Here is a 57671-nt window from a genome sequence, read left to right as displayed (position 1 = left end):
CAAGAACTGTTGTCATTCCTGACGACCTGGAAGCCGTTAAAAAATTATGGTTTGACTATTTAGTTTGGGGTAACGATAAAATGCAGGAACTCTACGGCGTCCATCCTCATAATCCAACAGAAGCAGTTGACCAGGATATCCAACAAATTGACAAGTTTCAACCCCCTTACGGACAGCTAATCCTGGCTATTTACGAAGGTGAAGTATGTGGGCTTGGAAGCTTAAAACGTATCAACTCCGATATCGGTGAAATAAAACGGATGTTTGTTGATCCAGCCAGTAGACGAATTGGGGCTGGACGAGCTATCCTCGACCGACTTTTACTTGAAGCGAGAAAAGTCGGTTATAAAAAAATTCGGCTTGACAGTCCAAAGTTTATGGAAGCAGCTCACGCCTTATATAGACGTTTCGGATTCCGTGACATTGACGCGTATCCGGAAATGGAAATCCCCGCAGAATTTAAAGACTATCTGTTATTCATGGAATTGGATTTAACGGACGACACTACATAAATCTGAACTGATAAGTACAAATAAGCCCAGCCTATACTGCCGGGAATCGATCTTAAAACAGTCAAACTAACCAATCAAACCCATGAAACAACTCCTGATTTCCCTGGCTGCTCTTTGGCTGCTGGTTAGCCTCGGCATGTCGACATCTGCACAAGCTCAGCAAACGGCAACGACTCAACTCAAAAGTATCCACCTTTTCGATATGCCAGCGGGTGTAACGGAGGCCCAGCTGTCGACGTTGATTGGTGAGCTGAACACGATCATTAAACGCCTGGGCTACAGTAACGCCGGATACACACTCTACAAAGTAGACGGGAAAGGAACCGACAAATATCGCTACTTCTTTGAGGGCAACTGGCCCAATGCCGGAGCGTATAAGAAAATCCACGACGACAAATCGTTTCAGGAAGCCGATAAAAAACTGGGTACGGTATACGAGAAAATTAAAGCCGTTGAACTCTACCGTCGCTTAGTGAGAGTGCTTTAATCGTCTAACCATCAAACATCCATTGAAAACCAATCCATTCACCCTAGTCTTGGCCGTTGTTGCCATCACGTCTGTCTGCGTTACGGGTTGCAACGCCCCCGCCCAAAAAGCAGAAGCTACCACTGAGCAGGTAGCGGCTAAGCCTGATATGGCCGCCATCAAAACGGAGATACAAGCCATCGAAACCGAATGGGCCAGCGCCACAACCGCTAAGGATATCGACAAAGTAATGGTCCTCTACACCGACGATGCCATAGAAATGGCCGACGACGAACCCATGTCCGTGGGAAAGGCCGCGATCCGGCAGGTGTTGCTCAAAAGTATGAAAGCGCGCAAGCCCGGGACTACGGTTTCCTACGAGACGATGGACGTATATGGCGATGGCAACGTAGTGACCGAAGTCGGGAAGACAACGGTTAAAGACGCGGCTGGCAAGGTAGTGAGCACCGGCAAATACATGGGCATTTTTGAAAAACGCGACGGAAAATTTATCTGCATCCGCGATATTAACAACGAGGATCAGAAAGACAAGTGAAGTAGCTTGGGCTAACAAACAGGTCAACATGAATGGACACGTTGTTTTTAGGTGGCTCCTCCTGCTATTGTGCCTGTCCGCATCTGCCGGGCAGGCACAATCCACGGTGCTTTACTTCGACGAACCACCCAAAGAGACGCTGGGCCGCAACCGAAATCAACTAACCATCAATCGATTCTTTACCGACCGCGACGAATTTCTCTGGCTCGTCGGCGGCAGTGGCCTGAACAGGTACGACGGCCATGAGATCGTAACGGTACGCTCTGATCCGGCGAATTTGAACTCCCTCTCCTCGGCGCGGGTGGCGGATATGATTCAGGACGAGCGAGGCACGTTCTGGATAACCACCCGCGACGGGGGCCTTAATGCATACAAACAGCAAACGGGCAACGTGGCCCATTTTCGACACCTGTCAACCAACAAAACCAGTTTATCGTCGGATAAGCTCCGGTTTCTTCAACGTGATGAATCTGGTTATCTCTGGATCGGCAGCGATTATGGCATGAATCGGTTCGACCCCAAAACAGGTAGCACTGTCCGTTTTTTGCCTAAACCGGGCGAAGCAGGGCAGTTGCAGGGCAACCCGCTATCGCCCATTCTGGTGGCCCCCCATTACATTTACGTTTGCACAACGGCTGGTTTCGAACAGTTTGACCGAACCAGTAACCGTTGGCGGTGCTTTCCGACTGTAAATAAATCAGGGGTGCCCGTCATCAACGCTACCGATGGCCTCAATGTGATTAACGGCCTCTGCAAAGATCGTCGGGGCCTGATCTGGATGGGTGTTCCGGACCAAACCGGGCTGCGGGTTTTTGACCCCAGAACAGGGCAAATTAATTGGTTCGATAAGCGAACGGCCGATGGGAAACCCATTCCGTTTCCAAACGTGATTCTGGAAGATCGGGCGGGGCGGCTTTGGCTTTGCTGCGATAACGACATCTTCCGCATTTCAGCCGACCGTACCGTCGTGGAGCATTGCACACCCGTAGCCATCAGCAATGGAGAACAACTCAGGGAACTGGTAACGCTCTACGAAGATGGACAGGGGTTAATCTGGCTGGAGAGGGCGAGCGACAAAAATCCGCTTTTTTTCGACCCCCGTCAGGAACGTCACCCCAACATTCCACTGCCCAAATTTAATACCACAGCCGGTGCGGCTCCGACCCGGCCCGTAACGGAATCCCTCATGCCCGACTCGGAAGGCTTCCTTTGGATCAGTACCGATCTGGGCCTGATTCGCTATAATCCGGGCCAATCCAGGCCGGGTCAATCCAGACAGGACCAATCCAGGCCGGCCCAGAATGAGATGAAGGTTGTCTTGAAACAACCCTTCACCTATTTCACCAGCCCGTTGCCAGGTTCGACCGGGACCAGCTACGATCCGTACCTGCTGGTAGGAGCGGAGGCTGGCCTGTTCGTATATAATAAAGAAACGAGCCGTCTCACACCCGTCCGTTTAGATAAGGCCGGGAGTATGACGATCCCAAACGCCATCGCTTCGGTTATTGACCGGGATGGCGACCTCTGGATTTCGACCTGGGGGCAGGGGCTTTTCCGCATTCCGAAGGGCGGCTTATCGGTCGAGACGGGGTTGGTGAGTACGTATGAACAGTGGAAAAACGATCCCACCAACGCCAGCAGTTTACTCTCAAACACGCTCCAGAAAATTGCGGTCGATGCCCAGAACACGGTGTGGGTGTGCGGAGCCGCTCATGGCCTTAGTCGGGTAAACAAACGAACCCGGCAAGTGAAGCGGTTTGTACTCCGGCAAGGCGACCCCTACGGACTGGCCAGCAACTACACCTTTGAGCCCGTGATTGATAAACAGGGGGATGTATGGATAACGAGTGGGTATTCGGCTCCCTTACAGAAGCTATCGGTCAAAACAGGACGATTCAAAAAATATGGTGCCGCAAACGGGTTCACGGACGATTATTTTGCCCACGCTACCCTCGACAGAACCGGTAAAGTCTGGTTCAACCAGAATCAGGTGGTATCCTGTATCGACCCCCTTACGGAGCGCGTAACCACGTTTCCGCAGTTTGTTGGCAACTCGGCTTACTCAACGCCTATTACCGCACTGGCCACTACCGGCGAGATTTACTTCGGTTGCCAGAACAACTTACGGCGGTTTGGGCCAACCGATACCATCCACAACATTCCTAAAGCCTCATCACCACTGCGGTTGGTGGGCGTTTCCTGCTTCGACACCGACGGTGCGCAAACCATGCGACCCATGCCCCCGGATCGCTGGCGAACCAATGAACTGGCACTGTCGCACCGGGAAAATACCTTAGAACTAAAATTTGCGCTGCTGGATTACCGCAACACCAGCAGTCGTACCTATGCCTATTCCCTGACCGGGCCGAATGACGAGCCACAATGGGTAAGCATCGGCCTGAAAAACACCGTTGATTTTGCCCAGATGAAGCCGGGAACGTATCTGTTTCATCTGAAAGCCCGTAATAGCGACGGAATCTGGACAAATCTGGCGCCCCTCCGCATACACATCAGCCCCCCCTGGTGGCAAAGCCTTTGGGCCTATTCGGCTTATGCGCTGCTGCTGCTACTCGGCTTTTGGTACCTATTGAAGGTCCGTCTGCGTGAACAAGCCCGCGAACTGGCTCTGCAGGAAGCCGTCGTCATTAAACAACAGCGCGACGAAATTGCCCAGAAAAACGCCCAGAACGAGCTCCTTCTGAAAGAGATTCACCACCGGGTCAAGAATAATCTGGAAGTGGTGTCAAGTTTGCTGGCCCTGCAATCGGCTAAAGTTACGGACCCCAATGTCCAGGAAGCCATACAGGCCAGTCAAAACCGGGTACAGAGTATGGGCATTATCCACCAGAAACTCTACCAGGGCAAGCAGTTAGGAGCGATTGAGATGCGCGATTATTTTCTTAACCTCAGCGAAAGCATCATTAATTCGTTCGATGCCGCCAGTCGCATCACCATCGTCTGTTCGATGCCCGAGCTGGTACTGGATATTGACACGGCGGTTTCCATAGGGCTAATCACGAATGAGTTAATAACCAACTCGCTTAAATATGCCTTTATTGGTAAGGATAACGGCACAATTCGCATCAGTCTGACGCGGATGGACGACGATTCGTTGCTGTTGATGGTGGCTGACAATGGTATCGGTAAACAGCCTGTGGAAGTTGTCAAAGAAACGGGCTTTGGTACCCAGTTGGTGGAACTGCTTACCCGCCAGCTCGGCGGTATGCTGACCTACGAAAACCAGAATGGGATGTTGGTCAAACTCCGCTTCAACCGGCCAGCCATTGCCTGAGTCCAGTCAAAATCAGAACCCTACATTCGACCGTATACTTATCTGGCAACCAATTTCCGTTGCGACCGTCCGCGGCTGCGGTACGAAACGGCAAAACTACCCAACGTGGCTAAACTGGGACCGAGCGATTGATACACCTGTACCGGGCTGAATTGCCATCTTTAAGGAGAAGGCGGGGGCAGGAGTCAAAGCCGGTCACCAATATTAAAGTACCGGGCGGTAATCAGAGCAACTCAGTTTGTGAACTGAATTACAAAGCAGATCGGCTCCTGGGCTACCGGATTTCGGTGTAAGCTTGGCAAACAAATAAAAAGGCTACTGTACATAGTCAGGGCCACAAAATTTTATAATTGTGGTCCTGACTATACCTGTAATTTATAAACAGAGCAGGACTTTACACCATGCTCCACCTTAACCTATTGCGACTACCAATAGAATTAGAAATCCTGAGCTACATCTTTTCTTAGCTTTTTGAGCTGGCCACGGGAATTGAAGTAATAAACATACTGAGCATCACAGCCCACACCAATGGTAGGTTGCATTTGTAACGGAAGGCTTTTCCTGGGTGAAGCCAACGCCCCTTGCACTGAATAAATCAGGCAAGTTAAACTCAGGAAGATAATAGCCATGGATACGGCTATCGTTAATAGACGCTTGCTTTGAGCATCTAAACTTGCTACAAGTTGACTCATGTTGTGTAGTTTTTGACATTAGTTATCCGTCAGATAAACAGGTATAAGGAATTTTTCAGATACCTGCCGTAATACCCTTGATTAATCAATTTACAGGCTTTGAGGCTGTTATCAAACGCCCCAAAAACGAAGATCGATCTGGCGGCTCCTGAGCATGGGTGCTTGCCAGGTGTCGTTATCTTTGATTCCATTGAATGGTTTTGCCGTATCATTGATAAATGACCGGTACCTATAGTGATCGTAAGCGCCAAGAATATTCACCGCATAGGCTTCGGCCAATTCCTTGTCACCTTTGACAATGATAAAGTTCTCATCGTTCTTGCTACTGGCATTGCCGGAGAAGTTATGGCTTCCCGTAATAACCACCGGATCTTCCGAAAAGGGGTCAATCACAACAACCTTACTGTGAATGATGGCAAAGCCGATATCATGCAGGAACTGCTTCCGGCTCACTTCTTCGGCAAAAAACGCAATGGAATTGGGGATGCCCTCTGGTTCGATAATGTCGAGGTGCAACGGAATATGGGTTTGCTTATCGATCAGATTCACATCGGCCGCGCTTTCATCACCCCGACCATTGGGTAGTTCGCTGACTACGCCCCGGACGTAGAGATCAGGCCTTGCCGATTGAGCCGTAACGGTGCTGAACAAACCGGTTGCGCCTGGCATGAACATCAGGAACAGGATACCCTGTTTCGCTTTGAGTACTTCATCCCGCAAGGCAGTCAGGTCGACTTGCTTTTGCGTTCGGGAAAACCAGACTGTAGCACGTACCTGCCCTGGTATAGCTGCCCCAATTTGTTTAGGTTTATTATTCTGCTGAACAAACTCTAGTGGAAAGCCACTGGCTGCTTTCTTGATCTGATGCCACTGATCAAGGTAGACTTTGGCTACGTCCGTATCTTCGATTAGTAAGCCGTTGTTCACTTGGGTACAAAGCCCTGTTGTCGTCCAGTTTGTACTACCCGTCCAGGCCGTAACGGGCTCATTCTGATCGTCTGTACGAACCATAAACTTGTTGTGCCCCAATGCACCCGGCGACAGAAATCGATTGATCTTTTCTACTTCTACATCCACGCCAGTAGCCATCAATCGCTTTCTAGCCTCCTCGTTCTCGTCCCTTATCCGGGCCTGCGCCATTGTTTCCGTCTTGCCCTTGGTGATAGACCCGTTGGAGAGAACAATATGAGCCCGCTTACCAAGTGCCATGATTGCCTTTATCAACTCATCGTCGTTGAGTTCAAATAGAGCCGCGTAAATATGCCCGTTTTTTACCTGGGCTGTTTTTAATTCGTTCAATAGGGCAACCCGTAAATCTCCGGACAGGAACCGACGAATTGTTTTATCGTCTTCATCTCTTATTCTGGTTTTGAACTGATCGAGCGTTAGTTTCTGCTCTTTTAGGTAGTGCGTCATAAACTGTGACATCACAAAGCCCCGATTGAAAAAGGGTTTGTATTTACCAGTCAGCTTAGCGCCCAGCGTTCGTTCAGGACTCCAGCTGCTGGCTTCTGCGTCAATCCGTTCCAGTGTTCCGGCATTGGTCCGTATGATTGGGATGATGCGATACGACACCGTGTCACCAATGTTAGCGTCATGATCCGTCCAGGAGAAGCGTTGAAACGGCCACTCGGTAGAGGGTCTCAAGGGAACGGGCTGGCTGCTAACCGCTTGGCCAGCGACGGGCTGGTTTTCGAATCCCATCCGATTGGGTAGGAAATCCGTCGTTTTTTTGTTTTGGGGATCGACGGTTGTGCGCTCAATGGCAAAACCACGGCATTGAGCAATTGGCTGAGGGATACTCCAAAAGAGCAATGTGTCGTCTTCGTTGGCGTAGACTTTTAAGTTGACCGGCATGGAAAGGGCTGGATCATTTCCTGATTCGTTTCAGGAAACGATCTAAAGGTACATATTGTCGGTTGTCGTTCACGGCAATGTTGAGTGGATTTAGCTTACGGTAAGTAATTCGTAATCAATCAATTTACACGTGATAGTTGTGCTGTTATTTAGGAAGCGTCTGGTGTTTGGATGGCAGCAAATACGTAAACGGACGAACTTTTGTCTTGGCAAAAAAGAACTTAATAAACTAGCAATTAGGGCTGAGCTTCTTAACAATATCGCCGATCACACCACCTATTGGTTTGGCTCCTGACTTCGGGTCGTTGTTGATCGGCTGCCCGGTTCCTTGCCTTCCGATTCTTTTGGCGCCACTTTCCCGAAGCCCAAGGACTGGGCGACGTAGGCCGTTGGATTCTTCACTTTCCGCTTCCTATGGTGAATCTCCGTATGAAGCCAGATGAATGTTTCCATCAAAGCGGTGTCTTCCAGAATCTGATTCTGCTGCTTCTTGGTGAATTTATAGCGGAAGATGAGGTTTCGGGCCAGCGCAGCCATCTCGTGAGGCTGCATCGTCTGCACCGTCAGCCGGTCGGCTTCGATGTCATCTTCAATCAGATCTTTGGCCGATTTAACCTCAAAGCGCAACTCAACGACTGCTTTTCCTTCTTTACGGGAAGGGGTAAACTCGAAATACATGCCAATCTTTTGTTGTATTTTCTGCTGCGCAACCAACATGGCTTTCCGTTTGAAATCATAGTAGTCATGATCAGGAGGATAATTTAACGCAGTTCGTAATTTACTGACCTCATACGTGAATATCTTCTGGCCCCGGCCGTAAAACATCATAATGATCTCGTACATGCGCTGCGCGTACATAGAAGACAGCGAAAGCATCAACCTTAAATCATAGCTGGTGTAGCGTTTTCCCAGTTCGATGAACGACGGCACGACGGCCGAAAGCATCGTTAGTTCCAAATACCGCTTGCCATTGATTTTCAAGCTCCTGACGCTCGAAAACGGAACTATGTAATCATATTCAGGGTATTCAGGATTGGAGAAATCCTGATGGAAGATTCGTTTAGTGTTTAACGAGCTGGCCGCTACGGATATCTTGTCATGGTGATTGTCCGTTAACTCAGCGTAGGGAATCAGCAGATTGATGCTTTTCCCTTCCTCCCAGGACTTAGCAATATGACGCAGCTGGTTAATGGCCAGAACGACAATCTTCTTTTCCATTTCCGTAAATTCCTGCCTGCTTTCGGTAATGACATTTGGCTGATAATTATTCGGACGAAGCTCGAACGCTATTTGTAGCTGATCACTCTGACTCTCCATGTTAAGGGTAGGGTGGCTGAATGATGAAATTTACCAAATGAAACCAACTCCAAAAAGATAGGTCGGTTTTCTTAGAAGGAAATCTCATCCTGAGAATAGATACAGTCATAGTACGGATCAGACTTGCCAGCCAGCCTCCAATGGCCAACCATCTACGCTGCGCCCCCGAATAAATAGCCTCCTAGTTTACAGTTCGCCAAACGAATACGGGCAGCTGCACTCGTATCAATCAGGGCTCTAGGGTGGGATAGGCTGATGGCGTCAACTTTTTTTGAAATAAGTCAGTTCCAGTTTCAATTGCCCAATCGGCTCATAGAGTACAGCCACTTGAGGTTCTGAGTTGGCTGATACGGGTTTTGTATCTGTCTCAAAAACGGATGCGGCTCCTGGTAGGAATTGCCTTTTTCACTCACTGATCTGATTAGGGTGAATCTGGTGCCGTTTGTTAATGAGGGCCAATGAATCCTTTTGCTTAAGGACTTCAAGTACTACCTTGAGGTTGAAGTCGGCGGTAAATTTGCGTTTAGTTTTGCCGTTCGTACGGGACTGAATTTAGGCAGATATCCAATTTAACTGGTGGTCCTAAAAGCGGGGCGCACTATAATTGTCGACAATGCAAACGCCTTGACAGGGTAAAACCTTTTTTATAAATGAATATTGAACACGCCTTAAACGACTTTTACAATCAGCACGGTTACGGAGAGGGAGGAGGCATCAACAAAAAATGGGACATAATTAAGTTTGGCCCCATTGCCTTGCCTCTGCCCAATTTAGAATCCCGACGAAAAAACATTTATCTGCACGACGTCAACCACCTGGTGACAGGGTACGGTACGACTTGGAAAGGTGAAAGTTCGGTCACTAGTTGGGAGATTGCCACTGGTGGATGGGGCAACATCTATTTTGCCTGGTGGCTTACCCTTTGGGGCATGGCCGTAGGGGTGATGTTCTATCCTAAGCACAGTTACAACGCCTTTCAAGCTGGTTTGAGCATGAAGCGTGCTTTCACAAGTGGTTTGACTAAGCAAGAAATGTACTCCTTATCGATAGACCAATTAAGAAGCCGACTTTATCGGACTGAAACGGAGATTGCAAGCCTAAGCTATTATTCGTGGGCCGGCCTTAGTCTGTTGGTTTGGTTTGCTCTCTTCCTGCTTGTCATTGCTCTTTATAACTTGCTGTGATTCTGCTCCGCATGGGGTAGCTCTCCGTCGACAGGAAGCCTGTCCCGAAAGAAAGTTTTCAGCCTAACGAGCAGGGGGTGTAAAGATTCAAGTACGTATATTCAGTCAAGTAGCTCACACACCATCAACCCTCCTGGTCGCTGAGCGAAGCAGTTTAGGAAATGTCGGACCTGTCAGGAAATTTCGATTGGTTGTAGAGTGAATCAGGCGCGGACTAGTTGAATGGAAGGTATAGTGTCGATAAATCACTATTGTCTCGGCGCGGAAAGCACGACGTCGGGAATGGTAACTTTATCAAGCTGTGCCTGGCGGCATTGGGTATTGAATCGGCTGATGTCATCCTGGATCAGCTTGATCATGTCCGTTTTCAGTGGTTGCCAGGTGGCATTTAATTCGGATAGGCGCTCCTGCTGACCGACTGTAACGGTGGGCGTGTTTACATCCAGTTCGCCTTTCAGGAAGATGTAGTCGGCGCTCAGCTTGTTCTCGAAATTAATGACATCGTCATTCGATTTTGACTTCGGCTGAATAACTTTCTCTTCCCATACCTTGATCTTTTTGGCCAAAACCCGACCGGAGTCCGCGACCGCTTTAAGGTTCGGTTTATCGTCAATAAGCTCGACCAGATCGTTGATTTGTTTCTGGGCTTTGCGCATCCGGTTAACACCCAGGTGAATCTCCTTCACCCCATCTTCAATACCCATGAGCGTTTTCTGCTGCTGCTCATACTCAGCCGCTGGCGCGTTAATCCGGGGGTCGGGTAGAATAGTAAACGTTACCTGCTTTTCCTGTTTTCCTAGTTTTACCCTGGCCTGATAGCGGCCGGGTGCAAGCTTGCGCCCACTGTAATTACCCTCGATGAATACGTTTTCGATGGCGGGTAATGTCTCGGCGCGCATATCCCACACAAACCGATTCAGTCCGGGCCGCATCGTCAGCGTTGGCTCGGGGGATGGCCCGCCCGGAAATTGAACAAACTTCTTGTTTTTCTTACTACTGAATGTGCGCAGGGTAGCGCCCTGATCCGACTTGATTTCCATCGTCATCGTGGCGCTGGTATCGACTTTGGCCGGTAACTGATAATACAGGACGACACCGGTGGAGGGATTTGTACCCGAAAATCCACTACGGCCGGGACTGCTGCCCGCGTCTTCATCATCGTCTTCCTCAACCATTTTATCCAGCGCACTGCCACCCGATACGCGATAGGCATCTTCGGGTTTGTACACAAACAGGCTGTCTTTGCTCAGTTTCTCATTGTATTGTCGAATCGGCCCCAGATCGTCCAGAATCCAGAATGACCGACCCGCTGTTGCCGCAATCAAATCGCCCTGGTGAACTTTCAGGTCGGTTATAGGACTGACCGGTAGATTGAGTTGCCAGGGCCGCCAGCTTGCTCCGTCATTGTAAGAAATATACAAACCCGTTTCCGTGCCGGCATAGAGCAAGCCTTTGCGCTCGGGGTCTTCCCGAACCGTTCGGGTAAAAGCGCCATAAGGAATTCCCTTGACTATTTTTGTCCAGGTTTTGCCGTAGTCGGTCGTTTTATACATGGCCGGGGAAAAGTCGTTGACCTTATACCGGGTGGTGGCAATGTAGGCCGTTGCTTTATCATGGGGCGACACCTCGATGCAGTTGATGAGCGTCTCCTCCAAACCGGCGGGGGTTACGTTGGTCCAGGTCTTGCCACCGTCGCGGGTAAGCTGAACCAGGCCATCATCGCTGCCGGTCCAAATCGTGCCTTTTTCGGTTGGTGACTCCAGCACATAGGTAATGGTCGCGTAGTTTTCGCCACCGGCTCCTTCATTGGTGTAGGGCGCGCCACCCCAGCCGAGTTTGGTTGAGTCATGACGCGTCAGATCGGGCGAAACGGTTGTCCAGCTTTTTCCCAGATCGGTCGTTTTAAAGAGCTTGTTTCCTGCATGGTAAAAGGCATTGGGCTCGTGCTTCGACCAGATGATGGGCGCGTTCCAGTTGAAGCGGTATTTCATCGTTTTAGCCTGCAACGCCTGATACTGAATCGGCGAAACCATAATGGGTTTGCCTTCGTGGGTTTGCTGGTCGAGCACTTCAATGGTCCCCTGGTAACTGCCGCCCATCACATGCCGCGGATCATCGGGGTTGAAGGCCAGAAACGCGCTTTCGCCACCGGCCGATGGGAACCAGTCTTTGTCGGTTATGCCATTGCCCGCCGTTGTTCGGCTGGCGATCATAACCGAGGTGTTGTCCTGCTGACCGCCATAGACGTTGTACGGAAAGCGATTATCGGCGTTGATCCGGTAGAATTGCGCCGTGGGCTGGTTGTTCTCCGATGACCACGACTTGCCCCCATTGAACGAAATGGCGCCCCCGCCGTCGTTACTGAGAAATAGGTTTTTGTTGTTCCTCGGACTGATCCACAAATGGTGATGATCGCCATGAGAACCCGTTACCGGACTGAAGGTCTTGCCTCCGTCAATGGATTTCAGCACTGATGTATTGAGCACGTAAACCGTATTTTCGTCGACCGGATCGGCGAAGATTTCGATGTAATACCAGGCCCGTTGTACCGTACGGTGGTCTTTGCTCACCCGATTCCAGCTTTTACCCGCATCTTCGGACAGGAAAACGCCCCCTTTTTCGGTTTTCGTGTCGGATTCGATCACAGCATACACCCGGTTCGGGTTAGCCTTGGAAACAGAAATGCCCATTTTGCCCAGTTCTTTGGGTAACCCCTTGTCCAGCTTCGTCCAGGTCTCACCGGCATCGGTCGATTTATAGAGACCACTTCCTTTGCCGCCACTCTGCACCTGCCAGGGCAACCGCCGGTAATCCCACATCGACGCGTACAGAATGCGTGGGTTGGTCATGTCCATACTCAGGTCATTGCAGCCCGTATTTTCATCGACGAACAACACCTTTTTCCAGGTTTTACCCCCGTCGATGGTTTTATAGATGCCGCGCTCTGCCGACGAACCATGCAATGCACCCTGTGCGGCTACAAACACTACATCGGGGTTTTGTGGATGCACCCGTATGGCGGCAATATGGCGGGTGAGATCCAGACCGAGGTGTTGCCAGGTTTTGCCGGCATCGGTCGATTTGTACACGCCATCGCCATAGGAGGTCATGACGCCCCGGGGAGCGTGTTCGCCCATGCCCACATAAACCACCGCCGGGTCAGACTCACAAACGCCGATGGCTCCTACTGATGAGGTCTTCAACTGGCCATCGGTAATGTTTTTCCAGGTCGTACCTGCATCGTCCGTTTTCCAGACGCCCCCGCCCACCGTACCCATATAGTAAAGCTGTGGGTCGCTGGTTACACCAGACCCGGCCACCGAACGGCCTCCCCGGAAAGGGCCGATATTCCGCCACTTGACGGGCTTGAAATACGGATCATTTGTAAGCGCTGAATCCACGACGGCGCTAGCCGTCGTTTTTTTCGCTGCTTTTGGCTTCTGTGCCAGCAACGGGCTGACAAATATGATAGAAAAGAGGAAGAGTAGAATCTTTTGCATGCTAGCTGAACGGCAGAATTATCGCCCATCAAGATAGCGTAAAATCAGCAGATCATCACGCGCCTGCCCGTTTCAGGATGCGTCATAAAATAGGGCTTTAGTTTAAAGACGGCTTCTATGGCTGCCTCCGTAAGTACCTCATCGGCAGTGCCAGCCCCGTAGATTCGCGCCTGATCGATCAGGATGACTTTGCTGGCGTACTGAAAAGCCAGATTGATGTCGTGTACAATAACGAACACGACCATATTCTGCGCAGCCAGCTCGCGCACCAGACTCAGAATCTGATGCTGGTAGTGGATATCCAGCGCCGAGATGGGCTCATCCAGAAAGAGATATTTGACAGATGTATCGTCCGGTTGGCGATGGAGTTGAGCCAGTACCCGCGCCAGGTGCACTTTCTGTTTTTCGCCACCTGAGAGTGAGGCAAACGCACGGGTTTTGAACGAAATCATCCCAACCGCTTCCAGACAATCGTCGGCAATCTGTTTATCCAGGCTGGTCGGGTTCAGGTCGAAATAGGGGTATCGCCCCATCATAACGACCTCCATTACGCTCAGATCGAATGGTAATGACAATAATTGGGAGAGCACTGCTTTCTGTCGGGCCTGAGTCGCCAGTGGAATGGAGGTAAGGCGTTGATTGCCATACCAGACCTGGCCCTGCTGGGGTGTTTCTGTGCCGGTTAGCAGTTTCAATAAGGTACTTTTTCCGGCGCCATTCGGACCTAATACCATGGTGAACTCGCCCGGCAGCAGGGTTAGCGATACATCATCAATCAGGCGATTGCTGCCGATTTGAAACGACAGGTTTTCCGCTCTAAGCATAAAAACCTCCTTTCTGAAACGACCGGGCATTGCGAACCAGCAGCCAGATAAACACGGGGGCGCCCACAAAAGCCGTAATCACACCAATTGGAAACTCGGCCGGAGCCACCAGCCGTCGGGCAATGGTATCGGCCATCATGAGTAGGGAACCACCCAGCAGGGCAGACGCGATAACCAGGAACCGATTATCCGACGTTTTCAATAACCGCAGCAGGTGCGGCACCACCAGCCCAACGAACGAAATGACACCAACCATTGCCGTGCCGATGGCGACCAGCAACGTATTCAATAGGAGCACCTGAATCTTGAGCCGGTCGATGTTGTAGCCCAGATGCCGCACTTCATCTTCGCCTAAAATCAAAATATTCAACGCTTTGGTAAAACGCAGGGCCAGCAGAATGCCGATCATCGTAATGGGAAATACCAGGGCGAACTGCGTCCAGTCGGCGCCGGAAAAGGTGCCCAGATTCCAGAAGGTGATGGAGCGGGCTTGTGGGTCTCTGGCGATGTAAGACAGAAACCCCGTGCCTCCAGCCGCCAGCGCGTTGATGGCAATACCCGCCAGAATCATCGTGGCCACGTTCACTTTACCGCTTATCGACGCAATTCGGTACACGAGCAACGTGGCAGCAAAGGCAAAGGTGAAGGCTACGCAGGGGAGCAGAAATAGCCCGAGGGCGTCGGTAAAGGCCCAGTTGATATTTTTGCCGAGCACAAAGACCAGAGCGGCTCCTAATGCCGCGCCGGAACTGGTTCCCACCAGTCCCGGCTCAACGATTGGATTCCGAAACAACGCCTGCATTAACACGCCTGACACCGATAAGCCAGCCCCAACCGTAGCGCAAAGCAACACGCGCGGAAGTCGTATATGAAGGAAAAGCCCCTCCGAAACCGGATCGACGCTGGTTGATGACAGACCTATGCCGTGCAACAAAATGTGGTCGATGTCGTCAAACGTCAAGTCGACGGCACCAATCCGCAGGGCGGCTATGATGGTAACCAGTAGGAGGGCGGCTAAAAGACTGTACCAGGCGCCGGGCGATAAGGAGGCTAGTTTCATTACTGGTGAATCAACTTCATGAGCATCAATACGTTTTCGCCCGTTCGGGGGCCGAGGTAGATCAGATCATGTTCTTCAATGCGGTAAATCTTCTTGTTTTTACCGGCAGGCGTCAAGGCGATACCGGGGAGCGTAGCTAGTTTTTCGGCGTTGCCCAGCCGGTCGTAACCAAAGTCTGTAACCAGAATAATGTCGGGTTGAGCTTTGCTGATGATTTCGGGGCTGAGGGGTTTCATACCTTTCAGGGTGTCCATTACGTTTTTGCCGCCCGCCATTTCCAGCATGGATGAGGCCGTTCCGGCTTTTCCGATTACCAGGTAATTGTTAATGACCCGCCCAAAATGGATGATGGCTACTTTAGGCGTGGTTTTGTACTGCTTCACGCTTTCGGCCGCTTTAGCCAGATCGGCATCCAGCTTGGTTTTCAGCCTGTCAGCCTGTTTCTGAGCGCCAAACTGGGCAGCCAGCGTATCAAACAGTGCCTTGACTTCGGGAATGGTATGGGCATCTTTGAAGACTTTCATCGGTACGCCAACTTTTTCCAGTTGCTGCATGACGGCTTCCGGGGCCACGTTCCCATCGTGGTAAACAACCGTTGGTTTGAGGGCAATAATCCCTTCGGCATTGAGCATACGGTGGTAGCCCACTTTAGTCAATTTCTGAGCGGCCGGTGGATAGGTACTCGACAAGTCGACGCCCACCAGCTGGTCACCGGCACCGAGGGCATAAATCAATTCGGTCAGTTGTTTAGCCACACAAACGATTCGTTGCTTACCGGTTGATGCTGTCTGCTCTTTTTGGGTAGACGTACAGGCCGTCAAGGCAAGTGTAGCGAGCGTTATTGATAAGGATATTTTGTAGATTTTCATTGATTCGCAGTTTAATGGTAGAGACGCATACTTGCGTCTCGATTCGCCGGATGGTATTCCCGCCGGATGGCGTCGTTGCTGACGCAAATGGAGACGCAAATATGCGTCTCTACACTAAAAAATATATTTCAGCATCGCCCCCGAATAGACCGTGATCTTCGGGGATGGGTTGTACGCTAAGGGGCGATTGTTCGCCGGGTTGGCAAGGTTAAGGAAAACCAGCGAAGAATATGTACTGCTCAGCATGTTGTCTGAACCGACATACACGTCCAGGTTAAAATGAGTACCCAGCGCGCTCCGGTATCCTAACTTCCCATTGACGAGCGTGTACGCTTGTGCAAAATGGTTGTTTGGCAGGTTGATGGGCATTTTATCGACATACATCATCGTTCCGTTAAGGTAAAAACCGGGCCGAACCTCAATATCTACACCCGCATTGAGGAGGTTTGGCGCAATGCCTGATTCTTTCTTGCCCGTGTAATCGACCGTTTTGGCGTCGCTGTTATTGTCACTTCTGTAGTCCTTGTAATAGAAGTCGCTATACGTGTAGGACACAAACGGACGGATCAACGACACGGCTCCAGCTTCCGGGCGATAGGCGTATTGAACGGCCAGCTCCAGACCGTTGTGCTGTACCTTGCCTGCGTTGGTCGTTATCGAATAGGCTGGAACCGTCGAGGTGGCCGCGAATCCCTGCGGAACCAGTTTGTCCGTTACCATCATGTTGAAGTAGGCGATTTCGTAGGTGAGCGTTTTGTTCAGGAAACTCCCTTTGCTGCCAATCTCGTAGCTCGTTCCTAACTCCGGCCGAAGATCGTAATTCACGACGCCCGTCTGCGTAACTACGACCTGGTTGGTACCCGGTGCGGAATACCCCTGGCTGACGCTGGCGTAGAGCGATACGTTATTCATGACCTGATAGGCCAGCGCTGCCCGGGGTGCCAGTATGGGTTTAAATCGCTTGTAGCCAGATACATTGACGTAGGCAGGTGTCGTTGTGGTGGCTCGCATGTCGGTAATTCCATACTCGACATAATTCAGTCCTGCACCCGCCGATAGGGTTAATTTCGGGGCTATCTGCAAGGCGGCCTGCGCAAACACGCTGTACTGCATCGCCTGTATTTCCAGGTCCGAGCGAAGGGCGCCAAGGATACCATTCGACAGGCCATACCCTTTGGCGTAGTTGAAGTTCTTTAAAAACTCGCCACCAAGGCTAATCGTTGGCCGGAGTGGGCTGGCGTCGTTGCTGTAGGTGAACACGGAACGGCCGCCAAATTTGAACTTGTTTGTTTTGTTTACGCCGGCCGCAAAGGGCTGATCAATGACCTGTCCACCCACGAAAATAGTTGTTTTGTTGGCGAACCGATCCGTAAACTGATAGTTGTGACTGATACCGGCCCGGGCACTTTCCGTTTTGATACTGGCATTGTTGCTCACATAAGCCGGGTCGGAGCTTTCGGGTTGTTCCCGGATAGCCACACTGTCTATTTCGCCCGCCAGCAGGTCATACGAATTAGTGTACCCAACAAAGACCGACATCGACCGTTTGGCACTCATATAGGTGTCGCTGGTGATGCTCAGGAAGTCTTTTGTTGAACCGCCATGCACCCGGAAGCCATCGTATTTCTGGTGGCCATAGTTGATGTTCAGGCTGGTGTTGTCTGAGCCGGTCTTGATGGATGTGTTCGTTCGGAACAAGCCATAGGATCCGGCTAAAACCTGCTGGCTGATACTCGTTTTACCAATAGGCGCCCGTTCGGTATACAAATTGACGACCCCGCCGATTGCGTTGCCGTAGGCACTGGATGCGGGCCCTTTCAATACCTCAACCCGGCTGAGGGTGGTGAAGTCAATGTCATCCAGAAAGGTAGTTCCGTCGGCGTCGGTCAGGGGAATGTCGTTCAGATAAGCTTTATAGCCAACGCCGTTGAAGTTCGTCTGGTTACCATAGCCACGAATAACGATCCGGTTTCCAGCGGCTATCGTTCGCATTTCGACCTTCACACCGGGAATCAGGTTTACGTAATTCTGGAGATGAAGCCCATTGGTCCGCTGAATATCGCGGCTGGTAATTAGGCCGACAGCGCCCGCTGTCCGCTGAATGGTTTGGGGCGTCGAGTAGCCCGATACGATCACTTCGTTTAGGTCGGTATTGGACGGATCCAGTTCAACCGTCATGCTGCGGGTTGTCGCTTTGACGCCAACGGTTAGCGTTTGATACCCAATAGCCGAGAATTGCAACTGATCTCCTTCGTTGGCCGACAGGCTGAATTCGCCTTTATCATTCGCTGTTGTACCTCGTTGGGTGCCACTGATTAGTACCGATGCGCCCGCAATGGGTTGCGCATTGGTAGGGTCGACGATACGGCCTGTCAGGGCAAGTTGAGCGAACAACGCCGGGCAGAACGTTGCGAGCAGAAGTAGTGTTAATGTAAATTTTGTATACAGAAAGTTCATGAGTCGTTTGATAAAATGAAACTAGAATCCCATTGGAAAGGGCATACCTATCCTGAAAGCTGATCCAGGAGGTCAGCCAACGGCAAACAGTAGGATTCTATACATTAGGGGGAGGAGACAGTACGTCTAAGTAGGGGCGTGCGGCCCGGCGCGAACAGTACTGAAAAATCGGACGCAGATCGCGTACGGCAGGTGCCGGACGCTGGCAAAAGGCCGTCAGGTCAGGCAGAACAAAAACAGGACGCCACTTGACGTGTTTCTGTCGGCTGCCTGATCGGGTACCAGGTGTCTGGCCGACATGTGCGGTTGCCTCATACAGCCAGGGCGCCTGACGCTTCAACTCGGTTTCTTCTTCATCCCGAAAGCCGTACACGTAGACCGTATCCGAACGGACCTCGCGGTAGAGCACGTCGACCATCTGGCCCATCCACTCAAATTCATTTTCGGTAACCAGAAAATCCGTCGTATGCGACAGTTCGGCCTTGGGTATAACGATACGAACCAGCTTGTCAGAAGCGAAATATGTTTGGTGGGTGAAGGCCCATTTGGCCAGCACTTCTCGGGCATGGTAATACTCATGAACGCAGAAAATGGCTAGTGCGGTCAGGAGTAACAGGGGCACTAGCTTTCGCCTTAGGTGCGTCATAAGGGTTTATAAGCAGGAGTAGCCTGTCGTACTCTCGATGGTTACCATCGAGAGTACGACAGGCAAATAAGTCCGTTCCTGCGGTTGTCGATTAGTCGGAGCGTTTAACAAGTTTATTTACCACAAAGCTGCCTAAGCTCCAGAAGCTTAAAAAGGCGACGCATTCCAGAGCAAAGCTATGGAAGTGACAATAATAATCAGTAACAAAAAGCGAAGCGATTAGAGAAGGGGCTTCGATAGCAACCGTGCGTGGGTTGAGGTGTTTGAGGAGCGTGAACATAGTTTAATTTAGCAAATTTGGATAAAATTGATAGAAAAAAACAAGTTAGTAGCGCATACCTGCTACCCAGGTTCCCCATTGTCCCGAAGGTCCCGCATACTCGCCAAGTGCCCAGACACGCAGGGTGTCCGGGTCCCGACAGATGCCGAAATAATCACCCCACCGTCCGCCATTATAAGCACTTTCCCCTGCCTTCACCAGGGTACTGCCCTGTAGTGATCCGGCTGCATCGGCAACCCGTCGTCCCGTAACGCGCATCTGGCCAAACTCGGCAGGGCCAGATCGGGTAAACATTAGAAAAGCATTCCGGTTCAGATCCGTTTGAATGACGGGGAAAAAGTAATACAACCCTGACGCGCCGTACGTATTTTGCTGAATTATAGTCCGCGAGTTCACATCAATCTCATACCAGTTAATAGCAGCCCGCGCTTCGGTGTCACCCTGCCAGGTAAAACCCGACGTATGAGTCGTCCAGACCCGCTGCACCCCACCTACATTCTGAAATATGGCATTCAGCATCCGGGTATCGTTGGTTGCCAGGGTAGTGGCCGAGCCTGACTGCTTGGCTCCCGGCGGCATCGAATAGGACCGGCTATTGATATTGAAGCGATTCAGGGCGGGCGATGTGCCGCTCCACCACCCAATAGGATTGTCCAACTGCCATAACACGATTTTATTAGACGCCGGATAAATGGCACTTGTCAAGTAGGCCGGTGGATTGCCTCCGGTGCCCCGATAATGCACACAGGGTTGTAACGTGAAGGCGCCACTGCCATCTGGATTTTTTAGGTTCCAGAAATCATACCAGTGAGCAGGTTTACCGGCATAAAGTTCAGCTTTGTTCAGAATGCGTAGTTTCGCATAACTAAAGCCACCCCCAAACGCAAATTGATTCGTGCTGATATAAATGGCTTGTGTGTCGAAGCCTAGCTGTGGGTAGTCCCCCCAGTTGTTAGTCGCATTACTCCCATCTACCGTGATGTCTAAGGCGTATACCCACCAGGCACCACCCGCATTACTTGTCTTCGAGACGGCTACCAATAACCAGGCCCCTTTGGGCGAATTACGAACGGCTGCCGCCACGCAGATAAACCGCTGGGCATAGTGATCATAGGCAAGTTTTGGATCGAATAGACCTGCACCAGCGGGTAAGACTCCTCCAAAGAGGGCGGCCGAGTTGACCCATCGAAAGTTTAGACCACCCGTTTTGCTGTAACCTGCCAGGTCGGTGTTAACCCCCACCATGACATCGTTATTACCAACGGCTAAAGCGGGGTCGGGTGGGGTGAAGCCTGTTTGCCCCAGGGCTCTGAATGAGGTGAGCAGTGACGGAGCAAGGGGTGCCGGACCCGTTGCAGGTGCCATCATGGTATCTTCGGGTGGATCAGCAACGGGAATGACTACCTCGGGGCTGATATCGATGGCCATGTCGGTTTCCCCATCAGCGATGGCTTCCGCCGTGGCAACGGGCCCCTGAGCTTCAAGCAAGGGCTGTTCCGCCTGCATTTTCAACTCATCGAACTCCTCCTGGCTGATTGGGTATTTACTGGGGCGCGGGGGCTTCTCTAAGTTGGTTGGTGCTAGCATCAATTCGCTTACCGTCAACTGGTCGAGTGAACGAGATAAGGGGGCCGATGATAACTGGCCGCTTCCGCCGTGGTCATCTGGGTGCGTTGTTTTAGCCATTTTACTAGTGATTTGAGGTTAAAAAGAGGAAAGGAATTGCAATGCTTGCTACTGGCCAATGCGTTGGGCTAGGGAACAACGAGTTGGCTCTTGTTAAGAATAAGATGGTAAGTCAGCCGTTAGTCCTCTTCAGGGGTGTCCTGCTGGCCTTCCGTTTCGTCATTTTTTTTGGGCGGCCGTGGGGTGGGCTTTTCGGCTTCCCGCTTTAATCGTTCCCATTCAGCAGGGGCCATCGGCGAGCCAATGGGAACTTCCCAGACTGTATCTGGTGATTCATGAGCTGGCTGAGGAGGATGCTGGGATGGATTCACCGGTTTTCCCGCGGATTTACCGCCACCATCCTGTTGCTGGGTCAAGTCAGCCTCAGACGGTTGGTTGGTCTGTTCGGATTGATTTTGTTGAGTTGCCATCTTCTTTTTTGGGGAAGTACATGCCGTTAAACTTAAACCGATAAGTAGTACAGCCAATGGTGCTTTACGGATCGCTGGCACCTGCTGTTGTAGATCGAGCCGTTTCATGAACAAGTGGAGCTGTTTCAGCCTGGTCAGGAGACCATCGTTTGTTAACACATCAATAGCCTACTTAACTAAAAAGCTGGCTTTATCCGTAAGCCAGTTGTTTTCACGAAAAGCGCACAACGGTTATTGGAGAGAATGTCAATTTCTTATTGACGTACCGAAAGTGGTTGGTTTTAGTTTACAATCAAACTTTGGTATAACCTTTTGATTTAACGGCAATTATGCCGTATAGTTAAGAAATTGGTATAGGTTACAATGGCGCTTTTGACTGTTGGGTCATCCGTCAGGTTCTGGGCTATAACTTGGCGGTTAACAGCTTACAGGCGTTGGTTTTGTTAAACAAGGCGTGTAGTTGCACTGAATAAAAGTAAAGAAGTAAACAGTATTATATAAGGGAAAAAAAACGGATTAAAGAGTGACACCGTTCAGGGGCGGAGTTAATAAACAGCCGCAAAAGCAGTAAGCTAAGCAAACTCAATTCTCCTGTGTCGTCTACCGGCTCACAGGCCATTTTTCCCCGTCAATGTGTCTGTAGGTGGCCTGGTAACGCCAGTTTGACCTTAACCGGTTGGCCCGATCTTACTTTTGACTGCCGGTTTGAGGTTTTCCAGTGCTTTTAACTGCTCGGCCAGACTTTTCGACAAGCTATTATACTGGTCATTCTGCTGCTTCGTCGGTTTCGAATCATCGGACTCGACAAAACCACTTAACGCCGTAAATTTAGTGTTCAGCCGCACAGGATGGTTGGTCAAATCCTGATTGGCTTTCGCCCGAAACTGGTACAGCGCGTCTTCAATGCGAAGCAGTTTATCTTTCAATTCCTTGATTGACTGATCGTCGGCGGAGCGTCCGGTGCTGTCCAACTGCTGGCGCATCTGCCGAATGGTCAGCACGCCTTTCCGTAATTCATTCAACCGCTCCCGAATCTTGATGAGCAGATCGAATTGCTGTTTGAACTCCTCCGGTGTCGTTTCAATTCGTGGATCTTTAATGATCTCGAAGGTCTGCGAATACGTTTTTCCATCAACCGTGAGCTGGGCTTTATACGTGCCGGGCATGGCCAGCGGGCCCCTGGCGCGGCCGTGGGTAACCGAATTTGGCAGCGTAATAGGGTCTGGGTAACGCATGTCTTCCCACACAAACGCATTGCCTCCCGCTTCGGCGGGCAGCATGATTTCTTTCCGGGCTGGCGGTTTGGGCTGACGCATTTCGGCTAAACCCGCTGAATCTTTTGGCGTCGTCGCCGAAACAGATTTGGGAGATGCAGGGGTAATTGCGCTGCTTTTATATGACTTGATCAATAAACCGCGAGCGTCGAAAAAATCCAGTGAGATCGGACTTTTGGGCTTCTCCGGCAGGTAGTAAACCACTTTGACGCCGTTCGGTGGGTTTTTGCCCAAGTCGCCCGCGCCATTTGGAACCGGTTTTATGGCCGGATCGAGTCCCGCTTTGAACCGGACGGTTGGCCGGGGTTTAAACAGGTGAACGGCCGATTGCTGTACGTCGTCGGTCAGTTGGTGCAAAACAGTCAGGTCGTCCAGAATCCAGAACGAGCGGCCATGTGTAGCCGCTACCAGATCGTTATCCTGGATGGCCAGGTCATGAATGGGCACCACGGGTAAATTCAACTGAAGCGGCTGCCAGAGAGCACCGTCGGTAAAGGAAACATACATGCCTCGTTCTGTACCGGCATACAGCAGGCCCTTCCGTTTGGGATCTTCCCGCACGACCCGGACAAAGTCATTGTCGGGAAACCCCTGCGTAATTTTCGTCCAGGTTTTGCCATAGTCGCTGGTTTTATAGACGTAAGGATGGAAGTCATCCTGCTTGTATTTTAAGGCCGCTACATAGGCCGTGGCCGGATTGTGCGGAGACGGGTCGATGATGCTGATTCGGGCAAAGGCGGGCATATCCTTGGGCGTAACATTTTTCCAGGTTTTGCCATTGTCGACCGACACCTGCACATAACCATCGTCCGATCCTGACCACAGGACGCCCGCTTTTACGGGCGATTCAGCCAGGGCGAAAATGGTTCCATACCATTCTACGCCGGTGTTGTCGCGTTTGATCGGCCCCCAGTCTTTCCCAATCGACTGGTCATCCAGGGTAGGCGTTTTTTCGAGGGTTGCCGGATCAGAGCGGGATAAATTAGGGCTGATCACCTGCCAGCTCATGCCCTGATCCATTGACCGGTGGACGTACTGCGACGTAGCATACAAAACCTTCGGGTTATGGGGCGATACCATCACGGGATAGGTCCACTGAAACCGGTACGCCAGATCGGCAGAGCCGTAGCCATACATATCATCGGGAATGACCGACACATCCTTGAGTTGATTCGTTTTCAGATTCAGGCGGGTGAGCCAGTGGTGATTGGCCGCAAAAATCAGAGACGGGTCATTCTTGTTGAAGGCGATGTATCCCGATTCGCCCCCGCCAACGTCGTAATTTTCATTGGGATAAATGGCCCCGTAGTCGGATCGGCTGGGCACGGAAATCGTTGAGTTATCCTGCTGGGCACCATAGGCCCGGTATGGAAATTTATTATCCGTAATCACATGGTACATCTGGGCCGTTGGCTGATTATAGATGCTCGACCACGTTTTGCCGCCATCAAACGTCACGGTGCCTCCGCCATCATTCGCCTGCACCATCCGATTGGTATCGTTGGGATCAATCCAAAGCTGGTGGTTATCGCCGTGGGGCGGGTCCACTTTTTTGTACGTTTTACCGCCATCGCCGGATTTCCACATGTCGATGTTGAGCACCCAAAGCGTTTCGCTGTCTTTTGGGTCCGCTTTCAGGTGATGATAATACCAGGGGCGTTGAAACAGATCGGCAAACTGGCTCACCACCTGCCAGGTAGCGCCCGCATCGTCGGTTCGATAGACACCCGTCTGTTCATTTTCGGCTTCGATAATGGCCCAGATTCGATTGGGTTTTGCCGGTGATAATGCCAGCCCGATTCGCCCCCGGTTGGTGCCCGTTGGCAAGCCCTTGTTACGGGTGATGTCGGTCCAGGTATCGCCCCCGTCTTCGGTTTTAAAAATTCCCGCGCCGGGTCCGGCACTCCGTACACCCCACGGAAACCGGCGGAACTCAAACGTAGAGGCATAAAGGGTTTTCGGATGAGCCGGATCGATTGTCAGGTCAATGGCCCCTACGTTCGGGTTTTTGTAGAGGACTTTCTTCCAGGATTTACCGCCGTCGGTCGTACGAAATACGCCCCGGTCTTCATTAGGGCCAAAGGCATGACCAAGGGCCGCCACATAAACAAGATCGGGATTGGCCGGATCGATAATAACCGAGCCAATATGCTGGGTATCCGTCAAACCGATGTGCGTCCAGGTCTTGCCCGCATCGATGGATTTATAGAAACCATCACCGGGCGACAGATTGCCCCGCAGGGTATGTTCACCCATTCCTACGTAGATGATATTGGGATTCGACTGCGCGATGGCAATGGCCCCAACGGAGCCCATTTTGAAAAAGCCATCCGAAATATTCTGCCAGGTGATGCCGCCGTTTTCCGTTTTCCAGACGCCCCCGCCGGTCGTTCCCATGTAAAAGACCAGCCGCTCTGTAGGATGACCCGCTACGCAAACCGAACGGCCTCCTCTGAAGGGACCGATCAGGCGCCATTGCATGGCGTTCATGACCGAGACGTTGACTGATTTTGGGGCCTGCGCTGCTTGAGCGGGTGTCGACTGAGCAGTTCCCTGATGGCTAGTTAGTAGAACGACTAACCCAATGCTAATGAGCGTCGTATAAATAGAGCTTGCCAGAAACGTCAGGCGCTTGCCTGATGGGTGTTCGACGTGGATTGGTTTGAACATACTGTACATTGATGAAGTGGGCTAGCCATGGGATTACATACCAATCCTGCTGGATTTTATCAGCTTGTCCAGGTCCGAAAGCTGCTTGGTCAGATCGCCCGATAATTCCTCATACACTTTGTATGACCCATCGGTCGGTCTTGAATCGCCACTTTCGATGCTACGCCAAAGGGCAGCCAGCCGATTATTGAGTTTAATGGGGAAATTCAAGGGGTCCTGACCACTCTGATTGCGAATCTGGTACAGATTTTCTTCGATGACGCCAAGTTGTTCTTTCAACTTCTGATTGGTCGGGTTTTCGGGTTGTTTCGACAGCTTTTCCTTCAACGTCCGAATCTGAATTACGGCATCGTTGGCTTTGCTGGTCTCATCCCGCAGTTTCATTGCCATCTTGAACTGCTCCTGCACGTCGGCAACCGTCACTCCTTTCAAGCGCGGATCGAGCCTGATTTCGAAGGGTTGCGTAAACGATTGGGTGCCTACCGTCAGCCGTACCTGATACTGACCGGGCAAGGCCAGCGGCCCCGACGTTGGGCGTGCTCCCCACAGGATCATGCCTTTGAAGTAGGTAGCGCCCGGATAGCGGAGATCCCATTCGTAGCGATTCAGCCCGGCCGCCGTTGTGGGCAGCTTCACTTTGGGTTTGCCGGGTTCATCATCGTCGTCGTCATCACCGCCCGTTTTTGGATTTGTTGGTTTCGTGCCCGTAAAGGATTGAATGACCGTTCCGGCCGCATCTAAGATGTCGACTTTGACGCTATCTGCCTGTTTGGCCAGATAATATTGAAAAACGGCGGGCTGCACGCGTCGAACGGCATAGTACGGCTTGAATAAATGGACCGGTTTCTTGGTCAGATCGGGTGTGAATTCCCGAATGGGCGAAATATCGTCCAGTACGTAGATCGACCGGCCATGTGTACCGATCACAACATCTTTCTCCGTAACCTGGATATCCGAAATCTGCGTATCGGGTAGTTTTAACTGGAGCGGTTGCCAGGTGTCTCCATCGTTGAACGACACCCAGATACCGTGTTCCATACCAGCGTAGAGCAGGCCGGGGCGCGTGATGTCCTCCCGGATCGAGTGCGCAAAATCAGTAGCGTGTAGGCCGGTAATGATCTTTTTCCAGGTTTTGCCATAATCATCCGTTTTCCAGAGATAGGGCGCGCGGTCATCCATCTGGTAGCGTTTGGCGGCTACATAGGCCGTCCCGGGTTTATGCCGCGAAGCCTCGATAAGGCTGACGCGGGTATTTTTGGGCATATCGGGTGGCGTGATTTTCTGCCAGCTTTTGCCATGATCGCGGGTAATGTGAATCAGGCCGTCGTCAGAACCGGCCCAGATCGTGTTGACGTCGTGGTAGGAGGGAGCCAGAGCAAAAACGGTTGCGTAGATTTCGGGGCCGTTCATGTCCATCGTGATCACACCTCCGCTTTTGCCGAGGGTCGTTGTGTCGGCATAGGTCAGATCCGGGCTAATTTTTTCCCAGCTTTGGCCTTCGTTCGTCGATACCCAAACGTGTTGCGAACAAGCATATAGCCGGTTGGGATCTTTAGGCGAGAACACGATGGGGTAGGTCCACTGCCAGCGTTCGGGGAGGGCGCTGGCGGGTTCGCCGGAGAAGAAACGGGGGTAAATCTGCACATCGCGGGTTTGCCCCGTCGACCGGTCGTAACGGGTCAGGAGCGCCCCCTGGCTACCAGCGTAAAAAATGTCGGGGTTTTTGGGGTCCTGGGCAATGTATCCACTTTCGCCCCCGCCGACCTCATAGCCCCATTCACCTTTTTTGATGCTGTTATTCTTCACCAACTGATTTGTCCAGCCTTCGCTGGCCACGGCCACGGTCGTGTTGTCCTGCTGAGCGCCTGCAATGTGGTAGGGAAAATCGTTGGTCGCGGTAATGTGATACAACTGCGCTGTCGGGAAGTTTTCGTCGGTCCAGGTTTTGCCGCCGTTGACCGATACGGCCCCACCGCCATCGTTGGACGTGATCATGCGGGTCGAATCAGCCGGGTCAATCCAGAGGTCGTGATTGTCGCCGTGCGGAACGGTAATCGTTTTATTGAATTTAACGCCACCATCCGATGATTTGTAAAACCCAACATTGAGGCAATAAACACCGTTTTTATCGAGCGGATCGGCATAGATGCGCGAGTAGTAGAAGGCCCGTTGCCGTAGTTTCCGTTCATCATTAACGTGCTTCCAGGTCATGCCCGCATCGTCGGAGCGATAAACGCCCCCATCTTCGGCTTCGACAATGGCCCATACCCGGTTGTTGTCCACGGGCGAAACCGTTACGCCAATCTTGCCAACGGTTCCTTTGGGCATACCCGGTTTGCGGGTCAGCTCCGTCCAGGTATCGCCCCCATCTGTCGATTTAAACAGGCCGGAAGCGCCCCCGCCACCCCACATTTTCCAGGGCGTCCGGTAGACCTGCCAAATGGAGGCATACAGTACGTTTGGGTTCTTCCGGTCAATGATAATATCGACTCCACCGGCCTTGTCGCCTTTGTAAAGGATCTTTTTCCAGGTTTTCCCGCCGTCGGTGGTGCGGAAGATACCCCGCTCCTCGTTCGGGCCATAGGGATGCCCCAGCGCGGCCACGTATACAATATCCGGGTTTGTCGGGTGAATACGAACGCGGGCAATCGCCTGGGTATTTTTCAGACCAATGTTCGTCCAGGTTTTACCGGCATTCGTGGTTTTATAGACGCCATCGCCCTGCATGATGTTACCCCGGAGCTGGGTTTCGCCCGTCCCGATGTAGACAATATCCGGATTCGTCTCCGCTACGGCAACCGCACCCACCGACGAGCTGGTCAACTGACCATCGGTAACGGGGTTCCAGCTCTGCCCACCGTCGGTCGTTTTCCATAGCCCCCCGCCTACGGCGCCAAAATAATATTCCTGTTTACGACCGGGTGAGCCTGATGACCCCAACGAACGGCCACCCCGTGTTGGCCCGATATTTCGCCAAGCCATTCCTTTGAAAACGGGATTGATCGCCGTATCGGACTGCGCCCAAAGTTGATTGTTGACAATGGTGCTGCAAGCGACAGCAACGCATAAAAAGATAAAACGCTTCATCAGGAGAGAATATTTATGGCAATACGGTGATTTGTTAGCACGCTAAAGAGAATTTATTCATGCGTATTGGATGGGCCTTAGGTGCCCGGGCGTAGAACAGACAAACTTAGGAAAGTCCTATTCTAATTCACAATAAGCGAAGGAGAATATATTTTGCTGTATGAAGAAAAGGCAGTCTTTAATTTAAATAGATTCTTAATTACTGCCAGTTTATTTTCCGTAAAAATTATTTAACAAAATAAACACTTGGCACTTTGGGTAGAAATCAACTGGTCAGCCTGCATAGAATGTTATGAAATATAATTGTCCAGACGATTTAATGCCTTTTTCTGCATTTCCATGCATTATTTTGCGTAATCTCAAACTAACCGAATACTTCATGGTAAATAGACGATTTACTAATTCTATAGTTGCTTTGTTGATCGTATGCCTGCTGCCTGAACTTGCGCTGGCTCAACGAAAGGCCAGGCCAACGACAAAGCTCAGTCCGGTGTCGGCGTCCGACAGTCTGTTCAATGCCTTGCGGTGGCGCAACATTGGGCCATTCCGGGCGGGGCGGGCCTTGGGCGTTTCCGGGCATCCCAGCCAACCGCTGACCTATTATTTCGGAGCTACCGGCGGAGGGGTCTGGAAAACGATCGATGGTGGGGGAAACTGGGCAATGGTCTCGGACACAACCTTTAAATCCAGTTCCGTTGGTGCGGTGGCAGTCGCTCCGTCGGACCCCAACGTGGTCTACGTTGGCATGGGAGAATCCGATATCCGGAGCAACATCGCGAACGGCGATGGCGTCTATAAATCGACGGATGCGGGTAAAACCTGGAAGCATATGGGCCTGAAAATGGCCGATGCCATTGGCAATGTTGAGGTTCATCCGCAAAATTCCGATATCGTTTATGTGGCGGCTTTGGGCAATCCATTTGCCCCCAACAAAGAGCGGGGCGTGTTCCGGACTACCGACGGTGGCAAAACCTGGAAAGCCATTCTGACGAAAAATGATAGCACGGGTGCTGCAACCGTAAAAATTGACCCTAATAACCCATCTGTTATTTATGCGTCAATGTGGCAGGCCTACCGCAATAGTTATAAGATGAGTAGTGGTGGTCCTGGCAGTGGCTTGTATAAATCGACGGACGGGGGCGATACCTGGACGAGCCTAAGCAACAAACCCGGTATGCCGAAAGGGCTGTTGGGGAAAATTGGCATTGTTGTATCGCCCGCTAACTCGAACCGGCTGTATGCCATGGTCGAAAATGTCAAAGGGGGCCTCTACCGCTCCGATGACGCCGGGGATTCGTGGCAACTCATCAACGAAGACAAAAACCTGTGGCAGCGGCCCTGGTATTATATGATGATGGGGGCTGACCCACAGGACGAAAATGGGTTGATCGTGTTGAATGTCAACGCCATGAAGTCATACGACGGGGGCAGAACCTTCCAGAATATCAATGTCCATCATGGGGATACCCATGACATTTGGTGGAACCCTAAAAATCCAATGAACTACATCATTGCCGATGATGGCGGGGCGGAGGTAACCTACAACGGCGGGGCTACCTTCTCCGATGTGGACATCCCCACCTCGCAGTTTTACCATGTGGCCGTGGATAACGATTTTCCGTATAACCTGTATGGCGCTCAGCAGGATAACACCTCCATTCGCATTGCCAGCCGCACAACAGAATACTCCATTGGCAAATCGGCCTGGTACCCGGTGTCGGGGGGCGAATCGGGTTATATCACGCCCGAACCAAACAATTCCGACGTAACGTATGGCGGCAGTTATGACGGACTGATCACCCGTTATGACAAGAAAACGGACCAGAACCAGGTTATCAATGTGTATCCCGAGTATTTTATGGGCTCGCCTTCATCGGCCCGGAAATACCGGTTTCAATGGACCTATCCGATCGTTTTTTCTCCGCACGATCCTAAAACGCTGTACATCACCTCACAATACCTGCATCGGAGTACCGATTACGGTCATTCGTGGCAGGACATTAGCCCGGATCTAACCCGCAATGATCCGAAAACCCAGGGCGATACCGGTGGCCCTATCACAAAAGATAATACCGGGGCTGAAACCTTCCCGACAATCTTCACCTTTGCCGAATCACCCGTTGAAAAGAATGTATTCTGGGCGGGTTCCGACGATGGTCTGATGCACATCAGCCGCGATGGCGCCAAAAGCTGGCAAAACATTACCCCGCCTGCGTCCATGTTACCCGAGTTGGCCATTATGAGCATCGTGCACCCATCCGACCACACGGTCGGGAAAGCCTATCTCGCGGCCAAGCGGTATATGTCGGGCGACCGGAAGCCGTATCTGTTCAAAACAACCGACTATGGCAAAACCTGGATCAGTATTTCTACCGGTATTCCGGTGGATGAGTACTGCCACGTTATTCGTGAAGATCCGAACAAACCAGGCTTGTTATATGCGGGTACAGAACGTGGCGTTTATGTTTCCTTCAACGACGGTGGTTCCTGGGAAAAGCTGAGTTTGACTCTTCCGGTTACACCCGTTCGTGATTTGCAGATTCATAAGCGCGAAAAGGACCTGGTGATTGCCACCCACGGGCTGTCCTTCTGGATCATGGACGACATTACGCCACTCCATGAACTGATGGATATGAAACAGGGAGGCAAGGCAATGCCGGCCATGCACCTCTACAAACCGCGTCATGCCTACCGCATGGAAGGCGGGGCCGGGAATCCACGCCGGGGCCGGGCAGTAGCAACCGACGAAGGTGAAAATGCCCCTAACGGCGTCATCACGCGCTATTACTTGAAAACCAAACCGAAAAAGGAGCTAAAGCTGGTGTACATGACAACAGCAGGGGATACGATCATCGCGTACTCGAATCTAAAAGATAAAAAAGGGCAGCCGTTCAAGGTGTTGCCCGAGTTTTATCAGGATGATATGACTTCGCAGCCCGGAAAAATGACCGCCCAGCCGGGTATGAATGTCTTTGTATGGGACATGCGCTATCCTGACGCAACAGCCGTTGAGGGAACAAACGTTATGTGGACGGGCCGTGGGACCGGTGCGAAAGTGATCCCCGGCATGTACAAAGTGCGCCTACTCCTGGGCGACTCACTAATTGCCGAGCAGCCTGTCGAAATCCGGAAAGATCCCCGGCTTGCCATCACCGCGGCCGACTATCAGGAGCAGTTTGATTTGCTACAGAAGATCAATGGTAAACTATCCGAAACGCATAAAGCAATCAACCAGCTTCGTCAGATCCGAACGCAAATCAATGGCTACACCAACAACGTAAAAGAACCAAAGGCTGCCGAGAAGTTCAAAAATGCCGCCAAGCCCATTCTGGAGGAATTGGACAAGATCGAATCGACGCTGATGCAGCCAAAGTCGAAAGCACCGCAGGATGCGCTGGCTTACCCGATTCGCCTGAATGATAAAATTGCCGGGGTCGCTTCGGCTGTGTCTTCGGCCGACAGCAAGCCAACGAAATCGTCGTATGCCGCCTATGACGACTTGTCCAGGCAAATCGATACGGCAATTTCCAAACTTAAAGAGATTGTCAATACACAAATTCCAACCTTTAATCGGGTGGTAACGGAACAGCAGATTCCAGCAATCATTATCAATTAATCCCTAAGCCGATCAGGTCCTCAGAACCTGATCGGCTTTAATCATACGCTATGTTCTCTGATAAAATCGTTTATAGCCTGCACCGAATTTCGGGTCTGGTGGGTGGCCTGTTTATCCTGATATTGACCGTTACGGGCTCGATTCTGGTTGTTGGCCCTCAGGTTGATAACTTGTTGACCCCGACTCAAACGCATATCGAATCGACGGGTCAGCTCCAGTCCGTGAGCCAACTGCTGGCTTCGATAAACCGCCAGTATCCTGAGGCTACCATCAGGAGCCTTAGCTTGTGGGACAGTACAACAAACGAAGCGGTCCGCGTTGATCTGTCCGATAAGGGCATACGGACATGGGTGGCCATGAATCCATACACAGGTGCTATCCTTGGCGCCCGGCGGGCGGATGCGACGCTGGTCAGGCGAACCCGGGAACTGCACGAAAACCTGTTGGTGAAACCCATTGGGGGCTATATAATGGGTTTGGCGGGTATTTTTTTACTGCTTTCGGTGTTAACCGGGACCTGGTATTACCGGCGCTCATTACTGAGTGTCTTTAAAATCGGAGTGCGGTGGAATAAATCACCCCGCATTGTGTACGCCGACATTCATAAGTGGCTGGGCGTCGTTTCCTTGCTTTTTATGCTGATGATGAGTACCACGGGTATTTTCTTCCACTGGGAACAGATCGAGCGGGCGTTTGGAGAGGGAAAAAAAATTGAGCTAACGCACATTGCTCCGATTTCACTTACCAGCATTCCGGTCGATGCTTCTATTGCCGCTGCCAGGGCTTCGATTACTGATTTTCACCCGCAGCTTATCGACTTCCCTAAATCGGGGGATAGTACCCTGGTCATTCGTGGCAACAGGCCGGGGAGCATTCGACTGCTTGGTGAATACAATGTGGCCGCCACGGTCGATGCCCGCAACGGGCACTACATACGTGGATTCGACGCTCGCGATGCGGACCTGGAATACATTGCCGAACACATTTTTGAGGAGCTTCATTTTGGCCATTACGGCGGCTGGATCTCTCAGATAATCTATATACTCCTGGCCTTATCGACCGCTGTTGTGACCCTAACGGGCTTGTTTCTCTGGTTTTTAAAGAAGTAGCCAATCCCATGGATTTCCATTCCTCCGTAAAGCGGCTCTTGCTGCTGTGTGTCCTCGTCCTGGCGTTCACTACCCTTCAGGCGCAACCGTTTTCACCCACCTTATTCAATGCCATGAAGTGGCGAATGATTGGGCCGCATCGGGGTGGTCGAACGGTGGGTGCGGTGGGGGTGCCGCAACAGCCCAACGTCTTTTATATTGGCGTAAATAACGGCGGGGTCTGGAAAACGACGGATTACGGGCGCACCTGGAATCCTATTTTCGATGATCAGCCAACGGGTTCCATTGGTGATGTGGCCGTTGCACCGTCAAACCCCAACGTCATCTACGTGGCCAGCGGTGAGGGACTGCAGCGCCCCGATTTATCCGTAGGTAACGGGATGTATAAATCGACGGATGCGGGCAAAACCTGGTCATTTCTCGGGCTCAGGGATGGGCAGCAGATTGGCGGTATCTGCATCGATCCAACGAACGAAAACCGGGTATTTGCCGCTGTGCTGGGGCATCCATACGGCCCCAATACGGAGCGGGGTGTATACCGCACGCTGGATGGTGGCAAGACCTGGGACCGGGTATTGTACAAAGATGAAAATACGGGTGCTGTGCAGGTGACCATCGACCCGCAAAACCCAAATGTCGTGTATGCCGATCTCTGGGCGGCCCGTCAGGGTCCCTGGGAAAATGGCCAGTGGCAGGGCCCCGAAAGCGGTCTGTATAAATCGACGGATGGCGGTGCTACCTGGCAAAAACTGACGAATGGCCTGCCTACCATTGAGCAGGGACTGGGTCGGATTGGGTTTTGCATTGCCCCCAGTGCCCCAAATCGGTTATACGCTACGGTGGATGCCACCGAACGGGGTGGGGTATACCGCTCCGACAATGCCGGCCTATCCTGGACGCGTGTCAGTGGCGATGAACGGCTCTGGGGCCGGGGGAGTGACTTCGCGGAAGTGAAAACGCACCCGACCAATCCCGATATTGTTTTCATCGCTGATGTAGCTGCCTGGAAGTCAATCGATGGTGGTAAAACCTGGAACGACTTTCGGGGCGCACCGGGTGGCGACGATTATCACCGGCTTTGGATCAATCCGAACAATCCGGATGTGTTGCTGCTGGCGGGCGATCAGGGCGCTATTGTCACGGTTAATGGTGGACAAACGTTCAGTTCGTGGTATAACCAGCCAACGGCCCAGTTTTACCATGTCAGTACTGATACCAGTTTTCCGTATACGGTATTGGGTGGTCAGCAGGAGAGTGGTTCCGTCGGGATTAGCAGCCGGAGCAACGATGGCGAAATCACCTTTCGGGAGTGGCATCCGATTGGTGTCGAAGAGTATGGCTACGCAGCTGCGGACCCGCTCGACCCCAATATCATTTATGGCGGTAAAATTACCCGCTACGACAAACGAACCGGGCAGGTACAGAACATCGCCCCCGAAGCCGTTCGTACTGGCAAGTACCGGTTCGTGCGAACGGCTCCGGTGTTGTTCTCCCCGATTGATCCCAAAACGCTCTATTTTGCCGGGAATGTGCTTTTCAAAACCCGCGATGGCGGCCATTCCTGGCAGGTGATCAGTCCCGATCTGACACGAACCGCGTATCCCGACATTCCCCAGAGCGTGGGGGTCTACCGTACCGACGCCATGAAAACTATGCCCGCCCGTGGGGTTATTTATACCATTGCGCCATCCTATAAAGACATCAACACCATCTGGGCCGGTACTGACGATGGCCTGATTCAGGTGACCCGCGACGGGGGTAAAACCTGGAAAAATGTTACTCCGCCGGGCGTCGGTTCCTGGAGCAAGGTTTCGCTGATGGATGCCGGTCATTTCGATGTCAATACGGCTTATGCGGCCGTAAATCGCATCCGGTGCGATGATCTGCGGCCGCATATTTACCGAACGCACGACGGGGGCAAAACCTGGCAGGAAATTGTCACGGGATTACCCGACGATCCCATTAATGTGGTGCGCGAAGACCCGTTGAGGAAAGGACTGTTATTTGCCGGATCGGAAACGGCCGTGTATGTCTCGTTCGATGATGGAGCGCACTGGCAATCGCTGCGGCTCAATATGCCTGCCACCTCCATTCGGGATTTAGTCATTAAAGACGACGACCTGGTCGTCGGCACGCATGGACGGTCGTTCTGGATTCTGGATAACATGACCGCCCTTCGCCAGCTAACCCCCGAACTGGCAAAAACGGAGACGATCCTGTATAAACCGCAGCGGGCTTACCGCGTTCGGTGGAACATGAACCCCGATACGCCTTTGCCACAGGAAGAACCCGCCGGGCAAAATCCACCCGACGGGGCTGTTATCGACTATTATCTGAACGAAACGGCCAAGTCTGTCGTCACCCTGACGATTACGGATGCAGCCGGAAAATTAGTGCATCAATTTCGTAGCGATGATAAAGCCTATACGGTGCCAGATGTGAATTTGCCCGCCTACTGGATTCGCCCTCAACAGATTCTGTCAACCAGTGCCGGGGCGCACCGGTTCATGTGGAACATGCATTATACGCCATTACCCATTCCGCCCTCGTATCCCATTGCGGCCACCTTTGGGCAAACTGCTCCGGAGCCTACCTCGCCCTGGGTCATGCCCGGAACCTACACGGTTAAGCTAACGGTCAATGGGAAAACTTACACGCAGCCGCTCAGTGTTGTGATGGACCCACGAGTAAAAACACCAGCGCCGATGCTAAAGCAACAGCACGATCTGTCGGTAATGGCTTACGAAAAGCGCAAACAGGTGATGGGCTGGTTAGCCGAAGCGCAGACGCTAACGAGCCGCACGACAACTAACGAACAGAATAAGGCGTTTACTAATCTTCTAATTAGCCTGAATAAGTTGGATAGAACATTTAGTTCGATCTTTTCAATCCTGCAGGACGCGGATAGTGCCCCGACAACGCAGCTCATAGCCGCTGCCAGCGAAGCGCAGGTAACACTAAAAAAAGTAGCGCAGCAGTGGGCCGACTGGAAGGCAGGGAAATAGTTGGGCGTCATACGATCTGTCCAATTCAATTCCTAGCGTACGGATAGACTGGAAGTCATTTTTTAATCGTTTACTGACAAGGCCATGAGGAAAGTTCTTTGGCGCCTATTATTTTTGACCAAAAGCAAAAAATATGAGTTTATACGACCAGGTTTTCAGTCATAATAAAGAATGGGTACAGAAGCAGTTGCAACTAGATCCCACTTATTTCTCGGAAATGGCCAAAAACCAAACGCCCGATTTTCTGTACATTGGGTGTTCGGATAGCCGGGTATCGCCCGATGCCTTTATGGGGATCAAGCCAGGAGACGTTTTCATTCATCGTAATATCGCTAATCTGGTACCAAATAATGACGTTAGTTCGCTGGCCGTATTGCAGTATGCCGTTGAAAGTCTGATGGTTAAGCACGTTATTGTCTGCGGACATTACGGCTGTGGCGGCATTAAAGCCGCTACTACCCACGATGATTTTGGCTATATGAATACCTGGCTGCGTAATATACAGGACGTATACCGCATCCATCGTGATGAGCTTGACGCCCTCCGCGACCCCGAAGCCAGACATCGGCGGCTGGTTGAACTGAACGTACGGGAACAGTGTCTGAACGTGATGAAGCTATCGTTTGTCCAAAAGCGACTGTTTGGAAATCACGATATTAAAGTACACGGTTGGGTCTACGATCTGGCTAACGGACAACTTAAGGACATGAACGTGTCGCTCGACGATCTGGGGCCAAATCTGGAAATTTATCGGTTCAATGCTGCTAAAGTTACCCTTTAGGCTATCATTGGGGTGCTTTTCTCAATTGTAGCTCCTGTTAGGAAAGCAGGCTCGGACCATCTCTCCACCCGAGCCTGCTTCAGCTTATTGACCCCCTAAAACTCAGCCTATGGCCATCCGGGCCCTGCTCAACAGGCGTTTATCGCCATGAAAAACACAGTTCTAGGGAATGCATACACTTCACTATCCTCAACAAGTACCGGTTTATTCGTTAGAGCCCGACGACATAGCGGCTAATAAGGAGTTCCGGGTATACAATTTTGACGGTAATCTACCCAATCAGTCGGATCTTCTCGTGCCGCACCGGAAGGATCACTACCTGCTTGTTTTTATCCGGCGGGCGGGCGGTACCCGTCAATGGATAGACATGGCGCCCTATACCATTCAAGACAACAGCGTTTATTTTACAGGCCCCAATCAAATCATTGTAAAAGAAGGATTCAATCAGTTATGGAGTACGGGCATTGCCTTTACAAAGGAGTTTCTGTCATTTCAGGAAAATGCTTCATTGAGCAAGTTGCCGCTTATCCAAAATCCGCAGAGTGGCCATGAGTTGCGGCTTTCGGAGGCTGACGTGCATTTTGTGGAGGATGTGCTGGTAAAGATCAACAATGAGTATCGGCACCCCAATGAATGGCAGCAACGCATGCTAACCGCTTACCTGACGGTACTGCTCACGTATTTAAGTCGACTTTATACGGAGCAGTTTGTGGGCAGCCCATTTTCGTCAGATAAGCTTCTGCTGAAAAAATACCAGGCTCAGATCGACGAACACTACCGCGAGCTGCACCAGGTGAGTGAATATGCTTCCTTAATCAATGTGTCGGCCGGGTATTTGAGTGAGGTGGTAAAAGCCCAAAGTGGCAAACCGGCTATTACACACATTCATGAGCGCTTGGTGCTGGAAGCCCGGCGGCTGCTGTTTCATACCCAACATTCGCTGAAGGAAATCGCTTTTGATCTCGGTTTTTCGGATGCTTCCTACTTCAACCGCTTCTTTAAGCGCGAAACCGACGTAACCCCCGCGGAGTATCGGACCCTCATCCGTGAAATGTACCAGTAATACCGCCAAATGTGTTTCAACTGCTAACCGGGGTAGCCGTAGTTTTGCTTCATAAACAAATGAAACATGAAAACAGTACTGATAACAGGAGCAAACAAAAGTATTGGCTTTGAAACCGCCCGGCAATTATTACAGCAGGGGTACTTTGTTTACCTGGGTAGCCGGGATAAACAGAAAGGTCAGCAGGCGGTTAGCCAGCTACAAGCAGAAGGCTTAACCCAGGTAGAGGCTATCGAAATTGATGTCGATAACGTTGAGTCGATAAAAGCGGCCCGCGAAGTGCTCGGCCAGAAAACCCAGACACTGGACGTGCTGATCAATAATGCCGGTATCCACGGGGCCATGGGGCAGACGTCGCTGGAAGCGGATGCCAGTGGATTCCGTCAGGTATTCGAAACGAATTTTTTTGGCGTCATCGACGTAACAAAAGCGTTTATTGACCTGCTGAGGCAGTCGCCTGAACCACGAATCGTTAACGTTACCTCAGGTCTGGGTTCACTTACCCTGCATACTGATCCTACCTGGAAATATTATGCGGTTAAGCCCGCTAGTTATGTGGCGTCAAAAGCGGCTCTCAATGCCTATACCATTGTGCTGGCCCATGACCTGCGCGATACCTCATTTAAGGTAAATGCCGTTGACCCAGGTTATACGGCCACAGATTTCAATCATCATTCCGGACCTGGAACCGTGCCCGATGCCGCTGCCAGAGTAGTAAAAGCAGCCGTGTTAGGGCCTGATGGTCCAACAGGTCAATTTTTTAGTGATGATAATGCGCCAGAAACGGGCATTAGTCCCTGGTAGTCAGGAGAAACTCGTTTGCGGTTCCTCGTTCTGTTCAATTACGGATACAAATCGTTTTCCAGCAAATTTCGGATAAAGCAACTCCGTGTGGTTGCCGGAACTGAACGGGCATGATCAACGTCATGGGCCACTCTACGCACCGTAACCCTGGGGCGTGGGTGGCCCGTATCGTCGTTAGAAAACGGTAAGTAAAATGATAACTTAACGTTGCTTATACGGGCGTAAGAAGCAGGAAATGCATTGAAGTCACCTCAGAAATATGATCTACTTAACTCAATTAATTTACATCAACGAAGGGCAAGAGGACATCTTTCATCAATTCGAGGATATTGTTATTCCGTTAATCGAAACGTATAACGGGCGACTTTTGCTCCGAATACGACCTGCTGACGACTCCTATATTGGACAGCCTACTGAAAAGCCTTACGAAATACACCTTGTTGAGTTTGACTCCGAGCAGGATTTCCAGGCTTTCAGCCATGATGAAAGCCGTAAACAGTTTTTGCACCTGAAAGAGCAGTCGGTTAAAACGTCTATGCTGATTCAGGGAGTGAAGCTTTAGCCGGAAAGTAGTACGCCGGGTTAACAGACCATCGGATCAACCGGTAGAACAACGCCTGCTTTGCCATCACTTGGAACCACATTGAACGGAGCACGGCTAGTTTCTGCCATTTTAACTGTTATCGTCGGATCTATTTCCTATCGGTTCCATAATGGCTGGATAAATAGGCTATCAGGTAAGGGTTTCCTGACAGTTTGGCGGGTTGCCTGAACTGCGAACGAGTGGATAGGCGCTTGGAACAGTTCATGATCAGTCTGTGATTTACATGTAAACCAAGTACATAATGGAAACGAACTTTGTAACGTTTGCCGACCTGGCCTCGCAGCCTGGTGGGCGGGCAGAACAGGATTCCGTTCTGCTCGATGCCTATTCAACTACTGTGGTGACGGTCGCCAAAAAAGTTAGCCCATCCGTTGTCCAGATAAAAGTCAGCGGTCGGGCTACGAATCAAACCGAAATAGATCTAAAACGAGGCCGTTCAGATCGGGGTAATGGCGATGGCGGTACAGGGTCGGGATTTATTATTTCGACCGATGGCTATATTATCACCAATAACCACGTAGTCGCCGGGGCGACCAAAATTGACGTCGCGGTTGCCACTCTTGCCGATGAACCGAGCCGCGAGTATGAAGCTACGCTGATTGGGCGCGACCCCGCCACCGATATTGCCGTCATCAAGATCTACGCAGATGGCCTGAAAGCGATTCGGTTTGCCGACTCGAAGCAGGTGCAGGTTGGTCAGATCGCCATTGCCATTGGCAACCCGTATGGGTTTCAGTATTCACTGACGGCTGGCGTGGTAAGTGCCCTCGGCCGAACGCTGCGGTCTGAATCCGGGCGGCTCATCGACGATGTTATTCAGACAGATGCCGCGCTCAATCCGGGTAATTCGGGCGGGCCTCTGGTCGATGCCAATGGTGATGTTATTGGGGTCAATACCGCCGTTATATTACCTGCTCAGGGCCTTTGCTTTGCCGTTTCGTCGAATCTGGCTGCGTTTGTGGCGGGCAAACTCATTATGCACGGACGAGTTCGCCGGGGATATCTGGGCATTGCCGGTCAACTCATCAACCTGACCGAACGTATCAAACTGTACAATCAACTGACGACAAAAACGGGTGTTATTGTGGCCAGTGTTGAAGCAGATGGCGTTGCGGGAAACAGCCAATTGCAACAGGGAGATATTATTGTTGGCTTCGATGGTCAACCCATTGCGACGATGGACGATCTGCATCGGCTGCTCACCGATGAGACGATTGGTAGGCGCATTCCGGTATCGGTGTTGCGGCAAAACCGCCAAATCAGTCTCCAGGTAATTCCGGGCGAGTTGAATTAATTAAGAAACGGGTGTCTCGTCCAGCAAATCAGACTGAACGAGACACCCGTTTTCTATCCTGTTTTCAACCATCGGGTGCATTTACCGTTTCGTACCGCTCCAACAGCCTGACGCAACGTCAGACGGCAAAATCTGTCACTTTCCTTTAAAGAGCCCGTGTAGCAAGATTGGAGCCTCATTTGAGACGGGTGTTTTAATAACTGTCAAACGCCACTAGTCACATACGCTCGACGCTTAGCTGACTAGTGTAACCCGTTATAGGTACTTGTAGGACCGAAAATAACAGGGTAATCAGTGGTTGTGGTGCCATTAGTTGGCTAACCATTTTTTTAATTGCCTAAATCGAGCCTTGGGTATGACAATCTCTTTAGTTTTTGCGCTATTGATCAAGAATAAACAATATTTTCCCTGCTGCCAGTAGGCGTATTTCTGGATGCTTTTGCGGTGAATAATCACCTGCCGATTAGCCCTGAAAAATTGCGTCGAATCGAGTTGGGCCGCTAACTCACTCATGGTTAAGTCGATCTGGAAAGTCCCCAGCGAATGGCATAAATAGTAGGCTCTGGTGTGCACATAAAAGTAAAGACAATCGGCTACGTTTAGAATCATACTCCCTCCCTCTGCGTGCGCCTGGATGGTCTGTAGGCCAACGGGGGATGGTTGAGAGGGAGGCTTTTGTTGATGCCGTTTGAGACGACTCTCGATAGCCCCCAGCAGATCTTTGGTACTGAAGGGTTTGGCCAGGTAATCATCGGCCCCCAATTCCATCCCATACCGCAAATCCCCCATGTCCGATTTAGCCGTTAAGAAAATAAAGGGAATGGATGCTAGCGCTTCCTGCGTACGCATATGGGCTAAGACCTGATACCCACTCAGATGGGGCATCATAATATCACACAGGATTAAATCCGGCGGCTGTTGGCTGGCGAACTGGATGCCCGCCAAGCCGTCGGCCCCCGCCGTAACTTGGTAGCCCTTCAGGTGTAAAATTTCCAGCAAGTTTTTTCGAATTTGCTCTTCATCTTCAATCAATAGGATATGAGTCGGCATACGTAGGCGCGCAAAAGCACAGTTGATTCAAAAACTAGTTATCGAGTACCAGGGGCAGAATGTCTCCTGGTAAAGGAGTAAAACAAATCGTAAAGGTGGTTCCCGGCTTGCGTTTAGGCTGGACCCCAAGCCACCCGCCCTGAAGCTCCACATACTGCCGGGCGATGACCAGACCCAACCCCGTGCCCGGGATACCGTTCGTATTACGGGCCCGGAAAAAAGCCTGAAATAAGTTAACCAAATCCTCGGCGGGGATGCCGATGCCTGAATCGGCCACATCCAGGCGCAATTCGTTGGGCCCAAACCGAATGGTCAACTGGGGGGCCTGAGTCGAGAATTTAAAGGCATTGGACAGCAGGTTAAGCAGCACATGACTCATCAGTTTCTCATCCAGATAGACCTGGTAGGGCCTTCCCACTAGTTTAAGCTGCACCCGGCGGTGGTCACGGCGTCCACTGTAATGGGTAGCTATCAACTGGGTACACAGCGCCACCGGATCCAGCCAGCGGGGCGTAACGCTGACCCGACCCGCTTCAATTTTGCCGATGGTCAGCATATCCGACAGCAACTCACTCACATGGTCGATCGCTTTGTAAATCACACCGATATGCGCTCGAATCGAGGTCTCACTGGTTGGTATATCCAGATACATCTCGATCAGCTCCGTACTGGTTTGAATGGTGGTCAGGGGGGTGCGGAACTCGTGGGAGGCCGTGGAGACAAATTGTGATTTGAGTTGGTTGAGCTCCTGTTCCCGCTGGAGCGATTGTTGAAGGACCCGTTCTTTTTCCTTCTGACTGGTAATGTCATTGACAATGCCCAGGTGCCGGGTAACCCGCCCCGCCCCGTCGCGGACGATGAAGGTACGCATCGACAGCCAGCGCCTTAACCCGTCAGCTTGCTCGATCCGGAAGTCCAGTTGACCTTCCTGGCCCGCCCTGTAGGCCTCAAAAAGAGCCTGCATCGCCGGTTGATCATCCGCTACGATGTCCTTCATAAAGCTGGTAATATCGGCGTAGATACTCTGAACCGAGCGGTTCCAGATCCGCTCATAGGCCGGGTTGACGTAGAGTAAGTGAAACGGATCAGCCGAGTGTATCCAGAATACCTCGTCAACATTCTCGGCAATCTCCCGGAACCGCTGTTCGCTCTCCCGCAGGGCTTCTTCAGCCAGTTTCCGCTCTGTCACATCCCAGGCAACCCCGATGGCCTGAACCGGTTGCCCCTGTGGGCCCTTTATCAGCAGACCATTGGTTTCAATATAGCGGATGGCCCCATCGGGACGGACAATCCGTGTCAGGTTCCAGATCTTATCCTCCGATTGACCCAGGTGAGACTGAGCCAAAAAAGCGGCCAGATCGTCGGGATGGATCAGGTTTAGATACGACTTAAAGCTCCAATCCGTTCGGCCAGGCTCCAGGCCATGCAAGGCCCACATCCGATCGTCCCAAATCAAGCTATCGGTTTGCAGGTTACTTTCCCAGATGCCCTGGCCAGCGGCTTGAGTGGCCAGCTGAAGCCGCTGATTGAGGAGCCGTAGCTGGGTTTCCGACTCCTGGCGTTCGGTGATGTCATGGGCCGACCCGTACACCACCTCATCAATAGCAATGGCATTCCACTCAATGATTCGATAGGTACCATCCTGACAACGCATTCGATTAATCTGATTGCGAACCGGCTGCTGGAGGATCGATTGCAGGCGGTGTTGGTACACCCATTTCTGCTCGTCGGGATGGATTAGTTGTAAAAAAGGAATCGCCTTCAACTCGGCCGCCGAGTAGCCCAGGGCGGCTTGAAAGGCCTTGTTGACCGTCGAGATGACGCCCTCGCTATCGGAAATGCAGTGCATGTCCAAGGCATTCTCAAAGAAGGTACTCAGCTCCCGGTCCTTCTGAATAAGTCGGGCCTGGGCCGTCTTTAAGGCCGAGATATTGGCGGCAATTCCCAGGTAGCCGATGGTCACTCCCTGCTCATCCTGCAAAGCAATCGCGGCTAACAAAATAGGAACGGTAGTGCCCGTTTTGGTGATAGCCACCCCTTCCAGGTACCGATACACTTCCCCATTGAGGGTCTCCTGCAAGATAGCGGCTGGATTTCCAGTGGCTGGTGGGGTGGATTGAAAGGAAATGACCGGAAAGGGACTATCGCCGGTGCCAGGCTGCACATGAACGGACTGCCCGAGCAGTTCCTGGGCGGAGTAGCCCAGTAATTTTTCACAAGCCTGATTGGCCGTTTGAATGACCGCATCGATGCTGGTGGAAATAATGGCCTGCCCCCCGTGTTTAAGGATGGCATTTTGCAGCACCGTCAGATTATGAATCTGTTTGGAACGCGCCACGACTCGTTTCTCTAACTGCGTGTTCTTGAGGTCCAGCAGGACCTGGGTTTGTTTGAGATCGGTTATATCCATGACCGTGTACAGAACGTTCTCGCCCACCCGCACTAAGGAAAAACGCCCCCACATCGACATGCCAGCAAAAACGGCCTGTTCCTGGTACTGTTGAGGTATACCACTTTGAGCAACTCGCACCAGCCGGTCAAATAGGCTGGTCTGTAAGGTAGCGGGAAACAAGGCATTAAGCGTTTGCCCCACCATATCCGCCAGGCGGTGCCCCGTTAAGGCGGCATGGGCCGGATTGGTCACCGCACAGACGAAATCGACAATTCTCTCCCCTTCTTTAAGGGGTTGAAAAAGGGCTAGTCCAACCGGTATGTGGGCTAGAATGGCTTCCAGTACGTGAGGCATTGCCTGCTGGGGCGGGGGTAGGCTTGCGGATGGGCTTACCCGGAGCGATAGGCTAGCGGTCAATTCCCTTCCCAGTTCCTGGATACGTTTCTGATGGCGGCTGGTAAAAAAATGGGCCTGCTGGTGGGCAACCACTAAGGCGCCCAGCAACTGCTCGTGCTTTAGCAAGGGAACCATCATGAAGCAACGATAGCCGCCTTCAAACAAACCCAGCAGGGGCGCTATGCCTGGGGTGTGGGCTTCGAGTTGCGGGCAACAAATGAGCGGTTGCTCCCGGAGCATCTGGATGCCAGCCAGGGGAATGAGGTTTGGTAGTTTATTTCCTATTTTTTGGTTTAGCGGTTGAAGCGTCAGCTGAACTTCATCATAGGCATAAAGAATGGCTTGCTGGCCGGGAAGGCGTTGGTATAGCGATTGCAGAAAGGAGGTGCTCCAGGGGTGGGGCTCATCACGCTGGAACTGGGTAGGCATGGAGTCCCAACGGGGATCGGAAGGCGGGGTTGAGTCTGGGGTTAAAAACTCGACTAAATACCCCCCGTTAATGGGTGTAACGGTTGCTTGTCCCGACGTAGTGGGTGTCAGTTTGTAGGTAAAACGACAGGGGTTACCCTTTTCCAACGATAGCCAAAAGGCGTTCAGAGAAGGAAAGGCCTGGGGATCCATCCAGTCAGAGAGATAAATCCTGTCCTCTTCAGGCCTATCTGGTTGAGCAGTAACTCGCCCCCCGGGGTATACCTGTAGATCTACTAAATGACCGTGTTCATTAAGCAGGGGGGTAAAAAATAGCAGAGTACGTAGGCTGGGGGTAAGTTCAACAGACTCCATAATGGGGTGGGTTTGAAGAGGAATTATCATAAACGTCAAGTAAACCCAGGGTTTACAGGCTCGCTTTTCGTGTTCCATCCGTTCAGCGATTGGCCAAAAGCACGGGAGATGATCCTCGTGCCCAGATTAGCCCTAAGGCTTCACGCTCCTGCCAGACGCGGCCCTATAAATAGTATTAGTCAAACCGCGGCACTACTGAGCACTAGCCAATCAATTCTAACGGGACCTTAGTCGCCATTCGCTTTGCGGGATAGGGTAAGCCGATTTTGATCAGTAGCCTATTCGCACCGGGTCCTACAACGAACCGTTAGCTCATCCTGGTGAAGCCGGAAGTTGATAAAGCGAAGTGTAGCCCCGGACCAAAAGAATCAACTTGGCCCTTAGGTGGATGGTGAAATTTCTGAAAAAAGCTTAGGCCGCCAGTTGTCCGGCAGCGGCAGTAGCATTAAAGCCAATGGACAGTACCTCAGCGGGGTCTACTATCCAGCTTTTTTGAAGCCACCCACGAAGCGTTACCTCCAGAAAGGGCATTAGTTGGGGCTGACCCGCCTGCTTGACCAGCCGTACGGAGGCAAACCAGCTCAGGGCAACTAGCTGAGCCCCTTTATGATTGGGATGTTTGGGATAGCTCACAAACGCGTGTTGCTGATCCGGGGTCACAAAATGAACACAGATCAGTTGGGGGGTATCCACGGAAGTAGGATACGCGTATTGGTAAACGCCGGGGGCGGGGTAGGTAGAGGTTTGACTCATTCGTAGCGGTCTTTCGTGCGTAATACCAAATTTACAGAAATCACTTAACGTATAATTACTTATTTATTAATAGGTATATGTACATAACAAACTATACCCATCCCCTTCCTTAAATTTACCATTTAATATATTTAGTAAGATCAGAGTTCACAGAGTCACTTACTTAGTTAATCGCTTTTGGGCCTTATCTAGTAGTGACTCCCTGGGTAGGCAGCAAAATAGAACGACTCCCATCCGGTAACCAATCACTTAGCCCCCTTCCCACCCGACGAGCATACGCTGTCTGGTGATTTATATGAGCGTTTATGTAAGATTAAGTCATTCGCTCCTAAGGTCAGGGAAATTATCAACAGGTAAGGCGAGGTCAATTTCCCAAACGCCCAGTTGAGTAGCTTGTAAGGCGAAGTCAACATCAAGTCGCTCGTTAAACTTATTGGTCGTCGGTGAGGGTGGTTGATGGCTGGTCATTGTGGTTGCCAGGAGCATGAAGTTGCAAGTTGACCAGAAGTCCGCACTTGATCTATCTGAACTATCAACTAATGCTTTGGACACTTTAAGTGGTAGCAAAACATGGGGCATATCTTTGCCTACGCTACAAATTGGATTGGGGGTGGCGATAGGCAGACCCGGATCGGCACGGTGCGCTGTTGCGGCACCGACTGCTGGCCACTTAAAGTTTATAAAAAGAGACTCTCACTTAAACGCCCGGTTTGAGATGCACAAACATGAACGCTCTTTTGTGTTAGGTAGGAGCAAATTGTGAGACAGTGATTTTATAATCACTGTCTCACACCTTCAGTCGCATACGGGTCTCCAAACGCCAATCAATGTTTGGAGACCCGGCCGGAATTCCTATAGTGCTACAACAATCTTGCCCTGCGTTTTACCTCCTTCAACGGTACGCAATGCATCGGGAAGTTGGGCAAACGGAATTACTTGCGTTACATGCGACCGGAGTCGGCCATCGGCCAACCGTTCGGCAATGGCCGTCTGGTCTTCACCGTTGGAGCCCACTAAGTAGCCATAAGCCTGTACACCCTTCGTCTGAGCGTGTTCAACCACTTCCGGCCTCATCCCAACGATGCTGATGAGCGTACCACCAGGCTTTACCACGGCCAGGGAACGCTCCAGATGATCACCACCGATGGAGTCGAGTACGACATCCACTGGTGATACCACCTCGTCAAAATGGACCAGGGCGTAGTCTACATGCTCGTCGGCTCCCAGCGATAATACAAAGTCACGCTTAGCAGCTGAAGATGTACCGACGACCCAGGCACCTCGTTCTTTGGCAACCTGGTCGCACGATTCAGGAGTTTAGGAAGGGGAGTGCGTCTTCTATATCGGGTACCCGGTAGCGGTTTAAAGAACTATCTGATTAGTCCACTGCTTCTGCAGGCTACCGAAGTTGCCTGTTGGGTATACTATATATTCCGGAGATACAAGGTTCTGATTCAATCTGGGTGATGAGTGCAATCTACCCTCGGCTTAAAAGCCAGAAACCGTTTACGGAAAGGTTTATGCAATTCTCCCCATATAGCTTATAAATTCTTTCGTTTTAGCTCACTAACGGCAAAATCAGCGGCTCGAGCCGTTAGGGCCATAAACGTGAGCGAGGGATTCTGGCAGGCTACCGATGCGAAACAAGCGCCATCCGTGACGAATACATTCTTAGCGGTCCAGAGTTGGTTAGTGGCGTTAAGCATCGAGGTTTTCGGGTCGCGCCCCATGCGAACTCCGCCCGTTTCATGAACGGCCCCGCCGGGTATTGAGTGATTGTTGTAGGTACTGATGTTTTTCAGACCGGCGGCTTCAAGCATTTCGGCGGCATCATTCATCATATCCTGCTGCATGAGGTGCTCGTTTTCACGAAATCGTACGTCGAAATTCAATGTCGGTAGGCCCCATTTGTCGAGTCGATCCCGATTAAGGGTAACCTGGTTGTCTTCGTAGGGTAAACACTCCGCGAATCCCATAATACCCATGTTCCAGGGTCCTGGCTGAGTGGCCTGTTCCTTTAAATCGGCGCCAAAGTTGGACTCAACCCCGGCCGCTTCAGCAATGAGCCGTTGCCAGCCCGATCGGGATGCACCACCCTGATAACCAAAGCCACGTAGATACCCCCGCTTATCGGCGCCGATATTTCGATAACGGGGAATGTATATGCCATTAGCCCGGCGACCATAGTAGTATTTGTCGTCGAATCCCAGCCCATCGGCCTGGGCGTTGGCTCCCGCCTGAAAATGGTGGTCCATAATGTATTTTCCCAACGTGCCGTTATCATTACCGAACCCAGTCGGAAAACGACTGGAGACAGAGTTGAGTAGGATAAAATTGGTGGACATCGCTGACGCATTCAAGAAGATAATCCGGGCATAATACTCCGTTGCTTGATGAGTCTTGGCATCAATTACCCGAACGCCAAGGGCTCGTTGCCGTTTTTCATCGTACAAAACCTCAGAGACAATACTATCGGGCCGGACCGTAAGTCGGTTGGTTTGGCGGGCGGCTGGCAATGTAGCGGACAAGGTACTGAAATAGCCGCCGTATGGACAGCCCTGGGCGCATTTGTTTCGGTATTGACACGGGGCTCGCCCCACGGATGTATGGACCGGATTCGCTTTCGACAGATTTGCAGTTCGGCCTATAGTAAGCACGCGGTTCATCTTGGTTTTCAATCGCTCACGAACATGTTGCTCCACACAATTCAACGCCATGGGTGGTAAAAATTCACCGTCGGGTAGCTGTATGAGTCCTTCTTTACTACCCGAAATTCCCGCAAAACGCTCGACATAACTATACCAGGGAGCCAGGTCTTTATAGCGGATCGGCCAGTCGGTGCCGAAACCATCCCGGGCGTTGGATTCAAAATCCATCTCACTGAACCGGTAGCTCTGCCGCCCCCACATAATTGACTTCCCCCCCAATACATCCGGGCGATACCAGGCAAATGGGTGAATTTCTTTGTAAGGCGCGTTCCGGTCGTCGAATGAAAAATCACCGCTTTGTTCGTTATACGGGCGGACACGAAAACCAGGCTCCTCTTTTTCCACCGGCAAAACGGTTCGTCCCCGATGAGCAAACTCCCAGGGGTCTTTCAAGGCCGTTGTATAACCCGTTACGTGCTGAAGGTCACGGCCCCGTTCGAGCATCAACACGCGGAGGCCTTTTTGGGTGAGTTCTTTAGCCGCCCAGCCACCACTAACGCCCGAACCCACGACAATGGCATCGAACGTATTGTTAGCCTGCGCTTTTAAATTGAGGTTCATGAGGGTAAGGAGTTGGGGTGTCCGGTTCCGACAGTCGACCAGGTAGCCAGTGAGGTCCGGTTCTTTGGTCTGTCTCACTAAAAAAGCCTTAACACATTTGGTTTTACCTATAAGGAAAAGCAAGAAAAATCAGAACAGAACCAGGATGGATTTAAGAAACCTTTTCGTAATGCCTTTTATAACGAAACGATTAACTCAAACAGCTTGTAAACGTTCAGGAATACGCTTAGTTGAATGGACACTATTCGTTATCAATCAAGCTTATTCCAGTTAGAAAAGCTCTCTTCTGCTTCGTCATGAGCATCCTGATGGTGAAAAGATGTGTTAAAGGCCATTACGTCTCTTGGTGAACAACCCCCTAACTTAAACCAGAGGATAGAAGCGTTTTTTTTAGATATGTCCTGCATCAGAAGCGTTTGGCGGTAAGGTAAAGCATAAGAATCACCCCGTTTTGTAAATCGAAAAAATGATCTTTATTATCAACGAAATAGGTAGGGTATCCTCTGAACTCTCACATCAGCCCAATTAGCTGATATACATATTGTAAACTCGCCGTAACTTCCTGATACTCGCGAAAAGGTGAGCATCTAAACCTCTCGACGAAAGGTTCCATTGAACCGTTCGATGTAGGCATTCTGAGTCGGTTTGCCTGGTTCGATCCAGTGTAAGCCGATTTCCTTATCCGAGCCTTTTTGATGATTCTGTTCCTAGAGTATTACACTTTTGACTAGGAATATTTTATTAACAAAAATCAGCTATATAACGACTCTATAGAAAGTTTACTATTCAGCTCTCAACCGATAGAACTAGAAACTGAATTTTGTTTAGATCTAGTTAGTGAGCAAAATGATAAAAATGAGGAGCTATCGATTCAAATAGTTTATACTGCGAGTTATTTGTCATATCCCATTCTCCATAAAGTATGCCTTCTTCTCTATACATGGCTGATACCTTCCAACGGTAGATTATTACTTTATAATTGATTTCTACGTCAGCTATATTGGTTGTCTTCATGGCTGCCGTGATCCGATAAACCGTTGTACTGTCGAGGTGACGAGGTGCCAATAAAGAGTCGAGGGATGAATACTTATGTTTACTTCCTTCATCATAATACGACTGGTAGAACCCTAATACCGGTTCGCTGCCGAACGTTCGTTTAGCCAAGTTAATCACTAGCCCATCAACAACAACAAACTCGCTTTTTGTCAAAACAGCTATATTTTTGGTACTATCCAACTGAGTAATCATGTGGTGAAGATCCTGGAAGGATTGACTTTGAATCAGTGAAGTACTATCAATCCGTTTTGTACAAAACTCAGGCAGGAATACTAGAACGAGAAAAAGAACAGGAATAGACAGAAGAATAAGTATACCAGTACCCAATGCCTTGACTAGCGCTATGAAAGATTGCATGAATGTTTGAAAAGGGCAAAATCATTTTAAGATTATCGAACACTTATTTTTGTACTTATTCAAGTACTGTTGTATAACTCACGTGGCTATTGCAAAAGTCTGGACGGGTTTGAAACGCCTGGTTTAGCACCTTGTTTTTGGCAAAAAAACCGGGCGATAGTGACCCCTCTGACAGGCTTACTCATGGACTGTAAGACCTTTGCAACAGCCACTGCCAGTATGATAAGTAACTACTTCTTGTATCTAAAAACTAAATAACTCACTACCATAGGGTAATAAGTACCGTCATTAATTCGGTAGGCACCGTTAGCCCCTAATCGCTGGCAATCGTCTTTTAACTGCTGTTTTACTTGCTGATCAATGTTCAAACCTGGTCTGCTATTGATGGATAGAGAAACAACACCCAATTGTTCAATATCTTGAGGAATCTCCCTCTCTAGAAGGAAAATCTTGACTGACAAGCTATCCGTCTGTAGGCCGCTACCCACCTGTGCCAACGGTTTAATTTTAGATGTCACGCAGGAGGACAGGCAAATACTAGCGCCAGTCAAAAGGACTACTATTTTCTTTAAAATCTGTTGCATAATCAGAATCATGTTAAGCTGAGAGAAAAGTTAAACAAAACTCAGCTTTGTTTAACAAGCAAGATTACGGGTTTTATTGACTAAAACTTGGCTGACAGTTGGCAAGCCGTTTTTTGTATAGAAACGCGTTCAGCTATATTAATACAGCGTTTGAGCAGCAACCTCTATAACGACGACTCCACTTGTCACATTAGGCGAATGAAGATTGACTTATGTTACTAAGCTCACCACCCAACTTAACACAACGCGTTAAGCTCCCCAGCCAAATGATGATAAGACGCACAGCTATTCCTAAACAGCTTAAAGCACTGTTGGCCGCTTGGATAGCCATCATATTTGGCACCAGCGCATTGTTTGCTCTCGCTAGCCCAATTCAGGTCAAAACCTACAGTAAAAATTGGGCTCTAAACCTATTTATTTCAACTTGGGAAATCGCCGATGAAATAGGACCCATTGTCAAGCTTTCTATCATTTTGATTTTTGCCCTACTGGTATTAATCAGCGCCAATTTGATCAGGGGCAAAACCAGAATGACTTACCTAGTCAATGCATCTCTAGCTATTATCGCCACTGGACTTGTACTTGGTTTACTGCCACGATCTTATTCGCGGGGCTTTGGCATTGGGGTAACCGGAACTAGATTTGATAGCCAAACGCTGCCCATTTACCTAATTGGGTCGGTCTTGGGTGGTCTGGTTTACAGTTATTCTCTAACAAAGAAACACCCCAATCCAGCGCACATTTAAGTTCTCCACTGTTTCTCGCAATACGCTCATTTCTAGGGGACTGATGAATCTGGTATGCAAAAAATGCTCATAGAGGCTTAGATTTACTATAGCCGGGCCAGGGGCCGATCTTACCTGGCATTCCCTTTTAGGTTAGGCCACTTTATATAGCCTGTCGAAGCAGCGGGGTAGCTCACATGGGTGAGTGATCGAAGGAGAAGCGCTAAGTTAGCCGGTACATACTATCATGGCATAAGCCGACCGGCCCATTTCTATTAAGGCAGTAGCTGGGTGGGGGAGGTGTCCCGAAAATGAATGAGTACATCAAAACGGCCTTGTAAGGCTGTAAGGTTATAATAGTGTTCAGGCTCAGTTTCGTTGAAGGAGGCCCCTAATTCAAACAGCGGGTGAGTGCTGGTCAGCCAGGTTGTTAGCACAGGCGCTTGGGGGACACCATTCAGATTTAATATAAAATTAGCCCACTGGGCTTTGCCAAATAGGTAATTATAGGAGGTTTTTACGCCATCCGTTCGTATACTCAGCGTGCTCAAAGGCGAATTGCTCTGCGAAGCATCCCGGACGGTGAACATGCCATTCGTCAGTAACGTACAAACAGTGACGTAGTTACCTTGCAACTGTTGTTTCAGGTAGCTGCCCATTGAAGGTAAACCGCAGCCCTGATAGGGAATAGTACTGATATGCGCGTTATGAGCCCATAAACTCACCTTACCGATTCCCATCCGATTTTGTAACCATTGGACATTTTCAGCCATATATCGATCCCGCAGAGTCCCTATAGCGCAGCCCGCAGCATTAGTGATTTCCTGCTGTTGAATAAGTACTCGAGCCGCTTGACGGGCGATTTCGTATGACTCACGCCCTGCACTAGCCACCCAATTCATTTCATTGGTAACGAACTGATTGTAGAGCGCTAACAATCCGCTAGAATAAGTCTGGCGGCTACTGTCGCTCAAAGGCGAACCACCGACGGGTCTGGCCAGGCTGGCTAAAGCATGCGATTCGGTCAGTAAAGCCGGGGCCACTTTAAGCAGAAATGCATCAAGTAAGGGAAACTCGTCGTCGGCATATTGACAGTCGAAGCCATAGAACGAAAGTTGATCGCTTGAGGGTTTACCAGCATTATAGGCTTTCATCCATTGAAGCAGCGCGCGTACCTCGTCGGTTGACCAGGTCCAGAAATACATACTTTTAGCCGCTGCGCTAGCCGTGAGCAACTCAGTTGTCTGCCCATGAATAAACCGATTGACCACTACTGATCGACCAAAATTGGCTTCAAAGGCAATGGTTCGATAGCCATGCTTTTGAACCAGATAACGAAACAGGCGATCCTTCATTTGAAAGAATTCGCGCGTCCCGTGGGTGCCTTCGCCCATACCCACCACCTGTGCTTTTGCCAAGACGGTATCAAGGGGGGCTAATTCTGTAAAATCCCGGTCTGGATCAGCGTCTTGAATGGGAAAGATGACTTTATTAAGTGACTCTACCGTCGCTCGTTGATCGGTGGTTAAGTCAGCGGTTGGATCGGAGTCGGGCTTCTTGCAACCGCTACAAAGCAAACAGAAGCCGAGCAAGATAACGAGCCCACCCAACCAATGTTTAATACCTACAGACACACTTATTGCCAAGAGTTTAACGATTATGGAGAGCTGATTAACTACCCGCCGTTCTGAAAAAGGCCTACATCAATTTACCGTCAGTGATACGTCGTCAAAATAAGCCGTACCCGTTGTTTTGTTTAAATAAAGTAAAAACACCCCGATTCGATCAGCATTGCCCGGGTAAGCATCCGTTGTTATTGAATACTCCTTGAAATCATTGGTACCATTAATGACGGTCTGACTTTGAGTCGAGGAAAAAAAGGCTTGGCTGGTTTGTCCATTCGTATACTTATCGCCCCTAATGGCCAGCGAAATACCGGCACCCCTTAGATTTACCGTTTTAATTTTTGCTTTCAGGGTAAGTTTGTCACCCGGCTTTAGAGTTTGGGGCAGAAACTGTTGGTAGAAATACAAAAAAGTAGAGTCATTTTTGACAGTGGTGCAACTGACCTTAATCGAGTGAGTGCCCGAAGCGGCCGCTTCAGTCGTGTAGGCGGTAAGATAGCCATTTGGATTTGTCGTGATTTCATAGCCGTAGTAAGGCACCCAATTTTGGGAGGGGTCTGCTTCCATATCTCCATTTTTCACCAGGTTGACCGGGGCTTGAGGCACAGTCTCTTTTTTACAGGCGTAGCTAAATATGATGCAGAAGGCAAGGGCCGTCCATAATTTATGTCTGTTCATGATTAAGGGCAACCGAAAAACTGAAGTGGAACAAATACCAATGCTCAAAAATATAATTAAATGAATATAAATTTTACTCAGAAATAGATTTAAGCTTACTTTAATCGATACAAGGCAAATAAGGCGGGTATTATAAGCCTGACTTGTTCTAGATTGTTGGCCCCCAAAGCTCGGTACCAGCGCCCCAGCCGTTTACCAGTAGGCCCCAGGAATTATGTGCTGTCTATCCTACGACAATCTGACAAGTGGTAAAACTGCTTTTAGCTACTTTTTCATCTTTACGGACAAGGAGGTGTTAGTATATTTTGGCGTTTGTGTTATTGGATGAACCGGTTGCTGTTACCTCGGCTTAGTATTAGAAATGTGCGCTTGATTACGAGCACATTGTTTGTAATAATTCTCCTAGCTAATACCTTATATATTTTACATTCATATTCGATTTGATGAATCTGTAAGTTTAAGCGCGTAGATAACCCCTACACTACCTAATGAAGTATTTTTTACAAATCGTTCTCATTGGGCTATCCCTGATCATTCATGTCAACGTTAAGGCTCAACTCCTTGACACAATCGTTGACGCTCGTCCTTATCGGCTTCATTTTAGACTAATAAAAGGGGAGAAGCCACCTATTCTCTTTGAATCAGGGGGCGGACAGGATGCCTCTCAGTGGGACTCCATTGCTACAGTCGTGCAGCAGCGTCTGCAAGCAACCGTCATTACTTATGATCGGGCGGGCTTTGGCCAAAGTAGCTTTGACACGGCGGGCTACACCATTCTCCAGGAAATCAAAAGCTTAGAGACGGCGTTGCAACAACTTGGATGCAGTAATAAGAATCTGTTACTGATTGGCCACTCATTAGGTGCTTTTTACAACCGGGTCTATGCTGCTCGGCATCCGGCTCAGGTGAAAGGCATTATTCTGGTCGATCCAAGAATACCTTCCTACGCTGACATGCGATTCGCCAGAATCTATTTCCAGAGCCTTAAGCGTGAAGATTATGAAGCTGACTATATGAGCTTGTACTATTTGCTGGCCCGAATGGAACGGACCAGTGATTATGTCAGGCAAGTGCCGTTACCGTCTACCATTCCTATGCTTGATATTATGGCGGAGAGGGGTCCTTTTTTGGAAGCGAAGGAGAACGAGCGATTTAAAGCGGACCAGCGTAACTTGGTTAAGGGACATCGAAATCGGCGTTTACATTATGTGGAAGGCACTTCTCACAACATTCCTTATGATAAACCAGCACTACTGATTGAGCAGATTGTAAGTTTCTACAAGCAACATTTGTAATCTACAGGACAAAAGGGGCTAGTCATTTTAGAATCAGTTTTTCAGCAGGCAACCCATATTTCTTAGACGATGCTTGAAATTTGATTAGTCTCACTCCAGGGAGCGTATTTTGAGAATTTTTAACTTAATCGTTTACTTTTTCTTGGGGGAGACTGTACTCTTTGGTGTCAAAGGACTCTTAGTTGATGCCGCTGGCGTTTGGACTGATGGTACTGGTACGATCCCTAATCGTTTGATGACCAAATCAGTGATGTTATTCTCTTCTGAGGTATAAAGAATGTTAGAAGAACCGTTGGCAGATGCGTTTAGAATAAAACGATAACCGTTTTGTTTCGCTACGCTGTCAATGGCCTGTTGAACTTTGCTTATCACCGGACTCATTAATTGGGTGTACTTTTTCTGCAACGATTCTTGAGCCGACCGGCTAAGTTCTTGGAAACGGGTCTGTAGATTCTGTAATTCAGTTTCGCGGTCTTTTCGAACGGTTTCACTTAATTGAGTGCCCGTCTTTTGGTAGCTAGCATACTTCTCATCAAATTCCTTCTGCAACCGTTTCAGTTCAGTTTCAGCTTGTGTTTGTTGACTACTCAGCTGACTCTCCACCTGCTTCGACTCGGGCATTTGGGAAACGATGTAATCAATTCGAGCAAACCCTAGTCGTTCCGATTGAGCTTGGAGTGTTAAGCAAGTCAGTAGCAGAACGCTCGCCTGTAAACTAACACGTATTATTTTTTTCATTGACACTCGCTAATGACTGAATACTAAATTTTGTGGGTTGAACGAGCAAAGTAAGGAAAATAGGAATGTAGTAGTCCTATTTAACATTTAATAACAACGCTACCGCTGTTATACAAGTGCTGTGGCTAGGGTCCCGCATCAGCCTGGTCGGAATGTCCCGGCCGCTCCGGCGTACCGGGGGAACCGCGCACAACCACCGTTGTGAGACCGGCCATGCGGTCGCAAAAATCCAGAGAACAACAAACCGCTATAAATGAGTAGCTCTTTACCAGCCAACTAACGACTACCAATTGCTGGTTTTACTAATCAGATCGCAGCCGTATCGACTTTTGCAACGGCTACTCCTTTCAGGATAGCCTAGGGCTTATACCCTAAATTAAGTCGATTGTTGACTGTGTTAGCTACTCCTTGGTAAGAGATCCTTATCGGCTGCTGTGCTGTCAGGGCCTCTTCATCCAACACGCGAATTTGATTGGCATTAGGAATGAAGACGTAATCCTCATCGACTTGAAGTACTCGATCCCCTGAACTGAGTCGAACGGTCGTTTGATTAACCCCGAGAGGTAGACGGATTTCATTACCGGATGGACTCTTGGATGGATAGAAAAATACAGTCGCCCACTGCTGTTTCTTTGGACGGGTATCCGAAGCCAGCTTAAAGTGATAGCGTTGTTGAGCGGGAAGCGAATCTAGCTTACTACTAAAGGCCGTTGATTGACCGAATGCCGATAAGCATGAAAGGGTGAATAGGCCTATCAGGGTTAAACTACTTTTCATAGTAAGATTTAGCGCTATCAGTTTTTCTGTTATTTAATTTCTTATAGGATAGCTAAAGCATGAAACTACGGGCTAACTACTTGCTCATAAAACGCCCGATTTTTTAAGATTAACCCAAAGGTGTTACATTACCCCAAATGCCGTCTTAGGCATAACTCACTACCATTACTTAACTAATTAACATCGATGAGCTTATCAATAACTGAACTCAAAGGGAGCACAGATGCTCTTAGCGACGCATTGAAAGGTCAGGGCATTACCAATAGCGAAGCGCTTCT

40 protein-coding genes and 2 pseudogenes (1 of these 42 running past the window's edge) are annotated in these 57671 nt (G+C 50.4%); 15 read left to right on the top strand and 27 right to left on the bottom strand.

The features are described from left to right. The 4 genes from ACYVAM_RS30905 to ACYVAM_RS30890 all read left to right on the top strand — a co-directional run. Window positions 1–512, top strand: partial view of a GNAT family N-acetyltransferase gene (locus ACYVAM_RS30905; RefSeq protein WP_461074019.1) — the 3' portion only. It extends 25 nt beyond the left edge of the window; the window shows 512 of its 537 coding nt (coding positions 26–537); its start codon lies beyond the left edge, outside the window; the stop codon is at window positions 510–512. Window positions 513–594: 82 nt separating this feature from the next. Continuing rightward, on the top strand, window positions 595–999 hold the full coding sequence (locus tag ACYVAM_RS30900) for a hypothetical protein (protein ID WP_461074018.1): 405 nt from the start codon (window positions 595–597) through the stop codon (window positions 997–999). Between the two features lie 22 nt (window positions 1000–1021). Continuing rightward, a complete protein-coding gene (locus ACYVAM_RS30895) occupies window positions 1022–1534 on the top strand; it encodes a YybH family protein (RefSeq protein WP_461074017.1) in 513 nt (170 codons plus the stop codon). Window positions 1535–1562: 28 nt separating this feature from the next. Next, window positions 1563–4826: a histidine kinase dimerization/phosphoacceptor domain -containing protein gene (locus ACYVAM_RS30890; RefSeq protein ID WP_461074016.1), complete on the top strand. Its 3264-nt coding sequence runs from the start codon at window positions 1563–1565 to the stop codon at window positions 4824–4826. A 437-nt stretch (window positions 4827–5263) separates the two neighbouring features. Here ACYVAM_RS30890 and ACYVAM_RS30885 read toward each other — a convergent pair whose 3' ends face one another. The 3 genes from ACYVAM_RS30885 to ACYVAM_RS30875 form a co-directional block, all read right to left on the bottom strand. Next, entirely contained in the window at window positions 5264–5518 is a 255-nt protein-coding gene (locus tag ACYVAM_RS30885) for a hypothetical protein (RefSeq protein ID WP_461074015.1), read from the bottom strand. A 111-nt stretch (window positions 5519–5629) separates the two neighbouring features. Beyond that, a complete protein-coding gene (locus ACYVAM_RS30880; RefSeq protein WP_461074014.1) occupies window positions 5630–7375 on the bottom strand; it encodes a phospholipase D-like domain-containing protein in 1746 nt (581 codons plus the stop codon). Between the two features lie 276 nt (window positions 7376–7651). After that, complete coding sequence (locus ACYVAM_RS30875) at window positions 7652–8692, bottom strand: RepB family plasmid replication initiator protein (protein ID WP_461074013.1); 1041 nt, start codon at window positions 8690–8692, stop codon at window positions 7652–7654. Between the two features lie 650 nt (window positions 8693–9342). Between ACYVAM_RS30875 and ACYVAM_RS30870 the strand changes: the two genes are divergently transcribed. After that, the gene (locus tag ACYVAM_RS30870; protein WP_461074012.1) at window positions 9343–9876 is read left to right on the top strand and encodes a hypothetical protein; all 534 of its coding nucleotides are present in this window, start codon (window positions 9343–9345) and stop codon (window positions 9874–9876) included. Between the two features lie 248 nt (window positions 9877–10124). On the opposite strand, the gene ACYVAM_RS30865 is transcribed toward ACYVAM_RS30870, so the two are convergent. The 11 genes from ACYVAM_RS30865 to ACYVAM_RS30815 all read right to left on the bottom strand — a co-directional run bounded on the left by ACYVAM_RS30865 (window position 10125) and on the right by ACYVAM_RS30815 (window position 28639). Beyond that, entirely contained in the window at window positions 10125–13376 is a 3252-nt protein-coding gene (locus ACYVAM_RS30865; protein ID WP_461074011.1) for a WD40/YVTN/BNR-like repeat-containing protein, read from the bottom strand. 44 nt (window positions 13377–13420) lie between these two features. Further along, window positions 13421–14200 (bottom strand): heme ABC transporter ATP-binding protein, encoded by a 780-nt coding sequence (locus tag ACYVAM_RS30860; protein WP_461074010.1) that lies wholly within the window; start codon window positions 14198–14200, stop codon window positions 13421–13423. After that, entirely contained in the window at window positions 14193–15260 is a 1068-nt protein-coding gene (locus tag ACYVAM_RS30855; protein WP_461074009.1) for a FecCD family ABC transporter permease, read from the bottom strand. The genes ACYVAM_RS30860 and ACYVAM_RS30855 overlap by 8 nt, the downstream gene beginning before the upstream one ends. Next, window positions 15260–16129, bottom strand: a complete 870-nt coding sequence (locus ACYVAM_RS30850) for a heme/hemin ABC transporter substrate-binding protein (protein WP_461074008.1) — start codon at window positions 16127–16129, stop codon at window positions 15260–15262. The genes ACYVAM_RS30855 and ACYVAM_RS30850 overlap by 1 nt, the downstream gene beginning before the upstream one ends. Window positions 16130–16243: 114 nt before the next feature. After that, the gene (locus ACYVAM_RS30845; protein WP_461074007.1) at window positions 16244–18586 is read right to left on the bottom strand and encodes a TonB-dependent receptor; all 2343 of its coding nucleotides are present in this window, start codon (window positions 18584–18586) and stop codon (window positions 16244–16246) included. A 97-nt stretch (window positions 18587–18683) separates the two neighbouring features. Next, window positions 18684–19232, bottom strand: a complete 549-nt coding sequence (locus ACYVAM_RS30840) for a hypothetical protein (protein ID WP_461074006.1) — start codon at window positions 19230–19232, stop codon at window positions 18684–18686. Between the two features lie 91 nt (window positions 19233–19323). After that, window positions 19324–19512, bottom strand: a complete 189-nt coding sequence (locus tag ACYVAM_RS30835; RefSeq protein WP_461074005.1) for a hypothetical protein — start codon at window positions 19510–19512, stop codon at window positions 19324–19326. Window positions 19513–19557: 45 nt separating this feature from the next. Beyond that, the gene (locus ACYVAM_RS30830; protein ID WP_461074004.1) at window positions 19558–21198 is read right to left on the bottom strand and encodes a hypothetical protein; all 1641 of its coding nucleotides are present in this window, start codon (window positions 21196–21198) and stop codon (window positions 19558–19560) included. Between the two features lie 119 nt (window positions 21199–21317). Beyond that, window positions 21318–21608 carry a hypothetical protein gene (locus tag ACYVAM_RS30825; protein WP_461074003.1) on the bottom strand — a complete coding sequence of 97 codons (291 nt, stop codon included), beginning with the start codon at window positions 21606–21608 and terminating at the stop codon, window positions 21318–21320. Between the two features lie 668 nt (window positions 21609–22276). Then, on the bottom strand, window positions 22277–25552 hold the full coding sequence (locus ACYVAM_RS30820; protein ID WP_461074002.1) for a WD40/YVTN/BNR-like repeat-containing protein: 3276 nt from the start codon (window positions 25550–25552) through the stop codon (window positions 22277–22279). 33 nt (window positions 25553–25585) lie between these two features. Next, window positions 25586–28639: a VPS10 domain-containing protein gene (locus ACYVAM_RS30815; protein ID WP_461074001.1), complete on the bottom strand. Its 3054-nt coding sequence runs from the start codon at window positions 28637–28639 to the stop codon at window positions 25586–25588. Window positions 28640–29018: 379 nt separating this feature from the next. Between ACYVAM_RS30815 and ACYVAM_RS30810 the strand changes: the two genes are divergently transcribed. The 8 genes from ACYVAM_RS30810 (at window position 29019) to ACYVAM_RS30775 (ending at window position 40915) form a co-directional block, all read left to right on the top strand. Continuing rightward, window positions 29019–32255, top strand: a complete 3237-nt coding sequence (locus ACYVAM_RS30810) for a WD40/YVTN/BNR-like repeat-containing protein (RefSeq protein ID WP_461074000.1) — start codon at window positions 29019–29021, stop codon at window positions 32253–32255. Window positions 32256–32305: 50 nt separating this feature from the next. Beyond that, window positions 32306–33364 carry a PepSY-associated TM helix domain-containing protein gene (locus ACYVAM_RS30805; protein WP_461073999.1) on the top strand — a complete coding sequence of 353 codons (1059 nt, stop codon included), beginning with the start codon at window positions 32306–32308 and terminating at the stop codon, window positions 33362–33364. A gap of 8 nt (window positions 33365–33372) precedes the next feature. Next, on the top strand, window positions 33373–36369 hold the full coding sequence (locus ACYVAM_RS30800; RefSeq protein WP_461073998.1) for a WD40/YVTN/BNR-like repeat-containing protein: 2997 nt from the start codon (window positions 33373–33375) through the stop codon (window positions 36367–36369). Window positions 36370–36502: 133 nt separating this feature from the next. Beyond that, entirely contained in the window at window positions 36503–37150 is a 648-nt protein-coding gene (locus ACYVAM_RS30795) for a carbonic anhydrase (protein ID WP_461073997.1), read from the top strand. A gap of 169 nt (window positions 37151–37319) precedes the next feature. Continuing rightward, window positions 37320–38213, top strand: coding sequence for a helix-turn-helix transcriptional regulator (locus ACYVAM_RS30790; protein WP_461073996.1), 894 nt, complete (start codon window positions 37320–37322; stop codon window positions 38211–38213). Window positions 38214–38279: 66 nt separating this feature from the next. Continuing rightward, window positions 38280–39017 (top strand): SDR family oxidoreductase, encoded by a 738-nt coding sequence (locus tag ACYVAM_RS30785; protein WP_461073995.1) that lies wholly within the window; start codon window positions 38280–38282, stop codon window positions 39015–39017. Between the two features lie 259 nt (window positions 39018–39276). Continuing rightward, the gene (locus tag ACYVAM_RS30780; protein WP_461073994.1) at window positions 39277–39579 is read left to right on the top strand and encodes a DUF1330 domain-containing protein; all 303 of its coding nucleotides are present in this window, start codon (window positions 39277–39279) and stop codon (window positions 39577–39579) included. A gap of 283 nt (window positions 39580–39862) precedes the next feature. Then, entirely contained in the window at window positions 39863–40915 is a 1053-nt protein-coding gene (locus ACYVAM_RS30775) for a S1C family serine protease (RefSeq protein ID WP_461073993.1), read from the top strand. 309 nt (window positions 40916–41224) lie between these two features. On the opposite strand, the gene ACYVAM_RS30770 is transcribed toward ACYVAM_RS30775, so the two are convergent. The 9 genes and pseudogenes from ACYVAM_RS30770 to ACYVAM_RS30730 all read right to left on the bottom strand — a co-directional run bounded on the left by ACYVAM_RS30770 (window position 41225) and on the right by ACYVAM_RS30730 (window position 51555). Then, window positions 41225–41965 carry a response regulator gene (locus ACYVAM_RS30770; protein WP_461073992.1) on the bottom strand — a complete coding sequence of 247 codons (741 nt, stop codon included), beginning with the start codon at window positions 41963–41965 and terminating at the stop codon, window positions 41225–41227. 34 nt (window positions 41966–41999) lie between these two features. Further along, the gene (locus ACYVAM_RS30765) at window positions 42000–45374 is read right to left on the bottom strand and encodes a sensor histidine kinase (protein WP_461073991.1); all 3375 of its coding nucleotides are present in this window, start codon (window positions 45372–45374) and stop codon (window positions 42000–42002) included. A 573-nt stretch (window positions 45375–45947) separates the two neighbouring features. Continuing rightward, a complete protein-coding gene (locus tag ACYVAM_RS30760; RefSeq protein WP_461073990.1) occupies window positions 45948–46289 on the bottom strand; it encodes a hypothetical protein in 342 nt (113 codons plus the stop codon). A gap of 318 nt (window positions 46290–46607) precedes the next feature. Beyond that, the gene (locus ACYVAM_RS30755) at window positions 46608–46775 is read right to left on the bottom strand and encodes a hypothetical protein (RefSeq protein ID WP_461073989.1); all 168 of its coding nucleotides are present in this window, start codon (window positions 46773–46775) and stop codon (window positions 46608–46610) included. Between the two features lie 366 nt (window positions 46776–47141). Next, window positions 47142–47576, bottom strand: a pseudogene (locus ACYVAM_RS30750) (zinc-binding dehydrogenase); the annotation flags it as partial. A gap of 254 nt (window positions 47577–47830) precedes the next feature. Next, window positions 47831–49558, bottom strand: a complete 1728-nt coding sequence (locus ACYVAM_RS30745; RefSeq protein WP_461073988.1) for a GMC oxidoreductase — start codon at window positions 49556–49558, stop codon at window positions 47831–47833. Window positions 49559–50110: 552 nt separating this feature from the next. Beyond that, a pseudogene (locus ACYVAM_RS30740) lies at window positions 50111–50220 on the bottom strand (integrase core domain-containing protein); the annotation flags it as partial. 172 nt (window positions 50221–50392) lie between these two features. Beyond that, entirely contained in the window at window positions 50393–50971 is a 579-nt protein-coding gene (locus ACYVAM_RS30735; RefSeq protein ID WP_461073987.1) for a hypothetical protein, read from the bottom strand. Between the two features lie 230 nt (window positions 50972–51201). Continuing rightward, window positions 51202–51555 (bottom strand): hypothetical protein, encoded by a 354-nt coding sequence (locus tag ACYVAM_RS30730; RefSeq protein WP_461073986.1) that lies wholly within the window; start codon window positions 51553–51555, stop codon window positions 51202–51204. 266 nt (window positions 51556–51821) lie between these two features. Here ACYVAM_RS30730 and ACYVAM_RS30725 point away from each other — a divergent pair, with 266 nt between their 5' ends. Further along, the gene (locus tag ACYVAM_RS30725) at window positions 51822–52301 is read left to right on the top strand and encodes a hypothetical protein (RefSeq protein WP_461073985.1); all 480 of its coding nucleotides are present in this window, start codon (window positions 51822–51824) and stop codon (window positions 52299–52301) included. Window positions 52302–52555: 254 nt separating this feature from the next. Here the strand turns inward: ACYVAM_RS30725 and ACYVAM_RS30720 are convergent, their stop codons facing one another. Next, window positions 52556–53914, bottom strand: coding sequence for an erythromycin esterase family protein (locus ACYVAM_RS30720; protein WP_461073984.1), 1359 nt, complete (start codon window positions 53912–53914; stop codon window positions 52556–52558). Between the two features lie 69 nt (window positions 53915–53983). Further along, window positions 53984–54583, bottom strand: coding sequence for a hypothetical protein (locus tag ACYVAM_RS30715; protein WP_461073983.1), 600 nt, complete (start codon window positions 54581–54583; stop codon window positions 53984–53986). 488 nt (window positions 54584–55071) lie between these two features. Between ACYVAM_RS30715 and ACYVAM_RS30710 the strand changes: the two genes are divergently transcribed. Further along, complete coding sequence (locus tag ACYVAM_RS30710; protein ID WP_461073982.1) at window positions 55072–55878, top strand: alpha/beta fold hydrolase; 807 nt, start codon at window positions 55072–55074, stop codon at window positions 55876–55878. A 132-nt stretch (window positions 55879–56010) separates the two neighbouring features. Here the strand turns inward: ACYVAM_RS30710 and ACYVAM_RS30705 are convergent, their stop codons facing one another. Together ACYVAM_RS30705 and ACYVAM_RS30700 are read right to left on the bottom strand one after the other, a co-directional pair. Then, window positions 56011–56616 carry an OmpH/Skp family outer membrane protein gene (locus ACYVAM_RS30705; RefSeq protein WP_461073981.1) on the bottom strand — a complete coding sequence of 202 codons (606 nt, stop codon included), beginning with the start codon at window positions 56614–56616 and terminating at the stop codon, window positions 56011–56013. Between the two features lie 357 nt (window positions 56617–56973). Further along, window positions 56974–57393 carry a hypothetical protein gene (locus ACYVAM_RS30700; RefSeq protein ID WP_461073980.1) on the bottom strand — a complete coding sequence of 140 codons (420 nt, stop codon included), beginning with the start codon at window positions 57391–57393 and terminating at the stop codon, window positions 56974–56976. Window positions 57394–57671 lie beyond the last annotated feature (278 nt).

This window comes from Spirosoma horti (assembly GCF_054776595.1).
The sequence above is the reverse complement of the archived record's forward strand: the minus strand, read 5'-3'. Positions and strand labels throughout refer to the sequence as shown.

Bases quoted from the DNA above. Each gene is read 5' to 3' on its own strand.
- ACYVAM_RS30860 (WP_461074010.1), bottom strand. From the start codon at position 14,200: ATGCTTAGAGCGGAAAACCTGTCGTTTCAAATCGGCAGCAATCGCCTG.
- ACYVAM_RS30890 (WP_461074016.1), top strand. From the start codon at position 1,563: ATGAATGGACACGTTGTTTTTAGGTGGCTCCTCCTGCTATTGTGCCTG.
- ACYVAM_RS30780 (WP_461073994.1), top strand. From the start codon at position 39,277: ATGATCTACTTAACTCAATTAATTTACATCAACGAAGGGCAAGAGGAC.
- ACYVAM_RS30840 (WP_461074006.1), bottom strand. From the start codon at position 19,232: ATGACGCACCTAAGGCGAAAGCTAGTGCCCCTGTTACTCCTGACCGCA.
- ACYVAM_RS30835 (WP_461074005.1), bottom strand. From the start codon at position 19,512: ATGTTCACGCTCCTCAAACACCTCAACCCACGCACGGTTGCTATCGAA.
- ACYVAM_RS30810 (WP_461074000.1), top strand. From the start codon at position 29,019: ATGGTAAATAGACGATTTACTAATTCTATAGTTGCTTTGTTGATCGTA.
- ACYVAM_RS30725 (WP_461073985.1), top strand. From the start codon at position 51,822: ATGATGATAAGACGCACAGCTATTCCTAAACAGCTTAAAGCACTGTTG.
- ACYVAM_RS30790 (WP_461073996.1), top strand. From the start codon at position 37,320: ATGCATACACTTCACTATCCTCAACAAGTACCGGTTTATTCGTTAGAG.
- ACYVAM_RS30900 (WP_461074018.1), top strand. From the start codon at position 595: ATGAAACAACTCCTGATTTCCCTGGCTGCTCTTTGGCTGCTGGTTAGC.
- ACYVAM_RS30770 (WP_461073992.1), bottom strand. From the start codon at position 41,965: ATGCCGACTCATATCCTATTGATTGAAGATGAAGAGCAAATTCGAAAA.
- ACYVAM_RS30795 (WP_461073997.1), top strand. From the start codon at position 36,503: ATGAGTTTATACGACCAGGTTTTCAGTCATAATAAAGAATGGGTACAG.
- ACYVAM_RS30865 (WP_461074011.1), bottom strand. From the start codon at position 13,376: ATGCAAAAGATTCTACTCTTCCTCTTTTCTATCATATTTGTCAGCCCG.
- ACYVAM_RS30745 (WP_461073988.1), bottom strand. From the start codon at position 49,558: ATGAACCTCAATTTAAAAGCGCAGGCTAACAATACGTTCGATGCCATT.
- ACYVAM_RS30820 (WP_461074002.1), bottom strand. From the start codon at position 25,552: ATGTTCAAACCAATCCACGTCGAACACCCATCAGGCAAGCGCCTGACG.
- ACYVAM_RS30885 (WP_461074015.1), bottom strand. From the start codon at position 5,518: ATGAGTCAACTTGTAGCAAGTTTAGATGCTCAAAGCAAGCGTCTATTA.
- ACYVAM_RS30765 (WP_461073991.1), bottom strand. From the start codon at position 45,374: ATGGATCCCCAGGCCTTTCCTTCTCTGAACGCCTTTTGGCTATCGTTG.
- ACYVAM_RS30705 (WP_461073981.1), bottom strand. From the start codon at position 56,616: ATGAAAAAAATAATACGTGTTAGTTTACAGGCGAGCGTTCTGCTACTG.
- ACYVAM_RS30880 (WP_461074014.1), bottom strand. From the start codon at position 7,375: ATGCCGGTCAACTTAAAAGTCTACGCCAACGAAGACGACACATTGCTC.
- ACYVAM_RS30815 (WP_461074001.1), bottom strand. From the start codon at position 28,639: ATGAAGCGTTTTATCTTTTTATGCGTTGCTGTCGCTTGCAGCACCATT.
- ACYVAM_RS30805 (WP_461073999.1), top strand. From the start codon at position 32,306: ATGTTCTCTGATAAAATCGTTTATAGCCTGCACCGAATTTCGGGTCTG.
- ACYVAM_RS30710 (WP_461073982.1), top strand. From the start codon at position 55,072: ATGAAGTATTTTTTACAAATCGTTCTCATTGGGCTATCCCTGATCATT.
- ACYVAM_RS30800 (WP_461073998.1), top strand. From the start codon at position 33,373: ATGGATTTCCATTCCTCCGTAAAGCGGCTCTTGCTGCTGTGTGTCCTC.
- ACYVAM_RS30700 (WP_461073980.1), bottom strand. From the start codon at position 57,393: ATGAAAAGTAGTTTAACCCTGATAGGCCTATTCACCCTTTCATGCTTA.
- ACYVAM_RS30760 (WP_461073990.1), bottom strand. From the start codon at position 46,289: ATGAGTCAAACCTCTACCTACCCCGCCCCCGGCGTTTACCAATACGCG.
- ACYVAM_RS30850 (WP_461074008.1), bottom strand. From the start codon at position 16,129: ATGAAAATCTACAAAATATCCTTATCAATAACGCTCGCTACACTTGCC.
- ACYVAM_RS30775 (WP_461073993.1), top strand. From the start codon at position 39,863: ATGGAAACGAACTTTGTAACGTTTGCCGACCTGGCCTCGCAGCCTGGT.
- ACYVAM_RS30830 (WP_461074004.1), bottom strand. From the start codon at position 21,198: ATGGCTAAAACAACGCACCCAGATGACCACGGCGGAAGCGGCCAGTTA.
- ACYVAM_RS30845 (WP_461074007.1), bottom strand. From the start codon at position 18,586: ATGAACTTTCTGTATACAAAATTTACATTAACACTACTTCTGCTCGCA.
- ACYVAM_RS30875 (WP_461074013.1), bottom strand. From the start codon at position 8,692: ATGGAGAGTCAGAGTGATCAGCTACAAATAGCGTTCGAGCTTCGTCCG.
- ACYVAM_RS30715 (WP_461073983.1), bottom strand. From the start codon at position 54,583: ATGAACAGACATAAATTATGGACGGCCCTTGCCTTCTGCATCATATTT.
- ACYVAM_RS30855 (WP_461074009.1), bottom strand. From the start codon at position 15,260: ATGAAACTAGCCTCCTTATCGCCCGGCGCCTGGTACAGTCTTTTAGCC.
- ACYVAM_RS30825 (WP_461074003.1), bottom strand. From the start codon at position 21,608: ATGGCAACTCAACAAAATCAATCCGAACAGACCAACCAACCGTCTGAG.
- ACYVAM_RS30870 (WP_461074012.1), top strand. From the start codon at position 9,343: ATGAATATTGAACACGCCTTAAACGACTTTTACAATCAGCACGGTTAC.
- ACYVAM_RS30730 (WP_461073986.1), bottom strand. From the start codon at position 51,555: ATGCAACAGATTTTAAAGAAAATAGTAGTCCTTTTGACTGGCGCTAGT.
- ACYVAM_RS30735 (WP_461073987.1), bottom strand. From the start codon at position 50,971: ATGCAATCTTTCATAGCGCTAGTCAAGGCATTGGGTACTGGTATACTT.
- ACYVAM_RS30755 (WP_461073989.1), bottom strand. From the start codon at position 46,775: ATGCTCCTGGCAACCACAATGACCAGCCATCAACCACCCTCACCGACG.
- ACYVAM_RS30785 (WP_461073995.1), top strand. From the start codon at position 38,280: ATGAAAACAGTACTGATAACAGGAGCAAACAAAAGTATTGGCTTTGAA.